The sequence below is a fragment of the Haladaptatus sp. AB643 genome, assembly GCF_024136975.1.
In the GTDB taxonomy this organism is placed as follows: Archaea; Halobacteriota; Halobacteria; order Halobacteriales; family Haladaptataceae; genus Haladaptatus.
Map to the genome: position 1 here is coordinate 1 of NZ_JAMYJW010000017.1, position 57,671 is coordinate 57,671.

54 protein-coding genes and 2 tRNA genes (1 of these 56 running past the window's edge) are annotated in these 57,671 nt (G+C 62.2%); 29 read left to right on the forward strand and 27 right to left on the reverse strand.

Annotated elements, in window-relative coordinates; all coding sequences use genetic code 11:
* Positions 1-144 precede the first annotated feature (144 nt).
* From NKF25_RS22760 to NKF25_RS22775, 4 genes are all read right to left on the reverse strand, one after another.
* Positions 145-1,242 carry an aminopeptidase gene (locus NKF25_RS22760; RefSeq protein WP_253228917.1) on the reverse strand — a complete coding sequence of 366 codons (1,098 nt, stop codon included), beginning with the start codon at positions 1,240-1,242 and terminating at the stop codon, positions 145-147.
* 39 nt (positions 1,243-1,281) lie between these two features.
* Positions 1,282-1,698 (reverse strand): CBS domain-containing protein, encoded by a 417-nt coding sequence (locus NKF25_RS22765; protein WP_253228918.1) that lies wholly within the window; start codon positions 1,696-1,698, stop codon positions 1,282-1,284.
* Between the two features lie 67 nt (positions 1,699-1,765).
* The gene (locus NKF25_RS22770) at positions 1,766-4,384 is read right to left on the reverse strand and encodes a valine--tRNA ligase (protein WP_253228919.1); all 2,619 of its coding nucleotides are present in this window, start codon (positions 4,382-4,384) and stop codon (positions 1,766-1,768) included.
* Between the two features lie 153 nt (positions 4,385-4,537).
* Positions 4,538-4,732: a hypothetical protein gene (locus NKF25_RS22775; protein WP_253228920.1), complete on the reverse strand. Its 195-nt coding sequence runs from the start codon at positions 4,730-4,732 to the stop codon at positions 4,538-4,540.
* 299 nt (positions 4,733-5,031) lie between these two features.
* Between NKF25_RS22775 and NKF25_RS22780 the strand changes: the two genes are divergently transcribed.
* The gene (locus NKF25_RS22780) at positions 5,032-5,292 is read left to right on the forward strand and encodes a hypothetical protein (protein WP_253228921.1); all 261 of its coding nucleotides are present in this window, start codon (positions 5,032-5,034) and stop codon (positions 5,290-5,292) included.
* A complete protein-coding gene (gene gnd / locus NKF25_RS22785) occupies positions 5,247-6,149 on the forward strand; it encodes a phosphogluconate dehydrogenase (NAD(+)-dependent, decarboxylating) (protein ID WP_253228922.1) in 903 nt (300 codons plus the stop codon). Before NKF25_RS22780 ends, gnd begins: the two co-directional genes overlap by 46 nt.
* A gap of 58 nt (positions 6,150-6,207) precedes the next feature.
* Here the strand turns inward: gnd and NKF25_RS22790 are convergent, their stop codons facing one another.
* Positions 6,208-6,726: a CcdC protein domain-containing protein gene (locus tag NKF25_RS22790; protein ID WP_253228923.1), complete on the reverse strand. Its 519-nt coding sequence runs from the start codon at positions 6,724-6,726 to the stop codon at positions 6,208-6,210.
* A 150-nt stretch (positions 6,727-6,876) separates the two neighbouring features.
* On the opposite strand from NKF25_RS22790, the gene NKF25_RS22795 reads away from it, so the two are divergent.
* A tRNA-Arg gene (locus tag NKF25_RS22795) sits at positions 6,877-6,949 on the forward strand.
* 108 nt (positions 6,950-7,057) lie between these two features.
* Here NKF25_RS22795 and melA read toward each other — a convergent pair.
* Entirely contained in the window at positions 7,058-8,365 is a 1,308-nt protein-coding gene (gene melA / locus NKF25_RS22800; RefSeq protein WP_253228924.1) for an alpha-galactosidase, read from the reverse strand.
* 404 nt (positions 8,366-8,769) lie between these two features.
* Between melA and NKF25_RS22805 the strand changes: the two genes are divergently transcribed.
* The 4 genes from NKF25_RS22805 (at position 8,770) to trpB (ending at position 13,909) form a co-directional block, all read left to right on the forward strand.
* Positions 8,770-8,931, forward strand: a complete 162-nt coding sequence (locus tag NKF25_RS22805; RefSeq protein ID WP_190303762.1) for a hypothetical protein — start codon at positions 8,770-8,772, stop codon at positions 8,929-8,931.
* Positions 8,932-9,423: 492 nt separating this feature from the next.
* Entirely contained in the window at positions 9,424-10,848 is a 1,425-nt protein-coding gene (locus tag NKF25_RS22810) for an MATE family efflux transporter (RefSeq protein WP_303647120.1), read from the forward strand.
* Positions 10,849-11,004: 156 nt separating this feature from the next.
* A complete protein-coding gene (locus NKF25_RS22815; RefSeq protein ID WP_253228925.1) occupies positions 11,005-12,633 on the forward strand; it encodes an alkaline phosphatase family protein in 1,629 nt (542 codons plus the stop codon).
* Between the two features lie 106 nt (positions 12,634-12,739).
* On the forward strand, positions 12,740-13,909 hold the full coding sequence (gene trpB, locus NKF25_RS22820) for a tryptophan synthase subunit beta (RefSeq protein ID WP_253228926.1): 1,170 nt from the start codon (positions 12,740-12,742) through the stop codon (positions 13,907-13,909).
* A 33-nt stretch (positions 13,910-13,942) separates the two neighbouring features.
* Here trpB and NKF25_RS22825 read toward each other — a convergent pair whose 3' ends face one another.
* The 5 genes from NKF25_RS22825 to NKF25_RS22845 form a co-directional block, all read right to left on the reverse strand.
* Positions 13,943-15,922, reverse strand: coding sequence for a 5'-nucleotidase C-terminal domain-containing protein (locus NKF25_RS22825; RefSeq protein WP_253228927.1), 1,980 nt, complete (start codon positions 15,920-15,922; stop codon positions 13,943-13,945).
* A gap of 132 nt (positions 15,923-16,054) precedes the next feature.
* Positions 16,055-17,302 carry an MFS transporter gene (locus tag NKF25_RS22830; protein ID WP_253228928.1) on the reverse strand — a complete coding sequence of 416 codons (1,248 nt, stop codon included), beginning with the start codon at positions 17,300-17,302 and terminating at the stop codon, positions 16,055-16,057.
* Between the two features lie 258 nt (positions 17,303-17,560).
* Positions 17,561-18,898 carry a S8 family serine peptidase gene (locus NKF25_RS22835; RefSeq protein ID WP_253228929.1) on the reverse strand — a complete coding sequence of 446 codons (1,338 nt, stop codon included), beginning with the start codon at positions 18,896-18,898 and terminating at the stop codon, positions 17,561-17,563.
* 214 nt (positions 18,899-19,112) lie between these two features.
* Positions 19,113-19,673, reverse strand: a complete 561-nt coding sequence (locus tag NKF25_RS22840) for a deoxyuridine 5'-triphosphate nucleotidohydrolase (RefSeq protein ID WP_342766356.1) — start codon at positions 19,671-19,673, stop codon at positions 19,113-19,115.
* 57 nt (positions 19,674-19,730) lie between these two features.
* A complete protein-coding gene (locus NKF25_RS22845) occupies positions 19,731-20,408 on the reverse strand; it encodes a hypothetical protein (RefSeq protein WP_253228931.1) in 678 nt (225 codons plus the stop codon).
* Positions 20,409-20,533: 125 nt separating this feature from the next.
* Between NKF25_RS22845 and NKF25_RS22850 the strand changes: the two genes are divergently transcribed.
* The 6 genes from NKF25_RS22850 to NKF25_RS22875 all read left to right on the forward strand — a co-directional run bounded on the left by NKF25_RS22850 (position 20,534) and on the right by NKF25_RS22875 (position 27,082).
* A complete protein-coding gene (locus tag NKF25_RS22850) occupies positions 20,534-21,250 on the forward strand; it encodes a hypothetical protein (protein WP_253228932.1) in 717 nt (238 codons plus the stop codon).
* 131 nt (positions 21,251-21,381) lie between these two features.
* Positions 21,382-23,361, forward strand: a complete 1,980-nt coding sequence (locus NKF25_RS22855; protein WP_253228933.1) for an aconitate hydratase — start codon at positions 21,382-21,384, stop codon at positions 23,359-23,361.
* Positions 23,362-23,890: 529 nt separating this feature from the next.
* Complete coding sequence (gene rimI / locus NKF25_RS22860) at positions 23,891-24,376, forward strand: ribosomal protein S18-alanine N-acetyltransferase (RefSeq protein ID WP_253228934.1); 486 nt, start codon at positions 23,891-23,893, stop codon at positions 24,374-24,376.
* A 33-nt stretch (positions 24,377-24,409) separates the two neighbouring features.
* Positions 24,410-24,859, forward strand: a complete 450-nt coding sequence (locus tag NKF25_RS22865; RefSeq protein ID WP_253228935.1) for a DUF5810 domain-containing protein — start codon at positions 24,410-24,412, stop codon at positions 24,857-24,859.
* Positions 24,860-24,884: 25 nt separating this feature from the next.
* Positions 24,885-25,295: a DUF5809 family protein gene (locus NKF25_RS22870; RefSeq protein WP_253228936.1), complete on the forward strand. Its 411-nt coding sequence runs from the start codon at positions 24,885-24,887 to the stop codon at positions 25,293-25,295.
* Between the two features lie 53 nt (positions 25,296-25,348).
* Positions 25,349-27,082 (forward strand): acyl-CoA dehydrogenase family protein, encoded by a 1,734-nt coding sequence (locus NKF25_RS22875; protein WP_253228937.1) that lies wholly within the window; start codon positions 25,349-25,351, stop codon positions 27,080-27,082.
* A 9-nt stretch (positions 27,083-27,091) separates the two neighbouring features.
* Here the strand turns inward: NKF25_RS22875 and NKF25_RS22880 are convergent, their stop codons facing one another.
* Both NKF25_RS22880 and NKF25_RS22885 read right to left on the reverse strand, forming a co-directional pair.
* Positions 27,092-27,541: a metal-dependent transcriptional regulator gene (locus tag NKF25_RS22880; protein WP_253228938.1), complete on the reverse strand. Its 450-nt coding sequence runs from the start codon at positions 27,539-27,541 to the stop codon at positions 27,092-27,094.
* Positions 27,542-27,619: 78 nt separating this feature from the next.
* Entirely contained in the window at positions 27,620-28,237 is a 618-nt protein-coding gene (locus NKF25_RS22885) for a DUF309 domain-containing protein (protein ID WP_253228939.1), read from the reverse strand.
* A gap of 361 nt (positions 28,238-28,598) precedes the next feature.
* Between NKF25_RS22885 and NKF25_RS22890 the strand changes: the two genes are divergently transcribed.
* Positions 28,599-29,351 carry a class I SAM-dependent methyltransferase gene (locus NKF25_RS22890; protein WP_253228940.1) on the forward strand — a complete coding sequence of 251 codons (753 nt, stop codon included), beginning with the start codon at positions 28,599-28,601 and terminating at the stop codon, positions 29,349-29,351.
* Positions 29,352-29,645: 294 nt separating this feature from the next.
* On the opposite strand, the gene NKF25_RS22895 is transcribed toward NKF25_RS22890, so the two are convergent.
* Positions 29,646-29,718: transfer RNA gene (locus tag NKF25_RS22895), tRNA-Arg, on the reverse strand.
* A gap of 164 nt (positions 29,719-29,882) precedes the next feature.
* Here NKF25_RS22895 and NKF25_RS22900 point away from each other — a divergent pair.
* On the forward strand, positions 29,883-30,476 hold the full coding sequence (locus tag NKF25_RS22900; RefSeq protein WP_253228941.1) for a hypothetical protein: 594 nt from the start codon (positions 29,883-29,885) through the stop codon (positions 30,474-30,476).
* A gap of 160 nt (positions 30,477-30,636) precedes the next feature.
* On the forward strand, positions 30,637-32,076 hold the full coding sequence (locus tag NKF25_RS22905; protein WP_253228942.1) for a single-stranded DNA binding protein: 1,440 nt from the start codon (positions 30,637-30,639) through the stop codon (positions 32,074-32,076).
* Positions 32,077-32,096: 20 nt separating this feature from the next.
* On the opposite strand, the gene NKF25_RS22910 is transcribed toward NKF25_RS22905, so the two are convergent.
* Positions 32,097-32,303, reverse strand: coding sequence for a hypothetical protein (locus NKF25_RS22910; protein ID WP_253228943.1), 207 nt, complete (start codon positions 32,301-32,303; stop codon positions 32,097-32,099).
* 145 nt (positions 32,304-32,448) lie between these two features.
* Here NKF25_RS22910 and NKF25_RS24395 point away from each other — a divergent pair, with 145 nt between their 5' ends.
* The 9 genes from NKF25_RS24395 to NKF25_RS22960 all read left to right on the forward strand — a co-directional run bounded on the left by NKF25_RS24395 (position 32,449) and on the right by NKF25_RS22960 (position 40,635).
* Positions 32,449-32,880, forward strand: coding sequence for a histone (locus tag NKF25_RS24395; protein WP_066144987.1), 432 nt, complete (start codon positions 32,449-32,451; stop codon positions 32,878-32,880).
* Positions 32,877-33,887, forward strand: a complete 1,011-nt coding sequence (locus NKF25_RS22925) for a histone deacetylase (protein ID WP_253228944.1) — start codon at positions 32,877-32,879, stop codon at positions 33,885-33,887. The genes NKF25_RS24395 and NKF25_RS22925 overlap by 4 nt, the downstream gene beginning before the upstream one ends.
* Before the next feature lie 108 nt (positions 33,888-33,995).
* A complete protein-coding gene (locus NKF25_RS22930) occupies positions 33,996-35,171 on the forward strand; it encodes a glycosyltransferase (protein ID WP_253228945.1) in 1,176 nt (391 codons plus the stop codon).
* A complete protein-coding gene (locus NKF25_RS22935) occupies positions 35,143-35,814 on the forward strand; it encodes a glycosyltransferase (RefSeq protein WP_253228946.1) in 672 nt (223 codons plus the stop codon). The genes NKF25_RS22930 and NKF25_RS22935 overlap by 29 nt, the downstream gene beginning before the upstream one ends.
* Complete coding sequence (locus tag NKF25_RS22940) at positions 35,811-36,776, forward strand: hypothetical protein (RefSeq protein ID WP_253228947.1); 966 nt, start codon at positions 35,811-35,813, stop codon at positions 36,774-36,776. Before NKF25_RS22935 ends, NKF25_RS22940 begins: the two co-directional genes overlap by 4 nt.
* Entirely contained in the window at positions 36,773-38,110 is a 1,338-nt protein-coding gene (locus NKF25_RS22945) for a sulfatase-like hydrolase/transferase (protein ID WP_253228948.1), read from the forward strand. Before NKF25_RS22940 ends, NKF25_RS22945 begins: the two co-directional genes overlap by 4 nt.
* A complete protein-coding gene (locus tag NKF25_RS22950) occupies positions 38,107-39,570 on the forward strand; it encodes a lipopolysaccharide biosynthesis protein (protein ID WP_253228949.1) in 1,464 nt (487 codons plus the stop codon). The genes NKF25_RS22945 and NKF25_RS22950 overlap by 4 nt, the downstream gene beginning before the upstream one ends.
* Positions 39,571-39,711: 141 nt before the next feature.
* Positions 39,712-40,077, forward strand: a complete 366-nt coding sequence (locus NKF25_RS22955; protein ID WP_253228950.1) for a hypothetical protein — start codon at positions 39,712-39,714, stop codon at positions 40,075-40,077.
* 90 nt (positions 40,078-40,167) lie between these two features.
* Positions 40,168-40,635, forward strand: a complete 468-nt coding sequence (locus NKF25_RS22960; RefSeq protein ID WP_253228951.1) for a FlaD/FlaE family flagellar protein — start codon at positions 40,168-40,170, stop codon at positions 40,633-40,635.
* An 18-nt stretch (positions 40,636-40,653) separates the two neighbouring features.
* Here the strand turns inward: NKF25_RS22960 and NKF25_RS22965 are convergent, their stop codons facing one another.
* The 8 genes from NKF25_RS22965 to NKF25_RS23000 form a co-directional block, all read right to left on the reverse strand.
* A complete protein-coding gene (locus NKF25_RS22965) occupies positions 40,654-41,613 on the reverse strand; it encodes a hypothetical protein (protein WP_253228952.1) in 960 nt (319 codons plus the stop codon).
* A 265-nt stretch (positions 41,614-41,878) separates the two neighbouring features.
* Positions 41,879-43,000: an XdhC/CoxI family protein gene (locus NKF25_RS22970; RefSeq protein ID WP_253228953.1), complete on the reverse strand. Its 1,122-nt coding sequence runs from the start codon at positions 42,998-43,000 to the stop codon at positions 41,879-41,881.
* Positions 42,997-44,274, reverse strand: coding sequence for a VWA domain-containing protein (locus NKF25_RS22975; protein ID WP_253228954.1), 1,278 nt, complete (start codon positions 44,272-44,274; stop codon positions 42,997-42,999). The genes NKF25_RS22970 and NKF25_RS22975 overlap by 4 nt, the downstream gene beginning before the upstream one ends.
* Complete coding sequence (locus NKF25_RS22980; RefSeq protein WP_253228955.1) at positions 44,271-45,191, reverse strand: MoxR family ATPase; 921 nt, start codon at positions 45,189-45,191, stop codon at positions 44,271-44,273. Before NKF25_RS22980 ends, NKF25_RS22975 begins: the two co-directional genes overlap by 4 nt.
* Before the next feature lie 83 nt (positions 45,192-45,274).
* Positions 45,275-46,168 carry a xanthine dehydrogenase family protein subunit M gene (locus tag NKF25_RS22985; RefSeq protein WP_253228956.1) on the reverse strand — a complete coding sequence of 298 codons (894 nt, stop codon included), beginning with the start codon at positions 46,166-46,168 and terminating at the stop codon, positions 45,275-45,277.
* Entirely contained in the window at positions 46,168-48,549 is a 2,382-nt protein-coding gene (locus NKF25_RS22990; RefSeq protein ID WP_253228957.1) for a molybdopterin cofactor-binding domain-containing protein, read from the reverse strand. Before NKF25_RS22990 ends, NKF25_RS22985 begins: the two co-directional genes overlap by 1 nt.
* A gap of 1 nt (position 48,550) precedes the next feature.
* Positions 48,551-49,054 carry a (2Fe-2S)-binding protein gene (locus tag NKF25_RS22995; protein ID WP_253228958.1) on the reverse strand — a complete coding sequence of 168 codons (504 nt, stop codon included), beginning with the start codon at positions 49,052-49,054 and terminating at the stop codon, positions 48,551-48,553.
* Positions 49,051-49,647 (reverse strand): SRPBCC domain-containing protein, encoded by a 597-nt coding sequence (locus NKF25_RS23000; protein ID WP_253228959.1) that lies wholly within the window; start codon positions 49,645-49,647, stop codon positions 49,051-49,053. Before NKF25_RS23000 ends, NKF25_RS22995 begins: the two co-directional genes overlap by 4 nt.
* A 153-nt stretch (positions 49,648-49,800) precedes the next feature.
* Here NKF25_RS23000 and NKF25_RS24525 point away from each other — a divergent pair, with 153 nt between their 5' ends.
* Entirely contained in the window at positions 49,801-51,012 is a 1,212-nt protein-coding gene (locus NKF25_RS24525; RefSeq protein WP_253228960.1) for a molybdopterin-binding protein, read from the forward strand.
* Positions 51,009-51,668 (forward strand): NTP transferase domain-containing protein, encoded by a 660-nt coding sequence (locus tag NKF25_RS23010; protein ID WP_253228961.1) that lies wholly within the window; start codon positions 51,009-51,011, stop codon positions 51,666-51,668. Before NKF25_RS24525 ends, NKF25_RS23010 begins: the two co-directional genes overlap by 4 nt.
* 25 nt (positions 51,669-51,693) lie before the next feature.
* Here NKF25_RS23010 and NKF25_RS23015 read toward each other — a convergent pair whose 3' ends face one another.
* The gene (locus NKF25_RS23015) at positions 51,694-54,048 is read right to left on the reverse strand and encodes a xanthine dehydrogenase family protein molybdopterin-binding subunit (protein ID WP_253228962.1); all 2,355 of its coding nucleotides are present in this window, start codon (positions 54,046-54,048) and stop codon (positions 51,694-51,696) included.
* A gap of 191 nt (positions 54,049-54,239) precedes the next feature.
* Here NKF25_RS23015 and NKF25_RS23020 point away from each other — a divergent pair, with 191 nt between their 5' ends.
* Positions 54,240-55,385: an acyl-CoA dehydrogenase family protein gene (locus NKF25_RS23020; RefSeq protein WP_253228963.1), complete on the forward strand. Its 1,146-nt coding sequence runs from the start codon at positions 54,240-54,242 to the stop codon at positions 55,383-55,385.
* A 392-nt stretch (positions 55,386-55,777) separates the two neighbouring features.
* Here the strand turns inward: NKF25_RS23020 and NKF25_RS23025 are convergent, their stop codons facing one another.
* A complete protein-coding gene (locus tag NKF25_RS23025) occupies positions 55,778-56,008 on the reverse strand; it encodes a hypothetical protein (RefSeq protein WP_253228964.1) in 231 nt (76 codons plus the stop codon).
* Positions 56,009-56,073: 65 nt separating this feature from the next.
* Here NKF25_RS23025 and NKF25_RS23030 point away from each other — a divergent pair, with 65 nt between their 5' ends.
* Entirely contained in the window at positions 56,074-56,601 is a 528-nt protein-coding gene (locus NKF25_RS23030; RefSeq protein WP_253228965.1) for a winged helix-turn-helix domain-containing protein, read from the forward strand.
* 12 nt (positions 56,602-56,613) lie between these two features.
* On the opposite strand, the gene NKF25_RS23035 is transcribed toward NKF25_RS23030, so the two are convergent.
* Both NKF25_RS23035 and NKF25_RS23040 read right to left on the reverse strand, forming a co-directional pair.
* The gene (locus tag NKF25_RS23035; RefSeq protein ID WP_253228966.1) at positions 56,614-57,051 is read right to left on the reverse strand and encodes a MaoC/PaaZ C-terminal domain-containing protein; all 438 of its coding nucleotides are present in this window, start codon (positions 57,049-57,051) and stop codon (positions 56,614-56,616) included.
* A gap of 2 nt (positions 57,052-57,053) precedes the next feature.
* Positions 57,054-57,671: the final stretch of a 3-hydroxyacyl-CoA dehydrogenase NAD-binding domain-containing protein gene (locus NKF25_RS23040; RefSeq protein ID WP_253228967.1), read on the reverse strand. The gene runs 1,344 nt beyond the window's last position; 618 of the gene's 1,962 nt are visible here — the last part of the coding sequence; its start codon lies beyond the right edge, outside the window; its stop codon occupies positions 57,054-57,056.

Sequence of the window (57,671 nt, forward strand, 5' to 3'; positions counted from 1 at the left end):
GCGCCTCGTCTCCCTCGCGGTTATTCCTCGAACCCGTCTTCCCATCGGAACGTGCACGTACCACCTTTTTACGTCGTCGGGTCAGCAAGCTGACCCCTCCTCGCAAAAATCTGGACCAAAAACGCCCGCTCGTCTCCCTCGCGGTTATTCCTCGAACCCGTCTTCCCATCGGAACGTGCCGTTTCGTTGGACGACCTCACCGTCGATTTCCATGCGCGAGTCCTCGCTCATATCGGTGATCATATCGACGTGGACGGCGCTGTCGTTGCCCGTTTCGCCGTCTGGAAGGCACGAGTCATAGGCCCGTCCGACCGCCAAGTGGATCGTATCGCCCATCTTCTCGTCGAAGAGGATGCTGTCGGTGAAGCGGTCGATACCGCGGTTCATCCCGATGCCGAGTTCGCCGAGTTTGCGTGCACCCTCGTCGGTGTCGAGGATGTCCGCCAGCACGTCCTCGCCGGTATCGGCGCTGAACGCCACGACCTCGCCGTCCTCGAACGTGAGCTGAACGTCCCGGATGTGTTGCCCTTGATGGGTCATCGGCACGTCGAAGAACACCTCGCCTTCGGTCGCGTGCGGTGCCGTGAACACCTCGCCGCTGGGGAGATTGTGTGAGTCGTACGCCACCGACGCGGAGCTATTGACCGCCGTTCTCCCCTCGATGGACATCGTGACGTCGGTGTTCTCCTTGATGATCCGAACCTCGCTTCCCTCGTCGATGAGCGTCTTCATCTTCTCCATCTCATCGGCCAGCGCCTCCCAGTCGCGGAGTACGGCGCTGTACACGAAGTCCCGATACTCCTCGTAAGCCATCCCCGCCTGCTGTGCGTATGCACGCGTGGGATGCTGTGTCGAAACCCAGTCCGTTCCGAGGCGCGTCTCGCGGATGAGCATCCGGGATTTGTCGTATGCCTGCTTCCTCTCCCCCGGAACGTCGGCCTTCCCCATCGTGTTGCGCGTTCCGGAGAGGACGAGAACGACGTCCGCGTTCTCGTACATCGCCAGTTCGGGTGCAGGGTTCTCGTCGAAGTCGCCGTCGTGTGCCCGAAGGAACGCCCGTTCGATCTCATCGGATCGGTACACGGTCAACATGTTCGCGTTTCGCTCGCCCAACGTCTCGCCGACAGCGACGGCGAGGTCGTGTGCACCCTCATCGACCACGACGACGACGTCATCGCCTTCTTCGACCCGCGCACTCCAATCGACCAAAATCTCCGCGTGTTCGTGAACTCGGTCGTCCATACCACGACAGTCGCGGGGCAAAAGAAAAGTCTCGGTGATTCAAAAGCGCGGTGTTTGCTCTTCGATGACCTCGGCGGCGTCGTCCATCTCGTCGGCGAGCGTGACGAGCACGTCATCAAGCGTAACGATGCCCGTCAAGTTTCCGTTTTCGACGACAGGTATTCGACGGATATTCGCATCGTCCATTCGTTCGATAGCGTCGTGAACGCTGGCGTCGGCGTCTATCGTGATCGGGTCCCTCGTCATTACGTCGCCGACCGTTCGGCCCGATGCGTCGGCCTCATCGGCGAGTGAGAGCGCGATTTTGCGGTCCGTTACGATACCGACCGGACGTTCCCCGTCGACGATAGGAACACACCCGACGTTCTCCTCGCTCATCATCGAAGCGATGTCCACGAGTTCGGTTTCGTCGTTGGCGGTGATGACCTCCATCGAAGCGATGTCTTTGACTGGCATTGGTTCCCCCCAAATCGGAGGTACTACCGATCGGTACGTAAAAACGACGGCCTGTCGGATGGTCCGTCTACGGGAAGACGAGAACCGTCGCGTGCTCCGTCTCCAGCACTTCGACTTCCTCGCCGCTTTCGGCGCGGTACTCCTCCTCGATTTCGACCCAATCACCGTCGAGCGTGACCTCCTCGCCTGCCGCGTCGAGCGTGATTTCTCCGTGGGTATCCAATTGGGCCTTGAGTTCTGCGGGGTCGGCGGATTCGAGTGCACCGACGACGGCACCCGCCTTGTCGCGGAACTTCGGACCGATGGACGAATGGTCGGGATCGACGCCGACCGGTGCGAGTTCGACGTTCGGTCGTCCCTCTTCGAGGTAGACGGGGCCGTTCACGGCTTCGCTCAGGTCGTAGGTGTCGGGGTGGCGCTCCGAGTCGTCGTACAGCTCGATACGGTTGATTTCACCGTTGAGAGCCAATCCTTCCTCGGATTTCCATGCTCGAACCTCGCTCGCGACTTCGGCGATGATGTCGCCCGCGAGTTCGGCCTCCTCGTCGTGCATCTCGACGTCGGGCCACGAGGCCTGATTGATGCTCGCTTCCGTGCCGGGAAGGTGGCTGTACACTTCCTCGGCGAAGAACGGCGAGAACGGCGCGAGCATGCGGACGACGGCCGAAACGCACGTGTAGAGGGCGTGACGGGCCGCGTTCCGCTCGCCGGGACGTCCTTCGTAGAGGCGACCTTTCACGAGTTCGAGGTAGTCGTCAGCGAGGTCGTCCCAAACGAACTCGCGGAGCGTTCTGAGCGCCCGGTCGTAGCGGTAGGCTTCCATGTCCTCGGCGATGCTGTCGGCCGCGTTCGAGAGTCGGGAGAGGATCCACCGATCCGCGTCGCGGTAGGCCGGGTCCGCGATTTCCGGCGTGTTCTCGTCGAAGTGGTTCCGGGAGAACTGGAAGATGTTCCAGACCTTCGTGAGGAATCGGGAGGCCGAGGTGGCTTCCTTCGGCTGGAACTGCACGTCGCTTCCGGGTTGTCCGCCGAGCACCAACGCCTGCCGAACCGAGTCGGCACCGTACTCCGCGACGGCGTCCTTCGGCGTCACGACGTTGCCGCGCGACTTGCTCATCTTGTTGCCGTCCGGGCCGAACACCATGCCGTTGATGAGGATTTCGTCCCACGGCCGTTTGTCGGTGAGTTCGCCGACGCGGAGGAGCGTGTAGAACGCCCACGTCCGGATGATGTCGTGACCCTGGGGGCGCAGCGAAACGGGTTCGAACTCGTCCAAGTCGAGGTCCTCGGGCCATCCCGTGATGTGTAGCGGTGTGATGGACGAATCCATCCACGTGTCCATCACGTCGGTTTCGCCCGTCCACGCGTCCGCGCCACAGTCGGGACAATCGCCGATGGCGGGACCGGTTTCGGTCGGGTCGACCGGCAGTTCGTCGATGTCCGCGATATGCCAGTGGCCACACTCCTCGCACTCCCACGCCGGAATCGGCGTGGCGAAGACGCGCTGGCGGGAGATAACCCAGTCCCAACTCATCCCGTCCGCCCACTCTTCGAGACGGGCGTACATGTGCTCGGGAATCCACTCGACTTCCTGGGCTTTCTCGACGATTTTGTCCGGTTCGACTTCGACGAACCACTGTTCTTTCGAGAGGATTTCGATGGGTGTATCACACCGCCAGCAGGTTCCGATGGACTGCTCGGTCGGTTCCGAATCGTTCAGGTAGCCCTCCTCGGCCAACGCGTCGGCGATTTCCGTTTTCGCCTCGTCGATGGCCAATCCCTCGAACTCACCCGCGAGTTCGTTCAGGTGGCCGTCCTCGGTGAACACTGGACGGAGGTCGAGGTCGTGTCTCGCCCACCAGTCCACGTCCTGTTTGTCCCCGAAGGTACAGATCATGACCGCGCCGGTCCCGAACTCGCCGTCCACGTCGTCGTCGCCGACGAGTTCGACTTCCTGCCCGAACAGCGGCACTTCGAACGTCTCGCCGATTCGGTCGGCGTAGCGTTCGTCTTCGGGATCGACAGCCATGCCGACACACGCCGCGAGCAGTTCGGGGCGCGTGGTTGCGATCTCTATATCATCGTTGTCCACGCCGTCGAACGTGACGTAGTAGAGCGTCCCCGTTCGGTCCTCGTTCTCGACTTCCGCGTCCGCGATGGCGGTTTCACAGCGCGGACACCAGTTGACGGGGTGTTCGTCGCGGTAGACGTGGTCTTCCATCTCGACGAACGAGCGCTGGGTTTTCCCCCAGTATTCGGGGTCCATCGTGCGGAACTCCGCGTTCCAGTCGATGGAGAACCCGAGTTCGTTCATCGTCTCCTTCATCGAGTCGATCTGCTCCTCGGTGTGCTCGATGCAGAGCTGACGGAACTTCTCGCGGGAGACTTCGGTGCGGTGAATGTCGTGGTTCTCCTCGACCTTCACCTCGGTCGGCAGACCGTGACAGTCCCATCCCTGTGGGAAGAGGACTTGTTCTCCTTTGAGTCGGTGGTAGCGCGCCGCGAAGTCGATGTAACTCCACTGGAGTCCGTGGCCGATGTGAAGGTTACCCGTCGGATACGGTGGCGGCGTGTCGATGACATACTCCAGATCGCCGTCCGGCGTGTACACGTCGGAGTCTTGCCATTCGTCCTTCCACTTTCGCTCGATACGCTCTGGTTCGTAGTCGTTTGGAACGTCAGTCATGGCTGCAAATCCCTGTCGCTAAATGGTGAATCGGCGAGAAACACTATCGGCTCGTCGTCTACGCTACAGACGTACTACCGACACCATCGCGCTCATACCTGTGACTCTGCGCGGCGTCGCTGATAAAGGTTCCCGTCCATTGATCCCGTGAAATCAACTCCGAACCGTCCGATACGTCCTGACGAGGAGGAATCCGCCCATCGTTCCGAGAGCCGTGACGACGGCGAAGAGGAAATTCGGGAAGTTCCGGACCAGGAACATGAGATACGGTATCGTAACGAAAAAGGCGATGAGACAGAGGAGAACGATAACGAGATTCAATCGCCAAACGATTCTATCCTCATTCATACCCTCAACACACCCCCTGTATTGTTATTTGTTTGGACCGGGTGAAAGATACAAACGATTCTCGTCGTTCGAGTCCATGGCACGTGACTCGACCGAACGACGTAGGATTCAGGTGTGCAATCCCCCTAAAATCCTGAAAGACTGGAAAGAAAAGTGGTTTTGCCGAAGAAGTTCCGATGGCTGCCATCCAGTTTTGCACCGATTGCTATCGATGTGTCTCTTCACACGCAAAATACTCATAGTACAATATATTGATTTTAATTGCATAAATGAATGCAACAACCCGGAAGCGAGTTCTCATGATTGCTCTCGTTCTCCTGATCCTCGGTATCATCGGCGGGTTAGCCAGCAGGCCGACCGCGGCGTCGGTAACTGACAGCGAACAGGTAACGGTCACGGACGTCGTGGACGGCGACACGCTGGATATCCAGTATTCGAACGGTTCGACCGATACGGTTCGTACTGACTCCGCGAAATCGCAACCCCTACCACCCCCGCCACGCAGGGTTCACCCATGCAACTGGGCGTCATCGGACTCGGACGGATGGGTCGCATCGTAGTGGACAGAACCCTCGACGCTGGACACGATATCGTGGCGTACGACGTCGCGGAGGAGGCCGTCGAATCCGCCGCGGAAGCGGGCGCGGAACCGGCCGAATCGGTCGCGGACCTCGCGGAGAAACTCGGCGACGAGAAACGGATCTGGTTGATGGTTCCCGCCGGTGACCCCGTGGACGCCGCCCTCGAAGATTTGGAACCGTACCTCGACGCGGACGACGTCGTCGTCGACGGTGGAAACTCCTACTTCGAGGACTCCGTGCGCCGAAGCGAAACGACTTCCGCGACCTATCTCGACTGTGGGACGAGCGGCGGTCCGGCAGGGGCCGAACTCGGTTTCTCGCTGATGATCGGTGGGGAGCAGTGGGCCTACGACGAACTGACGCCCGTCTTCGACGCCGTTGCGACCGGCCCGGCGGGACACGACCGGATGGGCGAGTCGGGATCCGGCCACTACGTCAAGATGGTCCACAACGGCGTCGAATACGCACTGATGCAGACCTACGGCGAAGGGTTCGAACTGCTCCACGAGGGGCGCTACGACCTCGATTTGGAAGCCGTCGCGCGGACGTGGAACAACGGCGCTGTCATCCGCTCGTGGCTCCTCGAACTCTGCGAGGAGGCGTTCCGCGAGGAGGGCACCGACCTGGGCGACGTCGCCGACCACATCGCGGGCGGTTCGACCGGAACGTGGACGGTTCAAGAGGCACTCGAACAGGAAGTTCCCGTCCCGCTCATCTACGAGGCGCTCTCCGAGCGGTTCGGCAGTCGTTCCGGGGACGACGGCCGCTTCTCGCGCCGGTTGGCGAACCGACTCCGATACGGGTTCGGGCGGCACGAAGTCGCACGACAGGAGTAAGGCGTCGATTGGTGGGGGAGAAGACGGACAGAAGGAGACGAACGAAGGGAGACGGAACTCACTCCGACGCCGTCGAGGTGGTTCGTCGAGAGACGACGAGAACGCCGGTCGAATAACAGGCGTAGTAGCCGAGGAACACGAGGAGGACTACGACCGTCAGCGGATCGGTCGGCATTCCGGATGCGGAAGTACTGGTCGTCGTGGAGTTCGCCGCGTTACCCATCACCAGCGGATACAGGTGGCTCGCCAACCGGAGGAGAAACAGCGCGAAGACGGCGACCCCGACGTACGGGTGCGGTTCGTAAAACGCACCGTCGTCCGTGTGTTCGAACTCCGTGAAGGTGAGACCAATGGCGGCAGTGACGCCGCCGATACCCACGCCGACCAGGTCTTCGAGGAGGTTCACCGGACTCGTCACCGACGACGCCACGATAAACGCGACGACGACCATGATGAGGACCGCTCGGAGTCCGAGACGTTTCTTCGACACCGGTTGTCGCCCGAACGACCGCTTGAATCGACGGTAGACGACCAAGCCGAAGATTCCGACGGTGAGGAGGACCGGGAGGACGTTCATAGTCGGAATACCGGATCGTTTTCTATCAACCTGCCGTTCGATTCGTCCCGCTCGGTTTCACGAACGACTGATCGACGGAGAGTCACAACAAAGGGAGACGCGCCCGATTTTCACAATGGTTAAACGGACACCGCATGTACGGCGTGGTGAGGGCGCGTAGCTCAGTGGACAGAGTCCTTGGTTCCGGACCAAGATGTCGCGGGTTCAAATCCCGTCGCGCCCGCTCCTTTCGTGACGAACGGACCTGAGGAACGAATGAGCGAAAGCGACGGGATTTTGAATCCGACCGGTCGCATGCCCGCAGATTCTCCGACGAAATCCCGTTTCCGAACTATTCGAGCCTTGGAATGTATTCCGTGTTGGCTTCGATGAGTTCCTCGGTCATTTCGTGGAGTTCGTCCAGCGAACAGGCCGCGGCGGAAAGCGGGTCGAGTTTGACCGCCTGGTGGATTTTCTCCCGGTTTCCTTCGAGCGCACCTTCGACGGTGAGTTCGTACACGGCCGAATGCTGGCGGTCGAGCGCGGCGAGTTGGGTCGGGAGTTCGCCGACTGACGCGGGGTGAAGACCGGTTCCGTCGACGAAAACGGGGACTTCGACGCAGGCGTCGTTCGGGAGGTTTTCGATGGCGTTCGTCGCGTTCGGGACGTTCAGATTGAACCGCCGCTGGGTACCGGTTTCGAGCGAGTGGATGATTCTGGACGCGTACTCCTCCGAGCGTTCGACGCCGACCGAGTCGAGGTCAACGTCGAGTTCGGGGTCGTCCCGTTCCGCCGAGCGCTCCTTCCAGCCTTCCAGATACGTCGCGGTAGGCATCCGTTCCGCGAAGTTCGTCCCGCCCATCTCCTCGATGGCCGCGTCGTCGGTGCGGACGTACGGGACGTACTCGCTCATGTGATGGCTCGATTCGGTGGGAAACGCGCCGAAGTGTTTCAGCATCTCGAACCGGACGGTGTCCTTTCGATAGGTTTCGTCGTTCTCGGCGGCGTCACGGAGCGCCGGGTAGACGGAATGGCCGTCGTGTTCACACTCCAGGAACCACGCCATATGGTTGATACCTGCGACCCAGTACTCCAGTTCCGACGCTGGGACGCCGACGTACTCCGCGATGGCCTCGGCCGTGTGCGGAACGGAGTGACAGAGACCGACGACGTCGATGTCAGTCGCGTCGGATAGAGCCTTACAGAGGATCGCCATCGGGTTCGTGTAGTTGAGAAGGAGGGCATCGGGGCACAATTCTTCCATGTCGGCGGCGAGGTCGAGTATCGTCGGAATCGTACGGAGTCCGCGGAAAATCCCGCCCGGACCGGTCGTGTCGCCGATGGATTGTTTCACGCCGTACTTCTCGGGGATTCGAATCTCGTTTTCGAACGGTTCGGTTCCGCCGACGTTGATCATGTTCAGGACGTAGTCCGCGTCCGCGACCGCTTCTCGGCGGTCGAGTGTCGCTTGGACATTCGCATCGAGCCCTTCGTTCGCGATCATCGCCTCGGCGATTCGATGGGTTTGGGCGAGGCGGTGCTCGTCGATGTCCATCAACGAGAGTTCGCTGCTCGAAAGCTCCTCGAACGAGAGTATGTCCCCGATCAATTTCCTCGCAAAGACCATACTCCCCGCACCGATCAGGGCAATTTTCGGCATGGTAGGGATATCTCCTTGGCGAGGTCATTACCATTTCGCCGGATAGTATCAGAATTTTCTCGAGCGTGCGGCGTGAAGAACCAGATCTCGTTCTGCTGGCGCGTCACCCCGTAGACGCTCTCTCGAGAGCAACGGGCTTTTTCCGACGCACTCTCAGAGCATGAAATCATCCCACTCCGTTTTCGGTATGAACTGTTTAAACCACTGTTCGCAAACATCACGAACAGTGGGCGGCAAACACATTCATAAACAGACATTATTGAGCGTATAGAACCGTGAAAAACGCGTGACGTAGCCGCACGAGCCATTTTGGAGCACTGAGCCGAGGGCGTTATTTCGTTTCCATTCCGAACTATTCAATTATATATTACATAATAAAGATAGATGCATGCCAACATACTACCATGGCGATCAGCCTGAATGACCCGGAATACACGGTTGAGAGTCCCGCCGACCGACCCTCCCTTCGAGAGACGGACGACGGCGAATGGATCGCATCCGACACGAGCGGACGTTCGTGTCGTGGGGCGACGCCAGCCAGTGCCATCGCGTCGCTCCGGCAGTAATTATCCGCACAAGTATTTTCACCCAAACTTCGATTCAGGTTAGTGCTACGCTGTTGTAGCTGGTAATTACTTAATCTAACAGTCGTCCAAGCCGAAGTATGCCCATTGGTTTGCCCGAATACGCAGTTCGAAATCCCGCACAGTGTCCCCAGGTCCGTCAAATTTCCAACAACAAATGGAGAGCCAAGGACGAGCACGGTCGATGTGCTTCAGGGTCGACGCCCGCCCAAGCGATAGCGAGACTGAAGCCATAACCGTGAATTCCCTCGAATAACGCCGATTTAGGGGGTGTTTAATCGATGACCGCTTGAGCGACGGGTCAGTCCGAACTCGAAAGTCGTAGGACCGGACGACTGATTTGGAAACCGTCTGACCGGAGCGGGGTAGAGCTGTGGGTCTTAAAGCGACGATTCGGAAGGAGTTACGGCATAGTTCGTCGATCCGAGTACGATTCGGAATCTTGATGTCAAGGTGTTTCGTTTCGAAGGTACGATGACCAGCACACAGTCCAGCAGTTCGATCACTGACGGTGGACTGGTGCGACCGATGTTCGAACTCGCGTGGCCGATCGTCGTCATTCAGCTTCTACAGGTGATGTACAACGTTGCGGACACCTTTTGGCTGGGACGGTTGTCGTCCGCCGCGGTCGGCGCGATGAGTATCGCATTTCCGCTCATCTTCTTCCTCATCTCCGTCGCGGGCGGGTTTACGACGGCCGGGAGCATCTTGGTCGCCCAGTTCACCGGGGCGGACAGCGAAGGGTCCGCGGGGAAAGTCGCGGGCCAGATTCTCTCGTTCGTCCTGTTACTCTCCGTCCTCCTCGCTATCGCCGGATACTTCCTCACCGAACCGATGCTCTCGGTGATGCCGTCACAGGGCGCGACGGCCACTCAGGTCGTTCCGCTCGCTCGGGAATACATGGAGACGTACTTCCTCGGATTGCCCTTCCTGTTCGGGTTCTTCGTCTTCACGTCGTTGATGCGCGGGTACGGCAACACCCGTACCCCGATGCGTATCATGCTAGTGAGCGTCGCCGTCAACGTCGTTCTCGACCCGGTTCTCATCTTCGGGGCGGGACCGATTCACGGGATGGACGTTCAGGGCGCGGCGCTCGCGACCATCTCCGCACGGGCCGTTGCGAGCGTTCTCGGACTGTACGTCCTCTTCTACACCGACGCAGGACCGAACGTCAGCGTCGATGATCTCATCCCGGACCTCGGTCTTATCTGGAAGATAATCCGAATCGGCACGCCGAGCGCCCTCGAACAGTCCACGAGTTCGCTCGCGATGATTTCTCTGACCGCGATGATCGTCCAGTTCCAACCGGCGGTGGTCAGCGCCTACGGACTCGGAAACCGCCTCGTGTCGCTCGTGTTCCTCCCGGCGATGGGGCTGGGACGAGCGACGAACACGATGGTCGGTCAGAACCTCGGCGCGAAGAAACCCGACCGAGCGGAGCGGGCGGTGTGGCTCGCGGCGAAGGTCGGTGCGGGTGTGATGTTCATCGTTGCAATCGTTGCAGCGTTGTTTCCCCACCCTATCGTCGGCGTCTTCATGGCGACTGGAACCGACCAAGCCCACGAAACGGTCAAGTTCGGGAGTCAGTACCTCCGGATACGATCGGTCGAGTTCGCGTTTATGGCCGTCCTACAGGTGCTCCTCGGCGCGTATCGCGGTGCAGGCAACACGAAATTGGCGATGGCGTTCTCGATGATCACGCTGTGGCTCGGACGCGTTCCGACGGTGTACTTCCTCGCGTTCGTCCAGCATATGGGGCCGACTGGTATCTGGGTAGGAATGGCCTTCGGGAATATAATCGGAGCCATCGTAGCGGCTCTGTGGTTCACACGCGGGACGTGGAAACGGACGGTCATCGACGAGCCGAGTGTAACCCTCACTGACGGTGAAGGGGAATGACTATTCGGTTCCAGAATTAAGAGTAGCATAATAAAATGACTAGGGAGTGTAGGAGGTTCCAATGAGTCCGACGAGCGTCGTAATGCAAGGAGACACCTCTTGCTCGACGAACGGAACGACACGCGCTGGTCGCAGGTACGATCTAGGTGATGGTAAATGAGTAACGTAGATGTTCTTCTTATCGGTATCGACGCCGGATGTCTGCCCGTCTTCGAGCGGTTGTATGAGGACGACGTCATTCCCAACATCCGCTCCATCTGTGACGGTGGCGCATCCGCACCGCTGGAATCACAGATGCCGCCGTGGACCCCGAGTGCGTGGCCGTCGATGTACACCGGCGTCAACCCCGGGAAACACGGCGTCTGCGGATTCGTCGCCTACGACGGATACGATTTCCACGTCGTGAGCGGGCAGGACGTCGAGGAACACTCGATCTGGTCGCTGCTCGACCAACACGACCTCACGAGCGTCGTCGTCAACGTCCCGGTGACACACCCGCCGGACGACATCAACGGCGCGCTCATTCCGGGGTTCATCGGTCCCGAAAACCCACGTTGTTCCCCCGATGGACTACTGGACGACATCCGCGAAGAGATCGGCGAATACCGCGTGTATCCGACCTACTCCCGCGAGGAGTCGGATTACACCGACGCACAGAAGATGGACGAATATACGAGCCTCGTCCGCATGCGCGGGGAAGCGTTCCGCTACCTCGCGGACGAGTACGAACCCGACTTCGGGTTCGTCCAGTTCCAGAAACCCGACACCGTCTTCCACGAGTTCGACGGCGACTGGGACAAAGTGAAGACCGTCTACGAGGAGACCGACAGGCAGGTCGGGAAACTGCTTGAGGAATGTGACCCGAACACCGTCTTCATCGCGAGCGACCACGGGATGGGACCGTACGAGAAGTACGAGTTCCGCGTCAACGAGTTCCTTCGCGACGAAGGCTACGTGAAGGCCCGAAACGGCGGTCGCGGAATGCCGTCGTGGAACCCGATTCAGGACGAACTCCGGGAAGGGAAGGACACGAAGACGTGGGAGCCGAACACGTTCGAACGGCTGGCCGCGAAAGTGGCCCAGTTCGGCTTCACCGCGCATCGAATCCGAACCGGATTGGAGAAGGTCGGTCTCGCCGAGATCGCAAAACAGTACGCGCCGAAGAACGTGGCTCGGATGGCAAACGAACAGGTTGACTTCGCCAAATCGACCGCCTACGTCCGTGCACGAACCGAACTCGGCGTACGTATCAACTTGCAGGGCCGCGAACCGAACGGCATCGTCCCGCCGGAGAAGTACGACGAGGTGCGTGACGAACTCATCGAGAAACTCAGCGGCGTCGAAACGCCGGACGGCGAACTCGTCTTCGGCGAGGTCGTGCCCCGCGAGAACTACTTCCACGGGAAGAACGCGGACAACGCGCCGGACATCGTGACGATTCCGAACCAGATGGGCCAGTTCATCTCTGCACAGTTGCTCGGCGATTACTTCGCGCCGCCGACAGAGCCGTGGAACCACAAACTCGAAGGCATCGTCGCCGCGAAAGGGGAGGGCATCGACGTGGACGCGATGCCGACCAAAGCACACCTCTTCGACATCGCGCCGACGGTCATGTCCGCGCTCGGCGTGCCCTACAGCGACCGCATGGACGGGACGGTGATTCCGGTCGTCGAGGACGCCGGTTCACAGTCCTACCCCGAATACGACGAGGAGAACGACGGTACGATGGGCGACGACGAGGCCAACGTGGAAGAGCGACTGGCCGACCTCGGGTATATGCAGTAACACTTCTGCCGACTCGTTTCCACTTCCTTCCCGACGAAATTGTACACCGACGGACGGAGTAGTACCGTGGAGTAGATTTATGATCTTTACTAACCATTCGGGATTTATGTCACGAGAGCAATCCATCGAGTTCGGGACGTTCGGGGGCCGACACGTTCCCGAACCGCTGGAGGAACCGCTCGAACAGTTAGCAGGAGCGTACGACGAGATTTCGGAGACCGAGGAGTTCCAGTCGGAGTTCCGGTCCCTGCTCGAATCGTTCGCCGGTCGGCCGACACCGATCTATCACGCGAAACGGCTTTCCGAGGAGTACGGTGCACGGATCTACCTGAAGCGGGAGGACCTGCTCCACGGCGGGGCACACAAGATCAACAACTGTCTCGGGCAAGCCCTGCTGGCGAAACAGGCGGGCAAGGAACGACTCATCGCGGAAACCGGCGCGGGGCAACACGGCACCGCGACGGCGATGGTCGGCGCGCTGTTCGACATTCCCACCGAGATTTACATGGGCAAAAAGGACGTCGAGCGCCAGAAGATGAACGTCTTCCGCATGCGCCTGATGGGTGCCGAGGTGAACGAGGTCACGCGCGGCGATTCGGGACTCGCGGACGCGGTCGATGCCGCATTGGAGGACTTCGCCCACAACGTGGACGACACGCACTATCTCGTCGGAAGCGTCGTCGGCCCGGACCCGTTCCCCCGCATGGTTCGGGACTTCCAGTCAGTCATCGGCGAGGAGGCACGGGAGCAGATTCGGGAGCAGGCCGGAAAACTCCCCGACGCCGCCGTCGCATGCGTCGGCGGGGGATCGAACGCCATCGGGTTGTTCCACGCGTTTCGCGACGACCCCGTCGAACTGTACGGTGCGGAAGGCGGCGGCGAAGGCACCGACTCGAAGCGCCACGCCGCACCGCTGGCGAACGGCACGACCGACATCCTGCACGGAATGAGAACGCGAATTCTGAACGACGACGTGGAAGTCCACTCGGTTTCCGCGGGACTCGACTACCCCGGCGTCGGTCCGGAACACGCCCAGTTCCGCGAGACGGGACGATGTGAGTACACCGGCGTCACCGACGAGGAGGCGCTCGCCGCGTTCCGCGAACTCAGCGAACTGGAGGGCATCATCCCCGCGCTCGAATCGAGTCACGCCGTCGCACTGGCGAAACAGCTAGCCGCCGAAAAGGACGAGGACGACGTCATTCTCGTGAATTTGAGCGGCCGCGGCGACAAGGACATGGAACAGGCCGCCGAGTTGTTCGACCTCGGAAAATAGGGAAACGTTCGACCGGCAGACGAATTCGACCGATCAGGCGGCCGCCACCGGCGGCACCGTCGCTCGGTTGGCGTCCTCGTTTTCGTTCGTCTCGTTCGTTGCGTCGCGCTCGCTCGCGCCGTGTCCGTTCCGGTCCGCGAGCGTCGCAGTCACGTCCGCGTTCAGCCGGGAGTAGTTGAAGTAGACGCGGTCGTACTGCGAGGACTGATACCCGCCGTAGAGTTCGAGTTGTGCCGTTTCATCACAGCCGACGAGCGACGTGAGTTCGCCGTCGTCGAAGCGAACCGTGAGCGTGTCCTCGTCGGCGTCGTAGGTGACTTTCTCCGCGGCAACGGTGCGGTTGTCCGGGGTCGAAACGACGAACGTGTTCGGGACGGTTGCGTCGTAGTCGTCCGGTGCGTCGAACTGCATGACGGCGTTTCCGTGTCCGTCGAGGGTGACGGATTTATCGGCGAGTGACGTATCGACGCGCTGAATTCGGCCGTCCGTCGTCGGCGCGATTTTCCCGTTCGATTTCAGATAATCCACGACGGTGGTCGAGAGCAGTTCGTCCGTGCGCTGAACGACCGGCTTGTCGGCGAGCGGATAGCCGCTTCCGCCGCCAGCCATGAAGTCGTTGACGGCGACTTCGTACGTAGCGTTCGGATCCAGCGGTTTTCCATCGACCCGGACGTCGCGTATTTTTTGTTTTCCGTCGTGGCCGACCCACTCGAAGCGGACGCCGCTGACCTGCATCGACATCTCCGCGCCGTATTGCTGTCCGGCGTCGCTTTCCATCGTCGTGATTTGGCTCGCGAGCGTCTCCTTGAGTTGCGCGCCCGTCAGTCGAACGGTCACCACCTTGTTTCCGAACGGAAGCGTGTTGAACACGTCCCCGCCCGTGATGTTGCCGGGGCCGTAGACCCCGTTCGAACGGATTCCACCGGCGTTGGTGATGGCGACGTCGGCACCCGTTTGTGATCGCATCGCGTCGGTCACGAGGTCACCGTAGTTGCTCTCGCGGTGGTAGTTCGTGGAGAATCGCGCGTCGAGCGGTGTCTCGGTGTACGCGATGGTCGAATCGAGGTCAACTTCCGAACGGTAGTCGTTGATGATCCGCGAGGCGGTTTCGTTCTTCGGCGTCGACTCCGTGATGTTGATGAGTCGGCCGTTCGCGCCGACGACGTCGCCGTCCTCGACCGTGAGGTTGATTTCACTCAGGTACTCGGCGCGGGCTTCCGTCTCGCTGATGATGGTCCCGTCCACGACGCGCGGTCGGTAGACGACTTCGTCGTGACCGGTCAGAACCACGTCGGCGTCGGTCTGCTTTGCGACCGTTTCGGCTTCCTTGGTGCCTTCGTGGAGCAGGACGACGACCACGTCGACGTTCTTCTGTTGCCGAAGTAGCTTCTCGTACTTCTGCAGCGTCGGGACGACGGGTTTCGCGGTAATGTTGTGCGCCGAGAGGTTCTCCGAAACGGAGCCATCGACGCCGGGATAGATGGCACCGACGACGCCGACTTTGACGCCACCACGGTGGACTACCTCGTAGGGCTGTGTTCCCTCGATGGTGTTACCGGTCGTCTCGTTCACGAGGTTCGCCGCAAGCCACGGGAAGTTCGAGGCGCGGGACGCGTTCGCGAACGCGTCAGTTCCGTAGTCGAGGTCGTGATTTCCGACCGCTTCCGCGTCAGGGTGGATGAGATCATATACGTCCACGGGTGCGTGCCACCCCGAGACGGGCGAGAGCGCGTTCGGTGACAGTTCGTCACCGCCGCCCATGACGAACGTCGGGTTGTCGTGGGCCTGCCGACGCTCGTCGATTCGGTGAACGAGCCGCGGCACGTTGCCGTCCTTCGCCGCGGCGGTCTGAATGTCGTTGTAAGAGAGGATGGTCACGTTCGTCGAACTGTTCGTGGTTGCCGTGGTCGATCCGGTGTCGGAGTGTCGCCCGCCGACGTTCACACCGAGTGCGGGAATCGCTCCCGCGCTCACGATGCAAACGAGCAGAACGACTGCAGTAGCACGTCGCATTCATCGTAGTAAAACTACCGTTCGACGTTAATTGTATCTATGAGATGTTGATAGTATAATGTATTCTATGGATGAGAAATATTCGACTGGAACACATGTCATAAAAGATGTAGTTGAGAGTCCTTCTGATCGCTACCACTGTGTCAGCGCCTTCGTCCCGTGGGAGTACGACAGTACGCCGAGGAACGTCAGGACGCCGGAGATAGCGGCAGCGCCGCCGAAATAGAACACCCACTGGATACCCGGTCCGGTCGTCAGTATTCCGGCGAGAATCGGCGCGAGGATACTCCCCGGCCGCCACACCAAATCCCGAACGCCGAAACTGCTCGCCACGCCGCCGCCCTCGACCCCTTCGTCGGCGAACAGCGCCATGCTGGCCGGTTCGCGGAAGCTATCGGCGATGCCGAGAAGCGCGTTCAACCCCACCAGGGGGAGGAACGCGGGCGAGAGTTGCCCGAGGATCGGAAACATCGACGGAAGTCCGAGCGTCCGACCGATGGTCGGTGAGAACGGAATACAGAGCGCGACGAGCCCGTACAGGCCGCCGCCGCAGAAGACGAACAGAGCGCGGCCATATCGGTCTGAAAGGCGTCCCGTGTGGGGTTGAAACAGCATGTTCGTGAACTTCTCCGAGATGAGCACGGCGCTGACGGCGAGCGCCGCGTAGGCCAACCCACCCTGAGACGCCTTCAGTCCCGCGTATACGACGACCCAGTTTCGAACCATCGTTACCGCGACGGCGTACTGGGAGCGGAAACTCGTCAGCGTCAGGAGTTTGCGATTGAGCGCCAGATCCGAGAACGGAAAGCCTTCGATTCGCGTGTCGTCGGGTTCCACGAACAACAACACGCCGAACAGCGCCGGAACCAACAGGGCGACGATGACCCCGAACACCACGTCGAACCCGTACTGTTGATACAACGTCGCGGCCGAAATCGACCCGAGGATGGACGCCGCGAACCGCGCCGAATTGGCTTTCCCGATATGGTTCGCGCGTGTGTCGGCCGTCGAGAGTTCACCGACGAGCGCGAGCGTGATGAGGCCAGTTCCGGTCAGGGCAACCCCTTGGAGCGCACGTGCGGCGATGAAACCCCAACTGCTCTCCACGAACGGAAACGCGACGTAGGCCGCGATGGAAACTACGATGCTGCCGAGCAACACGGTTCGTTTGTCGTATCGATCGCCACCCCACGCGAGCGGGACGACGGCGATCGACTGTGCGGCGGTCAGTCCGGAGACGAACAGTCCGACGACGACGCCCGACTGGGGATTTAGAACGTTGAGATACGTCGGGAGAAGCGTCGCCAGCGTGATGAATCCGAACCCGGCGGCGAATCGGGTGAGATAGAGTGCGTAGAACTGAACGCGGTTTTCATTCACGGTTCTAACTGTGAACAACCCCGCAAAACACCTTTCGTTTCGAAACCCATCCGTCGCTGCCGTCGACGCGAATGCTCGCTATCGGAACTCGACACTGATGAGTTACGATTCACGACAGTCCGGGCAGAGACCGCCTTCGAGATAGATTTCGAGCAACTTTTCGCCGCATTCGGAACATCGTTTCAGTACGTCTTTCTCCGCCACGTTCGGGAGGAACTCGAAACCCGATAAAAATAGACGTATCGATTTCTCCCACCCTCAGTTACTCACGAGACTCACGTCGCCGTACGTACCGAGGGAACCGTTCTCGGCACGGGTTACCGAATCGACGGCGTCCACGAACCCGGTTCCGATGTTCCACGGGGTGTAGTTGCCGTGTGTGTCCTCCGCCTCGGCCGTGAGGGTATTGAGTAGTTCCAGCGGGCTGATGTCGCCGTTGTTGTTCTGCCGATAGGCGTCGACGACGAGCGTGGCGATTCCCGCGACCATCGGCGTCGCCATGCTCGTCCCGCTGATGGTTGCATACCAGAGCCGACCGTCCTCCGGGCTTTCCGCCTGTAGCGCGTCATCGGGCGACATCGTACTGACGATCTCGTTGCCCGGTGCACCGATGCCGGGACGGTAGATTCCGTACGGTCCGGAACTCCCACCGCCGTCGTGATACGCCGTGAGATTGTCGAGTGCGGTTTTCCGGTCCCAGTTGTCCGGGGTGTTGGTGCTATCCTGTTTCCGACCACGGGACGAAAAGTCGGTCACGGTCTTGTCGTCCTTCGTCGCCGCGACGCCGAGGACGTGCGGCGCTTTCGCGTACTGATTGAGCGTGTTCGTGTCCGGTCCGCTGTTGCCCGCCGCGAACACCGGCAGTAGCCCCGCTTGGTAGGCGTGCCACGTCGCAACGTTGAGCGCTTGGTCCGGATGGAACTTCTCGCCGTTCGAGGAACCGTAGGAGTTCGAGACGATTTTCACGTCCGTCGCGCCGCTCTGGACGCGCGACAGCAGGTGGTCGTACGCCGCGGCCGCCTTCACGACTAACAGACTCACACCCGCGGCGTACACCGTCAGGTTCGCATCCGGAGCCATCCCTCGCTGTTTCCCGTCGCTCTTCGTCCCGTCGCCCGCAATGGACCCCGAACAGTGGGTTCCGTGCCCGATCGTGTCGGTATCGAGAACGCTCGCGCGGGTCCACAACGTCGGTGAGTCGAGCGGGTTACCGACCCACTGCCAGTTGGCGACGAGACTGGATTCGAGGTCCGGATGGTCGCCGTCCACACCCGAGTCGATGACTGCGGTGTGCACGTCGGTCCCGGTATATCCGAGGTCCGACTGCACGTCGTTGGCACCCGTAACTCGCCGACTGTCGTCGTTGTAGTAGTCCAACTCGACGTTCTTTCGGACGTATCGAACCGACTCCCAGTCAGCTATCGTCTCCAACTGGCTCACCGAAAGTTCGGTATAACCGATGGGAAGTACGTCGAACTTGTGATAGCCATTGGCAAGGTTCAACGTACCGAGTTGATCCACGTCGTCGTTGCTCTCGAAGACGACGAGGGATTCCTGGAGGAGATCCGTCGAATCGTCGAACGCACTGTCCAGCACACCACCGTCCGCCGCCGCTGCCCCACTGAAGGGGATCGTGGACGCAACCGCTGCTACCCCAGTTCTTTTGAGGAACCGTCGCCGACCTTGTGATTTGATATCAACCATCCCATTTTTTGGTTGCAATTAAATAAACTAAAGGATTGTTGCCGATAGTTGAGAGTTGAATTCAGATGAGATATTTCGTGGGATGAAACGACGTTCCCGCTGTCGCTTAGTCCAAATTCTCGCGCTGATAGTCGCCGTCGTAGGTTTCGTCGTGGTCCGCCTCGGCGAGAACGAGTTGTGCGATACGTGCACCGCGTTCGAGTTCGATGTCGTGGTGGACCTGCAGCAACCCTTCTCCCTTCCCCTTGTAGCCCGCGTCCCACACCGCCGTGTTGAGCATGCACGAGTTACGCATGAGCGACGACCGTGGGTAGATGAAGCCGACGTGCCCCTCCGGGATTTCGACCGTTTCGGCGTACTGGACGATGTAGCCACCTTCCGGGAGGTAGTAGTTCTCCGGAGACTTTTCCGTCATCTGTTCGGATTCGATCCGGTGACGGTCGCCGATTTCCTTGTTGTTTCGCCCGATACGCCCGGAATCCCGCTGTTCGTACACCTTTTCCAGCGTCAGATCGACGCCGTTCGGTTGTATCTGCTGTCTCCGAATCTCCTCGATGTGTTCTGCGACGAACGTTCCGCTCTGGAACATAGGCGGACGGCGTGTCCGAGAAAGTAAAGCCGTTACCGTTCTCGCGTAGTGTGCGTGTCTCACACACGCACCATTCACGCATCATTCACACGTCGCTCAGTGGTGGTCCCGTGTCGTTCGGGAGCGGTACCCGTATCATTCGGCCGAGTCGACGACCGCCCCGTCCGCCATATCGAGTTCCTCCGCCTCCACGACGCCGACGCGGGCGTTCGCTCCGAGTTTGACGTGATCGCCGACGACTCGTTCCACGTCCACGTAGTCAAGCGCGATATCGCTTCCCTCGATGGACTTCGCTCGAAGGAAACCGTCGGGCCGACGCCGACCGACGACGATGGAATCCCCGACGAGGGACGAAACGACCGACTCGCCGACGAGGTTGAACCGGACGTCGTCCGCTTCGACATGGCCCGCCTGGATCGCACCGTGGACCCGAACCGATTCGGCGTCCAACGTCGCCACTTTGGCCATACCCGAGGTTTCGAACTGATCAGCCGTGACCGTCTCCAGTTTCACCGACCCCGAACAATCGAGCGTGTCCGCCTGCGTGGTTCCCCGTACCGATAGCGACCCGGACACGGAGACGCTGTCCGCTGTCACGTCTTCAGCGACTTTTGTCGATCCGGAGACCGTGATGGAATCCACGTCGAGATTACCCCGTATCGTCGCCGCACCCGCGACCTTCGCCCGTTCCGCGTGCGTATCGCCCTTTACCGTAAGGGAGCCCAGAACGCGAACGTGTTCGGCGTCGATGTCGTCGTAGGTGGCGGAACCGAGTACTTTGACCCGGTCGTCCTTCGTGATGGATGGGTTCATCACCGGGGGTTTGTCGACGGGAGTCATAAATCTATGCACTGGTTGTGCGTCGAATGTGTGTTCAATGTGATTTCGATGTGCGTTTCGAGGAAACAATTATGATGCCGGGGACGGTAGCGACTGGTATGAGTCGGAACATCCGGATCACCATCGACGACGACGAAGTGTTCGAACGGCTGAAACACCGAAAGCGCGAGTTGGACCTGTCGTGGGAGGAGGCGCTCCGACGAGGGTTGGAACGGGGACCCCACGACGACGAGAGGCGAGGGGCCGGTCGGGGAGGAGGGCATGAAAGAGGACGAACGCATGCACGGCAGATGCACGACCAGCGGCATCACCGGCATCGCGGGCGCGAACGACACGGGAGGGGTCATCCCAGCCCGTTCGACCCCGACTTCGGCGAACAGCTTCGCCGCGGCATCGAGGAATCGGTACAGGAATCCATGCATTCCGTCGAGGAATCGGTGAACGCCGTCCGTGAAGGGTTGGGAACCGAGATCGACCGGTTGGAGGACGCGGAAGACGCCGTCCTCGCGTTTCCGTTCCTCTCCGACGAGCGTGCACAGGTCCCCCTCCGTGTAAACCTCCGGACGAGCGCCGACGGGCTTTCCGTCGAGGTCGTCGCGGTTCGCCGCGGGAAGAATACGGCGGAGACGAACCGGTTCGCCGACGACCATCGAGCGGAGATAAATCGGTGGCTCGCCGACGGACGGACGGTTCGACTCGAACTACAGAACGGAACCGAAGCCTACGACGTCGTTCCGTCTCTCTCGTGGGGACGGGCCGACGACGATACGCCGATCGTTACCGAAGTCGAAATCGTGGAGGTTCGTTTCGACTAATTTTCGTCGTCTCACCCTTTTGACCGCCCTCATTTTCGCAATGATTGCCTGACGAGAGCCTGATTTACCACGAACGATGAAAACGTAAACACGCGGGATTTATACCTTCGGAGGGTCGATATTCGTCTGATATGGGACAAACACTGACGGAAAAGATTCTCGGCGAGCACCTCGTCGAGGGCGAACTCGAAACCGGTGAGGAAATCGGGATCGAGATTGACCAGGTTCTCACACAGGACACCACGGGGACGCTCGTCTGGCTCCAGTTCGAGGCTCTCGACATGGACGAGGTCCAGACCGAGATCGCGGCCCAGTACTGTGACCACCAGACCTACCAGTTCGACTTCAAGAACACGGACGACCACCGATTCCTCCGCTCCGCGGCAGGCACGTTCGGTGCACACTACTCCCGTCCGGGTAACGGTATCTGTCACAACGTCCACAAGGAGAACTTCGCCGCACCCGGCAAGACGATGCTCGGGTCGGACTCCCACACCCCGACACCCGGCGGACTGGGTGAACTCGCGATCGGTTCGGGCGGTCTCGACGTCGCAGTCGCCATGGGTGGCGGCCCGTACTACATCGAGATGCCGGAGATCGTCAGCGTTCGCCTCGAAGGCGAACTCCCCGAATGGTCCACCGCGAAGGACGTCATCCTCGAGATGCTCCGTCGCCTCTCCGTGAAAGGTGGCGTCGGCAAAATCTTCGAGTACACCGGCCCCGGTGTCGAGACGCTTTCCGTTCCGGAACGGACGACCATCACCAACATGGGCACGGAACTCGGCGCGACGACCTCCATCTTCCCGACGGACGAGAAGACCGAGGAATGGCTCAGCGCCCTCGGCCGCGAGGACGAGCACGTCGAACTCCAGGCCGACGACGACGCGGAGTACGACGACGAGATCGTCATCGACCTCTCCGAGATCGAACCGCTCATCGCACAGCCGTCGATGCCCGACAACGTCGTCCCTGTCCGCGAAGTCGCCGGACAGTCGGTCGACCAGGTCATGATCGGCTCCTGTACGAACGGTGGCTACGAGGACATCCTCCCCGCCGCGAAGATGGTCGAAGGCCGCACGGTCAACCGGAAGACGGACCTCATCGTCGCTCCGGCGTCCAAACAGGCCTCCGAGATGCTGGCCCGCGAAGGCTGGGTTGCCGAACTGATGGCGGCAGGCGTCAACTTCTCCGAGGCGACCTGTGGTGCGTGTATCGGTATCGGTCACGTTCCGGCCTCGGACTCCGTTTCCCTGCGTACGTTCAACCGCAACTTCGAGGGTCGCTCCGGTATCGAGGACGACTCCGTCTACCTCTGTTCGCCCGAAGTCGCCACGGCGGCGGCCATCAAAGGCGAAATTGTCGACCCGCGCGACCTCGCCGACGAACTCGGCGACCTCGACGCGCCCGGATTCGAGATGGGTGACGACTACGGCACCACCGCCGACGACCCCGACCTCATCGCCCCCGACCAGGCCGTCGACGACGAACTCATCAAAGGCCCGAACATCGGCGACGTCCCGCTGAAGGACGAACTCGAATCCACGCTCGAAGGCCCGGCCCTGCTCAAGATGCAGGACAACATCACGACCGACCACATCATCCCTGCGACGCAGGACATCCTGATGTACCGGTCGAACATCCCGAAACTCTCCGAGTTCACGCTCTCGCGTGTTGACGACGACTTCGCACAGCGCGCACTCGACTCCGACGGTGGTTTCCTCGTCGCTGGCGAGAACTACGGACAGGGTAGCTCGCGCGAACACGCGGCACTGTGCCCGATGTACCTCGGCGTGGACGGCGTCCTCGCACAGAGCTTCGCCCGCATCCACAAGGCGAACCTGTTCAACTTCGGTCTCATCCCGCTCGAAATCAACGATGACGACTACCAGAAGATCGAACAGGGCGACGACATCGAAATCGTCGATGACGTTTCGGAAGCGGTCCGCTCCGGCCAGGAAGAGTTCACGGTTCGCGTGAACGACGACTGGGAACTCACCGCGACGCTCGACGCGTCCGAACGTGAGCGCCAGATCCTCGCCGACGGTGGTAAACTGCCGCACACGAAGAAGCAAGTCGAAGGCGGCGACGCAGCGGCCTCCGCGGACGACTAAGTAACCAGCATTCTCCCATTTTTCGGCCGATTACGTGAGTAGCGAGAGCTCTGTTTTGGAAGCAAGAAGTAACTAGCAGAGCCGGTCTTTCGCGAACGATAGGAATCTACACAACCGCTAGTCACTAGCAACCTCACCGAAAGACCTGCGGTCTTTCGAGCATCAAAATCGCGCCGCGATTTTGAGACGCCGGAAAATCTCCGATTTTCCGGGCCGAGGAACCTCCGACGGAGCGATGAAGACGAGCGAATGCGAGTCTTCGGACGCGACGGAAGTGAGGTGACGCGGGCTTTTGATCGACCTTTTCCCAGGGAGACAGGCAGAGACCAGCGCCGTTTGGCGCTGGTCTCTGCTCCCGACCGTGGTTCGAGAGAGCGTCGCTCTCTCGTCATCACCAGAAGCCTTCGGCTTCTGGTTAGCAGTCAGATTCCGTCGGAATCTGACGACATCACGAAAGAACTCCGTTCTTTCGAACGACAGGAAAAGGTCGGGCACGAACGCTTTAGTTCTCCGCGTCGAATACGCAGTTGTGACAGCCACTGCGAGCGAGACGGGGTCACTCTCCATTCGCCCCGCCGAAGACGCGGACTTGCTCGCCATCTTCCGCATCGAGAAGGCGTCGTTCGAACAGCCGTGGCCGTTTGCCGCGTTCGAACGGTACGTCGGCGAGCCGACGTTTCTCGTCGCCACGGACGGGGTGAAGATCATCGGCTACGTCGTCGCCGACGTGATCCCGAACCACGGGCGTCCACTCGGGCACATCAAGGACCTCGCGGTGCATCCGTCCCGCCGTGGCGAAGGAATCGGGCGGGAATTGCTCAAGCGAGCGCTGTCCGGGTTGCAGTTCCAGTCCGCACGCAGCGTCAAGTTGGAGGTCCGAGCGAGCAACGAACCGGCGATTTCGCTGTATCAGGAGTTCGGTTTCCGGTATCTCCGGACGATACCGCAATACTACGGCGACGGTGAGGACGCGCTCGTGATGTTAGTCGAACTCGACCCGGTCGGCACCGAGTGAATCGTTTTTCAATGCGGAAACCGTATCGCACGTATGGGATATGCGTGTCCAGTGTGTGAAACGCCACAGTCTGACGGGGAACATCTCGCCAATCATCTCGCGTTTGCGGCCATTCTCGGGGACGACGAACACGAATCGTGGCTCGACGAGTACGCGCCGGGGTGGAACGAGGACGGTCCCGACGAACTCGCGCCGCGAATCACGGAGTACGCGGACGAAGAGGAGTATCCGCAGGTGTTCGAGGATACGGTCCACGACCACGGTCACGGGCACGACCACGGCCATGGACACGGTGGACACGGACTCGAAGACGAACTCCAGCAAGCCGGTGGTTACGGTCGGGATGCGGCGATGGGTGCCGACGCACAGCGAATCATGGCGGAAGCACGGCAGATGACCGAGCAGATGATGAACGACGAAAGTGAGGGTGGGGAGGACGACGACGCCGACGGAACGGACACGGCACAGGACGAAAACGAATAGTTCCTCGCCCCAAAACGTATCGGACATGGAGACGCACGGCGTTTTTTCCCCGGCAACGGAAGCGGCCGCCCGCGAACAGTACGAGGACATCGGTCCGGCAGCACAGACCGTCGTCAAGGAAACGGCGAAAGCGATGCGCTTCGACAGCGAAGAGTACGGCGAGCGGGTGACGAGCGACGTCGTTTCCACCGCGCGGGACGCGCTTTTCGCCACCCTCCTCGAAACGCACACCGGAACCACGGAGGAGTTCGACGCCGACGTTCCGGACGATTTCGAGAGACACGTGGAGGGCAGTGAAAACGTGGACAACGTCGCGTGGCACGTCGCACCCGCAGCAGAAACGGTCGTCGCGGTGACGTACCACGAAAAGGAGGAAGCCGCGATCGGAACCCTTCAGCGAATCGCCTTCGGTCGCGTGTACCGGGACATCGTGTAATCGTTCCTCTCGGGACATCGTTTAATTAGCTCGCGCGCGATTCCTTCGTCAGCATGACTGTCGACTACGGGCAGTTCGACCGCGGGCGAGGGCTGAACTACTGGCAGTACGACCCGGTACTACAGCACGAAGTCGAACGCACTTACGGCGGTGACCGAGGATGGGCCGAGGAGCGATTCGACGAGTTCGGCGACATCGTCGGAAGTATCGTCGCGGAGCACTCGGACAGCATCGACGAGCACGGCCCGGAACTCCGGCGCTACGACCGGTTCGGCGATGCCGTGAACGAGGTCGAATATCATCCTCATCAACTCGAAAGCGAGCGACTGGTGTACGGTTCGGGTGCTGTCGCCGACTCGTTTCGGGCACCTCCCGAGCAGGACGCCCCGGCGCCCATGCTCCATCACTTGACGATGGATTACCTGCTCGCCTACGCCGACGTGGGGTTGACCTGCCCGGTTGCGATGACGGCCGGTGTCGCGCTCGTGTTGGAACGGTTCGCTGACGGTTCCGATGCCGACAGTTCCGGTGCCGACGGTCCGCTCTCGGAAACCTTCGATCGACTCACGACCCGCGAGTACGACGACCTGCTCCAAGGCGCGATGTTCCTCACGGAGCGGCAGGGCGGAAGCGACGTCGGCGCGACCGAGACCATCGCGGAGCGCGTCGAGGACGGAAGCGGGTGGGAACTCTCCGGCGAGAAGTGGTTCTGCTCGAACGTCGATTCCGGAGCGATTCTCACGCTCGCCCGGCGACCCGACGCACCCGCCGGGACCGATGGACTGTCCTTGTTCTTGGTACCGGAGACGACCCACGATAATGAGGAAAACGAATACACGATTCGCCGCCTGAAGGACAAACTCGGGACGGTCAGCGTTCCGACCGGGGAGGTCGAATTCGGCGGCACCGAGGCGAACCTCGTGGGGGAAATCGACTCGGGGTTCCGCTACATGTCCGAGATGCTCAACCTCGAACGGATCGCGAACGCGTTCGCGTCGTGCGGTCTCATGGGACGGGCGCTGTTGGAGAGCAAGGTTCGGGCGGCCAACCGCGAAGCGTTCGGGAAATCCATCGACCAGTATCCGCTGATGCGCCGCGACTTGGTCGAGATGGCAGTGGCACACGAAGCGGCGACCGCCTTCACGTTCGACGCCGGGAGGGCGTTCGACAGATATCAGCAAGGTGACGAGGACGCGTTCGGATTGATGCGACTGCTCGTCCCCATCGCAAAGTCTCGAACGGGACGGATGGCCGTCGATGTCGCCTCGTACGCGATGGAAATTCACGGCGGCAACGGCTACGTGAACGATTTCGTCACCCATCGTCTTCTGCGCGATGCACAGGTACTCCCCATCTGGGAGGGAACGTCGAACATCCTCTCGAACGACGTGCTTCGTTCGATGGCTCGCGAAAACGCACACGAACCGGCACTGGCCCTGATCCGTGATCGACTCGATGGCGTGGAACACGACGAACTGACCGACCTCGTGGTGACGACGCGCGATGAACTCGGGGGGCTACAGGAGGCACTCGGGGCGGTAGCGACGGAAGGAGACGACTACGCACAGCATCATGCGAAGGAACTGGCCGAGTACGTCTTCGACGTGTACACCGCCGCGTTGTTGCTGTCGGAAGCGGACGGAGAACTCGCGGCAGGGAACGACCGGAAGGCACTCGTCGCCCGTCAGTTCGTCACCGATTCGCTGGGAGAAACCTCCGCACGGGGAATCACGTCGGGCGAAACGCTTCCGTCCGATGCCTTCGAGAAGATCGTCCGATTCGCCTGAATTCGCCAGTCACTCGTGATCCGTCGGTTCCGTGTCGCGCACGTCGTCACAGCACTCGTTGTACTCGGTATGTGGTGCGCTACACTCTCCAGTACACGGATGGTTGATACGCTCGCGGATACGCGCGGCCACCTCGTCCGAGAGGGCGTTCCCCATCTCGCGTGCTTCCTCCGGGCTATCGATTTCGAGGTCTGACAGTAGGAAGTTCTCCGCGAGACAGTGTTTCCACATCACTTCGCGTGCGGTTTCCTCGCCTTCGTCGGTGAGCCTCGCCCCCTTGTACTTCTCGTACGTTGCGAGGTCGCGCGCTTCGAGCGTGGTGAGCATTTCGGTGACGCTGGCGGAGCTCACGTCCAACGCCGTCGCCAGTTCGCCGGTTTTGGCCGGACGGCCGGTACTCTCGCTCACGAGGTGAATCGTGCTGAGATAACGCCCGACGCTCGCGGAAACCTCGCTCATTGTCTGTGCCTAGCGGGTGTCACGACCATAAATCATTCCCAATATCCTGATCGTGTCTCAGTTTCTGAGTGACATCACCTACTCGAACAGGCCGTCAACGTCCGTCTCCCGGAACTCCCGTCGTTCGACGTGTTGGGACAGACGCTGGAAGATCAACGCCCTGTTCTCAGGTTGGCGAACGAAATCCATGACGAACGTGATGAACCGACTTCCTTCGTCGCCCGCCTCCAAATCCATCCGCGCGAACTCGATAGCCCGTTCGAGCACCGACTCCTCGTAGCCGAACTCCTCGGCGAGGACGAGTGCGGCGACGGCCGATTCCTCGAAATCGAGGTCGTCGGGACGGAGGACGGCCCCGTCGTCGGTCAAGCGCGGCGGTGCTACCCGCTCGACGTACTCGGGGTCGTCACGAACGGCACGGAGGTAGCTCCGAACCGTCTCGACGTCGACGCCTCGATACTCCCCGGGAAGGTCGCCCAGGTAAGCGGCCGCGCTCTCGGCGAGGCCACGAATTCCGGTCCAGTTCGAATCCGTCGTGTGGTGAACCACGGCGGTGAACTGGATGAGTCCGTGGAGAAAGCGTTCGTCCGTCGTACCGCTGTCGAGGCCCAACCAATAATCCTCCCACGCGTCGTGGGCGGCGTGAAACTCACCCGCGTTGTAGATGGCGAGTCCGGCCCGAAGGTAGGTATCCATACGACTACTCGTTTGTCGAGACGAAAATTCCTTTCCGACGATGAACAGTCACACACCGAACCGAGGAAAACGAACCCCCATGGGACCTGACTGGGTTATCGTCGGGGGTTCGAACCGAGAATGGTTATTTAGCGGCTTTCTTCGCGGCCCATTTCTTCAGATCACGAACGAACAAACGGTAGGTTTCAGCTTTACTCATACACGAGTAAATATTCAGCCGAGATTCAAAAGTGTCCCGGTTCATACCAGATTTGGCCAGAGACAACATAGCACGGTCTCCGACCCATACATCCATCCACATCTATCCGCGAATATTGGTCAAACGGCAACGGTATTCGCACCGCTCGACGTACCGTCTCGCATGGACGAACTCGAACGGAAGCGGGCGACGACGGATTCGTTCGGCGCGGTGGCCACTTCTTATCTCGACAGCGACGTTCACCGGGAAGGTGCTGACCTCGAACTCCTCGCGTCGTGGTGCGACGGCGCATCGACCGCCCTCGACGTGGCCTGCGGTGCCGGACACACCGCTGGCGCGCTCGGGGAAGTCGCCGACGCCGACATCGTCGTCGCCGCCGACGCAACCCCTGAGATGGTCGAAACGGCGACGGACGCGTTTCCGGTGGTCGGCACCGTCGCCGACGCGGAGCGGCTACCGTTCTCGGACGGGACGTTCGACGCCGTCACCTGCCGCATCGCGGCCCACCACTTCCCGAACCCGGACGCCTTCGTGTCGGAAGTCGCGCGCGTGCTCGCTCCCGGCGGCGTGGTCGCATTCGAGGACAACATCGTTCCCGACGACGACGAACTGGCGGCGTTCTACAACCGGTTCGAACGCCTCCGTGATTCGACTCACGGCGAGGCCTACTCCGCCGCGCAGTGGCGCGACCGGTTCGACGAGGTCGGATTGTCGGTCGACGAACTCACGACCATGCGAAAATCCCTCGATTACGAGTCGTGGGCCGAACGAACCAATCCCGGAGAGGACGCGCGCGAGAAACTGGACGAACTCGTCCGCGGGCCGGAAGCCGAGGAGGTGTACGACGTGACGGTTGAAGATGGGAAAGTAACCGAGTTCAGCAACGAGAAGGTTCTACTGCGCGCGACGAAGTGAGTCGGATTCGACAAACGTCCTGACGGAGGTTTACGTGAGTGAAACGAGCGTAAACCACGTCAGAGCGTGAACGAAGTGAGCGGTCTAACGGAGATTTGAAATCGTGAAATCGTTCCTGCTCAGTCGCATACGCTCCTTCACGGGCGTGCGATTTCCCTGCTCAAATCTCCGCAGTCATCATCTTCCTCCACGACTCACGAGAGCCTCGGCTCTCGTGAGTTGGTTCCGTAAGAATGACGTCCTGACGTGAGCCTCACGCGAGCGTGAGGCAAGTCAGGTCGTGAATGAAATGAACGTCCTGACGGAGATTTGAACTCCGGTCCCTGGCTCCGCAAGCCAAGAGGATAGTCCACTACCCTACCAGGACTCATTCATTCATTTCGCGCTCGGCTTAATAGCGCTTGCGATGTGGTGGCGGTGTGTGGATGCGAGGCAACCACACGATTCGCACCCGGCGGCAGTATGAGAATAACTCAAATCGCTATTTTCGTCTACGGGACAGTTTTTAGAATGGGTATAGTATCCGATAGTATGCAACGACGAGACATCCTGAAACGAGCGGGTGCGGCGACGACGGTCGGCATACTGGCCGGTTGTCTCAGTCGAGACGGCGGCAGTCCTGGCGGTTCGGGGTCCGAGAGTACGAATACGACTACGACGACGACCACGACGACCACGGCGGACGGGACGACGACCGAAGAGATGACGACGAAGACCGGAACGGAGACCACGACCTCGGCGGACGGCGGCGAGTCGAATCTCAAGGACGGTACGGTGAAGGTCCTCAGTTCGAACTGCGGAACCCCGAAAAACGAGGCGTCCGTCGAGGTCACGGACTCGCGGATGGTCATCACCGGCACGATCGGAGGAAGCGACTCCTGTGCGATACCCTACCTCAAGAGTACGAAAACCGACCCGAAAACGGGGACGTACATGGTGACGGTCGGAACGAAGAAGAAGAGCGGGACCGTCGGCTGTTCGGAGTGTCTCACCAAAATCGAGTACCGTGCAACGCTCACGTTCGCCGGTTCGGTACCGAAGTCGGTGAAAGTCACCCACGAGAGCATGGGGAAATCGAAAGTGGTCGCGAGCACCGACGGCAGTTCGTCCACCACCGAGAACTGACGATCCACGAAAGCGTCATCGAGGCACGGGGCGTAACTTTATCAACGAAAATGCGGCCACTGATAGCTATGATTCGAACCGGATCGGGATCGGCGGACTTCCGTTCCCCGACACAAAGACAACGCTTAAGCGACGGCCAACCCTGCAACCGAGTACGATTATGGGCGTTATAGACGAGGTACATGGGGACCTCGACGCCGACATCTCTCTGGACGAGTTCCGGGACGCCGTCGAGGAAAAAGTCGAACAGATGGGTGGGCTTGCGGACGAGGAAACCGCCGCAATGCTCATCGCGCACGAACTGGACGAAAGCGAGGTGAACGGCGTCGCCGACATCGAACCCGGCATCGAGGAAGTGAAATTCGTTGCCAAGGTGACGAGCGTCGGCGATATCCGAACGTTCGAACGCGACGGCGACGACGCGGAGGACGGTCACGTCCTGAACGTCGACGTCGCGGACGAAACCGGGTCGATTCGAATCTCGCTCTGGGACGAACAGGCACGGGGTGCCGAGGAAGAACTCGAACCCGGCCAAGTCCTGCGAATCAAGGGCCGCCCGACGGACGGCTACAGCGGGACCGAGGTCAACGTGGACCAAGCCGAACCGGACGACGACACGGAAATCGACGTGCAGGTTCAGGACTCCTACTCCGTCTCCGACCTCTCGCTCGGCCTCTCGGACGTGAACCTTCCGGGTAAACTACTCGACACCGGAACCGTCCGTACGTTCGACCGTGACGACGGCTCCGAGGGCAAAGTCGCCAACCTCACCGTCGGCGACGAAACCGGTCGAATCCGAATCACGCTCTGGGACGAGCGTGCGGACATCGTCGAGGAACTGGAACCCGGCATCACCGTCGAAATCGTGGACGGGTACGTCCGCGAGCGCGATGGGAACCTCGAACTCCACGTCGGCAACCGTGGCGCAGTCGAGGAAATCGACGCCGACATCGAATACGTCCCCGAGAGCACGCCGATCGCGAACCTCGAAATCGGCGACACGGCGGACATCACCGGTGTGATTCGCTCATCGGACCCGAAACGCACGTTCGACCGCGACGACGGGTCGGAAGGTCAAGTGAAGAACGTCCGCGTGCAGGACGAAACCGGCGACATCCGCGTCGCGCTCTGGGGTGAAAAGGCCGACCGCGAACTCGCGCCGGGCGACAAAGTCGCGTTCGCGGACGTCGCCATCAAAGACGGCTGGGCGGACGACATCGAAGCCTCCGCCGGATGGCAGTCGACCATCTCCGTCCTCGACAACAGCTCCCCGACGGACGCGGCGAACGGAGAAAGCGACACGAACGAGGCGGAAACCGGACTCGACGCGTTCGGAAGCGACGTCGAAGGCGACGTCGAAGAAACGACGACGACCGAGACGGAATCCGACTCGACGGCGGACGCGAATACGACATCGACCGACGACGGCGAGCAAGTCGAGTTCACGGGAACGGTCGTTCAAGCGGGCAACCCTGTCGTGTTGGACGACGGTGAAGAAACGATAAGCGTCGAGACCGATGCCGACGTTCACCTCGGGCAGGAAGTGACCGTTCGCGGCGAACGTCGTGGTGGCAAGCTCGACGCAGAGGACGTGTTCTAACGCTTTTTGGACGTTCCGAGTTAGCTCTGGAACGGCTCTTCGTCGCGGTGATTGTCCTTGTTCTGTTCGTCGGTCGCGGCGTCTTCGCGGGCCTGCTTTTGCTCGACTTCCGTCTCGTCTTCGAGTTCCTCCTCACGGGCCTGTTCGGCCTCGGTTTCCCCTTCCTGTTCCGCTTCGTCTTCCTTTTCCTTCGCCATCGTTCGGTCGCGTTCGTGTGGGTCGCTCATCGTGTTCGAGGGTTTGGCGTCGTCGTTTTAATTCGTGATGGCTGCACTGTCGTCCTTTTTATTGTGATAGCAGTTTCCGCGTGTCCGATTTGCCGCGAACGACGGTAGGGAAAGATTAAGGGCGACAGACTTCTGCTGTTGGATCATGAGCGTTGAGCTTCCGTTCGCGCCGGTCGATACGATAATCCGACGGAACGCGGGTACCCTTCGTGTCAGTGCGGATGCCGCCGAGGAACTCGCCCGCCGGATCCAGAGTCACGGCGCGGAGCTGGCCGTAGATGCTGCAAAACAGGCGACGAAAGATAGACGGAAGACACTGATGGCGGCTGATTTCGGCGTCCAGCAGGTCATCGACAAGGACGAACTCACCCTTCCGGTCGCTCCCGTCGATCGAATTGCCCGCCTCGATATCGGTGACGATTATCGGGTCTCGATGGACGCGCGGGTAGCGCTTGCGGACATCCTCGAAGATTACGCCGACAACGTCGCATCGGCGGCAACGATCCTCGCCCATCACGCGGACCGGCGAACCGTTAAGGCAGAGGACATCGAGACTTACTTCAGGCTGTTCGAATGAACTTCGGCTACAGCGAGGTCTGTTTAGCTCACGATACCGGAAAACGGCATCCGGAAAACCCCGACCGACTACGTGCGATTCGGCAGGCCCTCACGCGCAAACACGGCGTCGAATACGTAGAGTCACCACCCGCCACGGAAGCGGAAGTCACGGCGGTTCACGACGAGGGGTACGTCGAGGAGTTACGCGAGTTCTGTGAGAGCGGTGGCGGTAACTGGGACCCGGACACCGTCGCCGTCGAAGCGACGTGGGATGCCGCACTCGAAAGCGCGGGGCTCGCAAAATGGGCCGCGAACGCCGCACTGGACGGCGAAGACGGACGTGCAACGCCGTTCGCATTGGGTCGTCCACCGGGACACCACGCGGTAGAGGACGATGCGATGGGGTTCTGTTTTTTCAACAACGCCGCCGTCGCAGCCCAAGCGGTCATCGACGACGGCCGGGCCGAACGCGTCGCGATCATCGACTGGGACGTCCATCACGGAAACGGCACGCAGGACATCTTCTACAACGACGGAAACGTGTTCTACATCTCGATTCACGAGGATGGGCTGTATCCCGGCACGGGCGAAATCGAGGAAGCGGGCGAGGGGGACGGAAACGGAACGACGCTCAACGCACCGCTCCCGGCGGGAGCGGGCGACCCCGAATATCGCTCGGTCTTCGACGAACTCATCGCGCCCGCAATGCTCGAATTCGATCCCGACCTCGTGTTGGTGAGCGCAGGGTTCGACGCTCATCGGCACGACCCGATTTCCCGGATGCGTGTCTCGACGGAGGGATACGGCGTGCTCACCGCCCAAGTTCGTGAACTGGCGGACGAGTCGAACGCGGCACTCGGGTTCGTTCTCGAAGGCGGCTACGGGTTGGACACGCTTTCGGACGGCGTTGCGATGGTCCACGAAGTGTTCGACGGGATGGACCCGGTCGTTCCCGAAGAGGAGGCGAACGAGGAGGTCCGCGAGGTCATCACGGAACTACTCGATACCCATCCGATGTTCGAGTAGGTCTGAAACGTCCCTTGCTCGACGGATCGAACGCTGCTATTTTTCAAAACACCCACCACAATTTATACTATAGCGTGCTGTACCATCGTCACGCTCAGGGGTGGGCCAATGAGACAGGATTCATACGACGTAGCGGTGTTGCACGACAGATTCCCGGGTATGGGCGGTGGTGAGCGATTCGCCATCGAAGCGGCGCGCGTGCTCGATGCGCCGATTTACACGATGTACGTGGCGAACGACGTTCGAATTCCGGACGACGTGACCGTCGTTCCGATACGGCAGGGAAAGTACACACGGGGTCTCTCGGGTCGACTACTCGAATGGAAAAACGAGGGGATGAACCCGCTGGAAACCCTCTCGGTATCGTTCGATATGACCGACGCGGCCGACGAACTGACCGAGTACGACGTACTCATCGAGAGCGCGCCGCTTTCGAAATCCTACGTTCCGCCGGTCGAGCAGACGGTGATTCACTACCCGCACAGTCCGCCGAGATGGCTGTACGACCTCTATCGTGACCGACTCGGGGAGTTCGACTATCCGGGCATCAAGTTCGCGCTGAAAGGCTATGCGAAGTGCTGGCGGGCACTCGACAAGGAGAGCAACGACTACGTCGACCGGTTCGTCGCCAACAGCGAACTCGTCCGCGACCGAATTCAGCGATACTACGACCGGGATGCGGCGGTCATCTACCCGCCGGTAACCGGCGATTGGCGGAACGACGGCGACGACGGGTACTTCGTGACGTGGTCCCGGCTTGCACCGGAGAAACGCATCGGTCTCGTGATCGATGCGTTCGCGGAACTGGACGAACGCCTCCTCGTCGTCGGTGACGGCGAAGAACGCGAAACGCTCGAACGGAGCGCACGCGGACACGACAACATCGAACTCCTGGGCTACGTCGAAGACGTCGCGGATATCGTTTCCCGTGCCACCGCCGTCGTCTACGCACCCAAGGACGAGGATTTCGGTCTGGTCGGTGCGGAGGCGTTGACGGCCGGGAAACCGCTCATTGGCGTGAACGAGGGGTACACCCGTCATCAAATCGTGGAGGGAACGACCGGATTGGGGTTCGAACCGACCGTCGAATCGCTCCGCGAAACCGTCGAACGATTCGACCCCTCGGATTTCGACGCCGACGAGATTCAACGGTTCGCCCGTCGCTACGACAGGACGACGTTCGCCGAATCGCTCCTCGAACTGGTCAACCGAACGCACGCGGAGGCGGCGAAAAAGCGCGCCGCGGTGGATACCGATGATTCGAAACCCATACGAATCCAGTGAGCCGCGGGTTTCGGTCGTGATTCCGACGGTCCCGGAAAACGACCACGAGGCCGTGGTCGCCGCCCTGCGAAATCAGACCGTCACCGAATTCGAAGTGCTGGTCGTCGACGACGCGACGCTCGACATCTGTGAAGCACGAAACGCTGGCATCGAGGCGGCGAACGCGGATATCGTGGCGCTCACCGACGACGACTGCCGACCGCCACCCGACTGGGTTGCGAGCGTGGAGAGCGCCGTCTCCGATGGCGCGGTGTGCGTCGAGGGAAGCGTGTCGGGTGGACGAACGTACCGTGGAACGGGGCTGTACGTCGGTTGTAATCTGGCGTTCGACCGCGAAACCGCGCTCGACGCGGGTGGGTTCAGAAGCGAGTACGCCGGGTGGCGCGACGACACGGAATTCGGCTGGCGAATGGAATCCTATGGTCCCTGTCGGTACGACCCGACGCTGACGATGGAACACCCCGACCGAACGCGGGCAAGCATCGATGCCGAAAACGAGGCCCGGTTGCAGCGCGAGTATCCGACCCGATATGAGGAACGGATCGTTCCGAAGACGGCGCTCGACAGGGTCAACGACTGGCTTTGGCGACAAGGGTTCTGGGACGCGGTCGATAGGGTTCGGTACGCAGGAGGGAGTCGATGACGCTGAAGGAGTGGCTAGGCGAAAGCAGTGACCGCGTCCACGAGGATGGGTGGATCGGCATGGACACGTCCGCCTACGAGCTATACAAAGGCTTTCTCCGGCGACTGGCCGGACGGGGGTCGTTCGGCGAGTCGATATACGACCACTCGTGGGACGCCCTCGTCGTCCTCGACGGCTGTCGGTTCGACTGTATGTGTGAGGTCGCACCCGAGATACCCTTCGTGAAGCGCGTCTGGCGCTTCGCGTCTGCTGGGACTCGCTCGGACGAGTGGATGCACGCGAACTTCGACCCCCGAGATTGCTCCGATACGGTCCACGTCACCGCGAACCCGAACTCCGCGGCGCATCTCGATTCGCGGAACTTCGCCGAGTTGGACGAAGTGTGGCGTGACGGGTGGGACGACGAGTTGGGGACGGTTCCCGCCCGCGCCGTCACCGACCGGGCTATCGTCGCCGGACGGTCTATCGGGGACGGCGAAATAGACGCGGACAAACTGGTCGTCCACTACATGCAACCACACTTCCCGTCGATTCCCGACCCGCTTCCGGGCGACGAGATGAGTCGCGGCGAGTTCGGCGAGCGCGTGGGCGTCTGGGAACGCTTGCGACGGGGAGACCTCACCCGCGAGCAAGTGTGGAGCTCCTACCGTGACAACCTCCGCTACGCCCTCTCCGAGGTGGCGGTGTTGCTCGACAATCTGGACGCCGACCGGGTGGTCATCACGGCGGACCACGGCAACGGTTTCGGCGAGTGGTACATCTACGGCCACCCCGACAACACACCGATTCGCGCCCTCCGCGACGTGCCGTGGGTGGTCACGAGCGGAACCGATTCGGGAACGTACGATCCGAAAAGCTGGATGGTAGGGTCGGACGAGACGGAAGGAGCGGACGGGACGAAAGGAGCGGACGAACAAACGACATCGACCGCCGACCGCCTCTCGGCGTTGGGGTACCGATGAACGTCGCGCTCGTCGTCCTCGACACCCTTCGCAAGGACGCCTTCGACGAGCATTTCGACTGGCTGCCGGGAACTCGATTCGAGAACGCCTACTCGACTTCACACTGGACGGTTCCGGCGCACGCCTCGCTGTTCGCGGGCAAGTACGCGAGCGAACTGGGCATCTACGCCGGTGCACAGCGCCTCGACTGTCCGGAAGCCGTGCTTCCGGAGTCCTTCCACGAAGGCGGGTACACCACCCGTGCATTCAGCGCGAACGTCAACATCTCCCGCCCGTTCGATTTCCATCGCGGGTTCGACCAGTTCGAGGGCAGTTGGCGACTCGATGCCCTCTCGTCGAACGTCTTCGATTGGGACGGCTTCATCACCGAGACGCGCGACATGGGACCGGAACGCTACGCCTTCGCCCTGCGCGATATCCTACTGGGCGACTGCGATACCGTTCCGTCGCTCAAACGCGGCGCGTTCCTCAAGCTTCGTGATTTGGGGATGGGTCGGGCGACCCGCGACGACGGCGCGACTGAGGCGCTCGAATTCGTCCGCGACACCGAGTTCGGCGACGACGAATTCCTCTTCGTCAACCTGATGGAAGCCCACACCCCGTATTCCCCGCCCGAGGAGTTCCGGACGGTCGAACCGCCGGAACTCGACGGCCTTCGTGCCACGCTCGGTTCGCCGGATGCGGACCCCGAGCGAATCCGACAAGCGTACGACGACGGCGTTCGCTACCTCGCGGACCGCTATCGTGCCATCTTCACGGAACTCCGCAAGTCGTTCGACTGTGTCATCACGCTCGGCGACCACGGCGAAGCCCTCGGCGAATACGGCGCGTGGGAACACCTCTGCGGGCTGTATCCGGATGTAACGCGGATTCCGTTGTGTCTCTGGCTGGCCGATGCGACCGATGGAGACGACGCGGATCAAACCGCCGAAGTTCGAGACGATCCGGTCTCCCTGCTCGACGTCCATCGGACGGTTCTCGACATCGCGAACCTCGATGGCGATTCGAGGGGGAGAAACCTGCTTGCGGGGTCGGAGACGGAGGAAGAACCCGAACGGCTGGTCGAGTATCACGGCCTGACCGACCGCCACCGGACCGCGCTCGCCCGTGACGGCTTCGATATCGAGCCGCTGGACACGGAGCTGTACGGCATGGCCGCTGCCGACTACTACGGGTGGGAGACGCCGGACGGCCTCCACGAGGTGGGCGAAATAGCAAAGCCACGGGAGCGAATGGATACGCTCGTGAACGAGCTGAACCGACGGGTCGTAACGGACGATGTGGCCCTATCGCCAGCCATCGAGGCGCAACTCCGTGACCTCGGTTACGTATGAGCGAGGCTGCGAAAACAAGCCTCAGCCGGGAAACCCTCGGTGGAACCATCGCGCAGTTCGTGATGGCCGGAATCGGGTTTGCCGGGACCATCGTCTTCGCGCGATGGCTCGGTCCGAGCGCGTTCGGCGGCGTCTATCTCCTCTTCGCGCTGGTGAAGTTCGCCGACCGGCCGATGAACGGCTGGTCGCAGGCGGCCAAAAAGCGCCTCTCGGAATCCGACGCGCTTCGCCCGCCCGCGTTCGGCGCACAGTTGTTATTCGACGCCGGGTGGGTCGTTCTCGCCGCCGTGGTCGCCCTCCTCGCCGGTGACTTCCTTCGGAACTACACCGGACTCGCGCTCGCGCCGTTCCTGATTATCTGCTTGCTCGCCACCGAATCGGTGTACGAATCCCTCGAAAACCTCGTTCAAGGGCGGGGAAAGATCAGCGCCGCGACGTGGGTGGATACCCTTCGCTCAACGCTCACCCTTCCACTGCAGATCGGCTTCGTCGCGCTCCTCAGCACCGCCACCGTGGTCGGGTCCGCGGGAATGGTGTACGGTCTCGCGCTCGCTTCCGCGCTGACCGTTCCCCCCATCGTCGCGTACGTCGCGGCGCGCCCGACCATCCCGTCCCGCTCGTTCGTCCGGAGTCTCGCCGACTACGCCCGGTACAGCATCCCTGGGTCCCTGTTGAGCACGACGTACGACCGCCTCGACGTGTTGTTGCTCGGCTTTCTACTGGTGAACGGAACGTCGGCGGTCGGGCTGTACGAAGTCGCGTGGAAACTCACATTCCCCGCCGTCTTCGTCGCCGACATGGCGGGTCGGGGACTCATGGCGACGGTGAGCGCCAGACGCGGCCGAACGGACGGCGCGGCGCGTGACATCTCGAACACGCTCGCCTACGCCGGAATCCTCGCGTTTCCCGTCCTCTTCGGATCGCTTGCGCTCTCCGAACCGCTGGTCGTGACGGTGTACGGACCGGAGTACCGTGATGCCGCCCTCCTGTTGATCGGGCTTGCGCTCTACCGCGTCGTTCGGACGCAGAGCGGACCGCTCCTCCAAGCGACCAACGGTCTCGACCGGCCGGACGTGGCGATGCGACTGTCGGCGGTTGCCGTCACCGTCAACCTCGCTCTCGGCGTCCTGTTGACGCTCAGGTTCGGCGTGATCGGTGTCGTCCTCGCGACGGTCGTCGCGGAGTCGATCGTGTATCTCGGCGCGCTCCGTTTCCTCCGGGGTGAACTGGTCGGTATCCAGCCGGTTTCATGGCCGATGGTCGCACAAGTAGGTGCGAGTCTTTTCATGTTCGCCGTCGTCTCGATCGTCCACCGGTCGCTCCCCGTCGGGTCCTGGAGCGACCTTCTGACGCTCGTTTCGCTCGGTGGCATCGTCTACGTCGGCGTTCTCCTGGTCGTCAGTCCCGGCGTGCGACGGACGCTGGGTGAAGCCGTTCGGGGGTCGCTCTCTTCACCCTAGCCTTCCAGACGGATGATCGCACCGGGAACGGTTTCTCCCCCTACGGTCTCTCCGAAATCCGTTCCAGTGCGCTGTCGCTTGTCGATGACGACACCGAAGAGGCAGAAGCTATAACGTTCTTCCGCGACGAATGAACTCGTGATGTCACTCCTCAAAATCAACATCGAAAAACCGGCACTCGTCGAGGAACGAGTGTACCCGGACGAGGATTCCGCACCCGCGACTGCCAGCACGAAACCGAAATCGTCCGATTCGCCGTCGTTGGGACTGTTGAAGCCGCTTCTCGGTCTGCTCTTCGTCGTCGGTGCCGCCCTGTTCGCCTACAAACGCCGCTCCGGTTCGAGCGAGGACGAAGCGTCCGAGTTCGAACCCGATGACGTCGAAACCGACGACTTCGAGGCCGAATCCGGCGGAAGCGGAAAGGGCCGTGTGTTCGGCCTTCTGGCGGGCGTCCTCTGCCTCGCACTCGTCGCACGAAAGCGGCGAAGCGGCGCGTCTGACAAGTAATCAAACAGATAAGATTTCTGAGTAGCGATTTTCTAATCCGCCCGTACCAAGAGTTAAATAGGTTGAAATGCTTGTCTTCTAAATATCAGAATGAGCATCAGACCTGCCAATTACGACCTGCGCGAACTTCGTAGGATGGCTGCCGAGGACGAACCACCCCTGGAACTGGCCGCGGGCGAGGACGAACAGTCGGCGGAGGACTTGCTCCGACTCGGACAGCGCGAGGAACTGATGAAATTACAGACGAAGCTGTTGGCGTCCGGTGGGCTTCCGGAGAAGCCCTATCTGACCGGCCTTCCGACGAGATACGGCGCGGAAGTCATCGTCTTCGAATGGCTCGACTTCCTCATCGAAAAATCCGGGTTCGAACACACCGGAAAGGCGCTCTCGCACTACGCCGACATCGACTGGATGAGCGACGGCGCCTACGAGTCGCTCAAGTCGTACATGTACGGGTTCTCGGAAACCGACCGCTTTGGCTCCGAAGGGCCGGAGCCGCTCGACACGAGCGATCACGTCTTGAGTCTCATCTACATCGCCCGTCTGGCGTCGCTGTAACTATCTCCGTAAGCCGCGCTATTCCGCGTAGCCCAGATGTCGCAACCGATCCTCGATGACGTCGTCGGCCATCTCGTCTCCTTCCTCCGGCGACTCCGCTTTTACATCCCGGCGTTCGTCCGAGTCGATCTCTACCCACGGCACTTCGAGTAGTTCGCGTTTGTGCAATCCGCGGGGATGACCGTACGTTCGAATCGGTATCGGATAGGTTCGCTCGCCGATGAGGTTGCCGTGGTCAGACGTGATGGTGGTTTTGCCCGGCAGTTCGTTCACCAGTCGCTCCACGTGCGGCAGCACGATATCGAGGTTCTCCGCGTACGCGTCGACGATACCGGACACGTTCGTCGTTTCGCGGTACTGAAGCGCGTTCCACGGATGGGGATCTTTCTTGATTTCGTCCTCGTCGAGTTGCATCTCGATTCCGGCGTAGTCGAGTTCTTTCCCCTTCTCACCCAAGAACGGATAGTGTGGTTGCATGAAGTGGGTGATGATTCGCTTGTCCGGATATCGCTCGTAGGCTTCGAGCGTTCGCTCGACGATCGTTTCGGGCAGGACGGTTCGGGTCTCCTCGTCCCAATCGTCGTCCAAGAGGTTGACGACGGCGTGGAACGTCCCGTCCGGAATCTTGTAGGCGTGCGGGTTCGAGGTGACGTACACCGTATCGTGGAGTTCGCGCCCGACGTAACTGGCCTGCATGAATTCCCAACTCTCGCTTCCGGGCGACAGTTTGCTCGTCGTCCGTCCGCCGAAGTCGGCCCGTGCGGTGAACAGGTCGTAGCGACAGGCATCCAGGATGACGAGGTTGTCCCAGTCCTCCGCCATCACGTCCATGCGCGTGTCGTCGTTCACGAGTCGGGACACGTACGCGTTCGTGTTCACCGCGTCCTTTCGAAGGCGTCGCGTTTCCCCGCGAATGAGTTCCGGATTCCGTAGGAGACGAATCAGATTTTGGGGAGTATATCGCTGCCAGATAGCCATGTGCGAAACACAGTTCCGTTCCACCTTATTTATGCACAGTTTAAGAATCGACACGGGAGATGATCGGGCCGATTTTCGCGCTTACAAATCCATTTTCGCGGTCCGTTCGGATCGTTCACTCGGGTCAAATCGTTCAATAGGGAAGTTACACGGGGATCACTGCTGAAACGATGCGTGGCGATAGTCGTCGGATGGGAAACGACTGCTCTCCAAGATTTCGAGCGGTCGAGCGAGAACAAGGACTGACGTCGGGAGACCCCCCGAATCAGTGAGTTTCGGACGGCGTCTCCGCTCGATCGTGAACGGTGCCATCGACCGCCCTGAGGTGTGATCCTTCGCGACCGTTTTTGACGGCCAACGCCTCGGCCACGATGCTGTGGGCGACCTGATACGGCGCGCCGCCGCCGAGGTCGAGGCCGACCGGCGTGTAGACGGGATCGAGGTCGCCCAACTCCTCTCCCTCCTCCTCGAACTCGTCGAGCATCTGCTCGAATCGCTCCTGCGGACCCATCAAACCGACGTACGGCACGTCGGTCGCGAGCAAATCGGCGAGCGCGAGGCGGTCGTCGATGAAGTTGTGCGACATCACGACGACGTAGGTGTCCCCGTCGAACGCCACGTCGTCGGTCAACGACCGCGGCGAGGTCGAGAGCACCCGGTCGGCGTCCGGGAATCGTTCCCTCGCCCGGTCGGCACCGCGGAAGGTGGCGACCGTCACGCGGAAATCCACGTTCAGCGCCAGATCCACGACGGGCGCGACGTCGTGACCGCCGCCGAGGATCACCAACTCCGTCGGTGGAACGATACGGTCAACGAACACGGTTGTCACGGTCCCTTCGTCCGTTTCCACGTCGATGGTCCGCGAGCGCTCGATGTCGGCGGCCCGAATCGCGTCGCCGACTTCCTCGGGGAGACCGTCGAAATCGTCCGAGTAGTCCCGTTCGCCCACGTCGACGGCCTCGTCGTCGCTCGCCACGACGGTCGCGACAGTGATCGCATCTCCCGCCTCGTAGGCTTCGACGGCGGGCCGCATCCCCTCGTCGAGCGGTTCGAGGAACAGATCGATGATGCCGTTGCAACCGACGCCGAGGCCCCATTCGTCGTCGTCGCCGGTCAGGTCGAACGTCTCCAGCGTCGGCTTCCCGTCGGCGATCACCCGGTCGGCCAGATTTCGAACTTCGTCTTCGAGACATCCGGCGGTAATCGCGCCGACGCCGCCCTCGGTCGGCGAGACGACCATCTTCGCGCCGGGTCGGCGGTACGCGCTCCCGCGAACGTCGACGACCGTCGCCAACATGGCCGGTCCATCGGCGTCCAGTCGCTCGCGGATGCTCGCCATCAGTTCCCGTTCCGGTACACTCCACTCGCTCCGTTCGGTTTCGCTCATTGTACTTCCTCCATCTGATCCGCACGCGGTCTCGTGAGCGTTCGCTCCGGACCGTGACGGGAGAGTTCGGTTGCGATTCGATACAAGTCACCAGAGTCAGCAAAGCCGTACAGGCCATCGAGATACGGCAACGCCGCCTGCATCCCACGGCAGGCGGGTTCGTAGGCCGGCGACACGGCCAACGGATTCAGCCAGATGACCCGTCCGGCACGCCGCGACAGCCACGCCATCCCCGTCGAGAGGTCGTCGACGTCGCCGCGTTCCAACCCGTCGCTGAGGATAACGACGGTACTCCGCCAGTCGATGGTTTCGGCGTGTTCGTCCCGAAGCGTGCCGAGTGCGCCGCCGATTCGCGTCCCGCCGCCCCACTCGGCTTGGGCGGCCTCCAACGCAACCAGCGCGTCGTGTAGCGTCGATTCGTCGAACGCCGGGGTCACCTCGCGGAGTTCCGTGTCGAAGAAGAATATCGGCGTCCGTCGCCACGCCGTCCGCACTTCGCGCAGGAACTGAAGGAGGAACCCGCGGTCCACGGTATCGAGGACGGACTGGCTCACGTCCACCAGCACCGCACCGCGGGTCTCGGTTCGCTTTCGAACGCGACCGGGGATGGGAAGCGGCGTGCCGCCGCTCTCGACGCTCCGTCGGAGCGCCCGGCGGGCGTCGACGCCGCGGGGGACGGAAGCGGGGTCCCACCGTCGTCCGGGGAGCGACGACACCGCCCGCGTGAATTCCGCCGTCGCGTCCGCGACTCGTTCCTCGTCCCGGACGGCGACGGTCGCCGTCGAAAACCGGTCCGAATCGCCGCTGGGACTGTATTTCGCGGCGGTCTTCGTTTCCGCATCTCCGAGCGGGGAACGCTCCGGCGAGACGGTCGCTCCTGCTCCCGTCTCCGAACCGTTCTCTTCGTCCTCGCCCCGCTCGGACTCGGCGTCCTCCTCGGCGGTCGCGCCGTCGTTCCCGACGTTCGGCCTGCCGGGTGAGGGCGCATCCGCTGGGTCCGCCGGATACGGACGGTCCTCGCCACGAAGGCGCGCCCAGAAGACGGGAAACAGTCGGTCGAACGATTCTCGGGCGCTCACGTCGGAGAGCAGCGTCGCGCGAAGTGCGGTCCGTACGCTACCGCGATCACGGCGTTCGACGGCGGTGAGCGCCCGTGCGGCCGAGAGCGCGCCATCCCCGGGGATGTTCGCGCCCGTTCGATCGAGTTGTACCGTGAACTCCACGAGTTCGGCCCGGAGCCTGTCGGCGGGACGGTCGGACGGCGGAGAGTTCACGGCTCGGCGTGCACCTCCGCGAGCAGGGATTCGAGCACCTCGTCGTCGATTCGTTCGACGTCCTCGGCATCCTTCAGTAGACAACCGAGGGTCTGTCGAGCCGTTTCGACCGAGAGGTGTTCATCCTCGGCGTCTTCGCCACCGTCGCCGAGGACGGTCAGGGCTTCCGCCCAATCGAGCGTTTCGGCGAGACCGGGCCGCTTTCTGAGCGGGCGGTCCCGGAGTTGCTGGGCAACGCCACAGACGTCCGCCGCGAGTCCGTCGGCGAGTTCCGGCACCTTCCGCTCGATGATAGCCCGCTCCTTCTCGACGGACGGCGGGTTCACGTACAGGTACAGACAGCGCCGTTTCAGCGCGTCGCTCAGTCCTCGCGTTCGGTTCGAGGTGAGTATCACGACCGGCGGCGTCGCGGCTTCGACGGTGCCGAGTTCGGGGATGGACACCTGAAAGTCCGAGAGAATTTCGAGCAACAGCGCTTCGAACTCCTCGTCCGCGCGGTCGACCTCGTCAACGAGGAGCACCGGCGGTCGGTCACCGTCGCCCGAGAGCGCTTCGAGAAGCGGCCGGGAGAGCAGGTACTCCTCGTCGAAGACGGAGTCGTCGTCCGCGACGCCGCCCTCGCCGGACTGAATCGCGAGCAGTTGCTTCGTGTAGTTCCACTCGTACAGCGCGTTCTCGGCGGCCAGCCCCTCGTAGCACTGGAGACGGACGAGATCGGTGTCGAACCCCTCGGCGAGCACTTTGGCGAGTTCGGTCTTCCCGGCACCTGGCTCACCCTCCACGAGAAGGGGTTTGCCCATCCGCAGCGCCAGCAGGACCGTCGTCACTATCTCGTCCTCGGCGACGTACTCCTCGTCGTCGAAGACCGCCCGAAGCTCCGCTTCCGTCACGGAGTCGAACCCGTCAGGACCCGTCATCGATACCCTCCGGTCGCGCCGCGCGGACTCGTCGGTTCCGTCGTGTCAATCACAGTCACCCATTGGGTGCGGTCGTTCAAGACTTAGTCGGCGGCGGCACCCCCGCCGTTGGCTCGTTCGACCGCGGCTCCGAGCGCACGCTTCGTATACACAGTCAGGAGGTGGGCGCGGAACTCCGCGGACGCCTGTACGTCGTCCATCATCAGCATCTCGTCCAGGTCGTCGCCCGCGTGGTCGGCGGCGTCGGCGAGGGAATCCTCGTCCGTCGATCCGCCGACGAGCGCGTCCTCGACGGGTTCGAGGCGGATACCGTGGTCCATCACGCCGTTCGCGGCGACACGGGCCGAGGTCACCTCGTCCCCGTCGACTTCGAGTGCGGCGGCGACGCCGACCATGGCGTAACCCGAGGACGGACTCGGTTTCTTCGCGTATGCACCGCCGATTTCGGGCGCGTTCGGGAGCCGGATTCCCGTGAGCAGTTCGTCCTCCCCGACGTCCGTCGCGTACATGCCGAGGAAGAAGTCGTCAACCGGAACCTCGCGTTCGCCGTCACGACCTTCCACGACTATCGTCGCGTCCGCCGCGAGGGCCGCCGCCGGGAGGTCGGAGGCAGGGTCGGCGTGCGCGAGGTTGCCGCCGATGGTGCCGCGGTTCCGTACCTGTACGTCGCCGACCTGTTCGACCGTTGCCGGGAAGACGGCCACGTTCTCCGCGAGGTCCGAGGAGTTCACGACGTCGACGTAGTTCGTCATCGCGCCGATCGTCGTTTCGTCGCCGTCCGCCTCGATACCCGAAATGGAGTCGATACCGCTGACGTCGACGAGTGCACCGGGGCTGGCGAGACCGGACTTCATCGTCGGGAGCAGGCTGTGACCGCCCGCGATTATTTCGGGGTCCTCGTCCGCGTGTTCCTCCATCAGATCGAGCGCCTCGGAGACGCTCGACGCTTTGTAGTAGTCGAATTCTGCCGGGAACATCAGTTCTCACCTCCGCTTTCCTCGACCGCACGCCACACGCGTTCGGGCGTCAGCGGCATGTCGATGTCGTCGACGTCGAACGGTTCCAACGCGTCCGTGACGGCGTTGACCAGTGCCTGTGGCGCGGCGATGGTGCCCGCCTCGCCGACGCCCTTCACGCCGAGCGGGTTGTGCGGGCACGGCGTCACCGTGCTTCGCGTCTCGATTTCCGGGATGTGTTCGGCCTTCGGAACCGCGTAGTCCTGCATCGATCCCGTGAGGAGCGTGCCGTTGTCGTCGTACACCGCGCCCTCGTACAGCGCCTGTCCGAGGCCCTGTGCGACGCCGCCGTGGACCTGCCCTTCCACGATTTTCGGGTTGATCTGATTGCCGACGTCGTCCACCGCGACGTAGCGTTCGATGTCGATTTCACCCGATTCGGGGTCGACTTCCACGACGCAGGCGTGGAGTCCGAACGGGAACGTGAAGTTCTCCGGGTCGTAGAACGAGGTGGCTTCCAAACCGGGTTCCATGTCGTCCGGGATGTCGTGAGCGAGGTACGCCTGCCCGGCGATTTCCTGAATGCTGACGCTCTTGTCCGGTGCGCCGACGAGTTGGAATTCTCCATTTTCGAACTCCACGTCGTCCACGTCGGCCTCGAACTGGTGGGCCGCGATCTTCCGCGCCTTCTCCACGATCTTTCCGGCGCTCGTCGCCAGCGAACTGCCGCCGACCGCCGCGCTTCGGCTTCCGTAGGTACCCATTCCCTGCGGTACCTCGTCGGTGTCACCCTCGACGATTTCCACGTCGTCGTAAGGGACGCCGAGTTCGTCCGCGATGATCTGGGCGTAGGTCGTCCCGTGGCCCTGTCCGTGGCCCGACGTCCCGCAGTAGGCGGTGACGGTTCCGGACGACTGCATGCGGACGAGCGAACTCTCCCAAAGCCCGGCCTGTGCGCCGAGTTGTCCGGCGAGTTCGGAGGGTGCGAGCCCGCAGGCTTCGATGTACGCCGAGAGGCCGACGCCGATGTAGCGACCCTCGTCGCGCAGTTTCTCCTGTCGCTCGCGGAGTTCGTCGTAGTCGAGCGCGTCCAGCGCCTCGTCCAGCGTCTTCTCGTAGTCGCCGCTGTCGTACTCGACGGCGACTTGCGTCTGATACGGGAAGTCGTCCGAGTCGACGAAGTTCTTCCTCCTGAATTCGGCCGGGTCCTCGCCGATTTCGCGGGCCGCGAGCGTCATCATGCGCTCCACGACGTAGGACGCCTCCGGGCGGCCAGCGCCACGATAGGCGTCCACGGGTGGAACGTTGGTGAACGCGCCGTCCACGGAGACGTGAATGGCCGGAATGTCGTACTGTCCGGAGAGGAGCGTTCCGTACAGATAGGTCGGCACGGCCGGTGCGAACGTCGAGAGGTAGGCACCCAGAGCGGCCTTCGTATCCACGTCGAAGCCGGTGATGTGGCCGTCCTCGTCCAGCGCCATCTTGGCGTGGGTGACGTGGCCACGCCCGAGCGCGTCCGTCTCGTAGGTCTCGGTACGGGTGGCGACCCACTTCACGGGTCGTTCGAGTTCGCGGGCACAGAGCGCCGTCAGCGCCTCGTCCGCGTAGTGGTGAATCTTCGACCCGAAGCCGCCGCCCACGTCCGGCGCGCGGATGTGGAGTTTGTGCTCGGGGTGGTCGATGACCCCGGACATCAGCAGGCGGTGAAGGTGTGGGTTCTGTGAGGTCATGGCGACCGTCAGGTCGCCCGACCCGGCGTTGTACTCGGCCACCGTCGCCCGCGGTTCCATCGCGTTCGGGATGAGATACTGGTTGTGCAGGTCGGCTTCCACGACCGTCGCGGCGTCCTCGAACGCCGCGTCGGTCGTCTCGGCGTCGCCGAGTTCCCAGTCGAGGGCGACGTTGTCGCCTTGGTCCTCGTGGAGGACCGGCGCGTCCTCTTCGAGCGCCTCCGCGGGGTCCGTCACCGCGTCGAGACGGTCGTAGTCCACGTCCACCGCGTCGGCCGCTTCCCCTGCGATGTAGCGGTCGTCGGCCACGACGACCGCTACCGCGTCACCCTGATAGCGTACCCGGTCGCTCGCCAGAATCGGGTGGGCCGGGGTTCGGAGACTGTCGAGCAGCCATCCGACCGGCAGTTCGCCGGGTACGTCGAAGTCCTCGGCCGTATAGACCGCGACGACGCCGTCCATCGCCTCGGCGTCGCTGGTGTCGATGGAGTTTATTTTCGCGTGGCCGTACTGGCTCCGCGTGACGGCCATGTGCAGCATGTCCGGGCGCTGGATGTCGTCCGTGTACTCCGCGCGACCGGTGATGAGCGACGGGTCCTCGCGGCGCTTGATGGCCGAACCGAGGACTTCCTCGATATCAACGTCGTCCGCGTCCACGGTTTCGATGGACATCTCAGTCCCCCTCCGCAGCGGTGGTGGCACCCTCGGCCCGCATCTTCTCGGCGGCGGATTCGACGGCGTTGACGATGTTCTGATAACCGGTACACCGACAGAGGTTACCTTCCAGCGCCTCACGGATTTCCTCCCGCGAGGGGTCGGGGTTCTCTTCGAGGAACTGCTGGGCCGTCATTATCATGCCCGGCGTACAGTAGCCACACTGCAGGCCGTGTTCCTCCTGAAAACTCTCCTGAACGGGGTTGAGTGCCGGACCGTCGGCCAACCCCTCGACCGTCGTTACGTCGCATCCGTCGGCCTGCACCGCGAGGACGGTACAGGATTTGACGGCGTCGCCGTCGAGGTGCACCGTACACGCCCCGCAGGTGCTGCTCTCACACCCGACGTTCGGTCCCGTGTATCCCAACTCGTCCCGGAGTGCGTGGACGAGCAATGTTCGTGATTCGACCGTGAGGTCCTTTTCCTCGCCGTTTACCGTGATTGTGATGTCGTGTTCCGTCATAGCAGATCCCTGATTTTGTCCGTGATTCCGCCGCTGTCGTCGGTTTCGACGTCCCGTAGCTGGTCCTCGATGTTGCCGAAGAACCGGTTGACGACGCGGTTCGCCACCGGATTGATGACGCGCTGGCCCATCTGCGCGACACGCCCGAACACGTCGGTTTGGGCCTGCCAATCGACGGCGACGCCGTTCTCGGTTTCCTCCAACTGCATCCCCGCTTCGAGTTCGAACGAGGAGTTACTGGCCTCACCCTCACCCTCGGCCGACATGTGGCCGAACTCCCGATCGGTGATGGTGACGACCGTCTCGAAGGAGGGTTTGACGCTGCCGACGCCAATCTCCATCAGCGCCGCGTAGTGTGCTCCCTCCTCGAACGCCCGTTCGGCGATTTCCTCGGTGTCCGCCTCGGGGAGTGTCGGTGGGTCGTCGTCCGACACCTGCTCGCGGAGCTCGTCGAAGTCAACGTCCTCGTCATCGACGCGCACGAGGAATTGACAGCCCGGCAGTGCCTCTTTTATCATTACCGGGTCGGAGAGCGCCAGCCACGCCTCCTCGCGGGTGGTGTCCGCGATCTCGAACGTGTCACTGAACTCCACGCGAACTCACCGTCCTCCCGCCGTCGTGATTCTTGGAATCATCTATCACATGTAATCATTATGGAATAGACAATAAGGCTTTTCCCGAATTCGGCGACCAATCCCGGTTACGGATGGGGAATAACTTTCATTTCTCCGCCCGTACAGTTCTCCGTGACGAACCGGGTTTCACGACGAACAGCGCTCGACCGGACGATAGGGACGCGTGCAACGCTTCTCGAAGAGGGGGTGACGAATCAGGTCCCCCCGGCAGAAGTTACCGACCGTGTCCTCACGGAAGCCATCGTCGCGTCCGCCGACGTTCCACCACACGACCGGGCGACGATGGACGGGTACGCGTTCGCCGCCGCTGATGGCTATCCCCTCCGCGTCGTCGGCGACATCGGTGCGGAGGGCGAACCACCAAAAATCGAGACGGGCGAAGCGATCCGAATCGCCACCGGCGCGTCGCTTCCCGACCGTGCCGATGCGGTTCTGGAACGCGAACGAGCCGAACTGGAAGAGGAGAACGGCGAGACCACACTCTCCGGTCCATCCGTCGAACCCGGACGGAACGTCTTCCGCCGCGGGACGACCGCGAAGAGAGACGAGACCCTGTTCTCCGCTGGCGATCGACTGACCCCGCCCGACTCCGGTCTACTCGCGGACATCGGCGTCGCGGACGTTCCCGTCCGCGAACCGTTCTCCGTCCGCATCCTGGGCACCGGCACCGAACTTGTGGAGGGTCGCCAACCCGACCGAGATTCGCCGATGCTCGCCAACCTCGTGGCGTCGTGGGGCCACGAACGTCAGGTCGTCGCTCCAGTACCCGACGAACCGGACGCGGTTCGGGACACCATCGCGGAACACGCCGCCGCGTCCGACGTGCTTCTGACGAGCGGCGGCACCGGCGGCGGCGCACGGGACCACGTTCGCAGTGCGCTCGCCGACCTCGGGGAAATCGTCGTAGACGGCATCGACGCTCGCCCCGGGAGCCACGTCCGCGTGGCCACCCTTCCCGACCACGACGCCGTCGCGGTGGCTCTCCCCGGCAAACCGGTCGCCGCGTTCCTCAGCGCGATTTCCGTCTGCCGAGCGCTTCTCACCGCGGAAACCGCCGAACCGACCGAACGCGCACGACTCGGGTGTGACCTCGCGGTTCCGGACCGTGAAGCCGAGTTCGTCGTACCCGTCGAACACCGAGGCGACGAACTCGTCCCGCTCGGGCACGCCGACTCGTCGGTTCCGATCTACGGCGAGCGATTCTCGCCGCGCATTCTCGCCGACTGTGCCCGTGTGCTGGAAATGGACGGCTACCTCCGGGTGCGAGAGTCGCTCGACGTCGGGGAGACGGTTCGATTCGTCCCGATGGAGGTCGTGACGTGACGCTCCCGGTAATTCGGCCGCCGTTCAACGGGCCGGACGAGGACGAGGATTCGGGATCCAGCCGTCCGGACGCGTCCGTCGCGGGCGTCTTGCTGGCCGCCGGTAGCAGTTCGCGCTTCGGCGAGTCGGACAAACTCCTGGCCTCGCTCGACGACGACCCGCTGGTTCGACACGCCGCGCGAAGCCTCCGCTACGCGAGCGAACTCGACGCCGTCGCCGCCGTCATCGGCGGAAACGCCGACGGGGTTCGGGACGCGCTCGACGGGTTCGACCTTCCGATCATCGAAAATCCCGACGCGGAACGCGGCCAGGCCACGTCCGTCCGGGCGGGCGTCGAATGGGGGCGAGAGTACGACGCCATCGTCTTCGCGCTCGGCGACATGCCACACGTCCAATCCCGGAGCATCAACCGCCTCGTTTCAGCGTATCGTGCAGGTTCCGGGGACGCCCTCGCCGCCGCCTTCGACGGCCGACGCGGCAACCCCGTCCTCTTCGATTCCATCCACTTCGACGCCCTCGCGGACGTTTCAGGGGATATCGGCGGGCGTGAAATCCTGCTCGACGGCGAGCACTCCGCACTGATCGAAACCGGCGATCCGGGGGTTCTGCTGGACGTAGATACGAAGGGCGACCTGCGAAACGTTCGCTACGAATAGACCGACGGAGCAACGAGCGACTCGCTTACGATCCTTCTCGAATCGCGCGCCAGACGGTTTCCTCGGTCAGCGGCATGTCGATGCTCTCCACGCCGAACGGCGCAAGTGCATCCAGAACCGCGTTGACGAGCGCCGGGGGTGCGGCGATGGTTCCGGCCTCGCCGATCCCCTTCACGCCGAGGGGGTTGGTCGGACTCGGCGTGACGGTGCTCCGGGTCTCCATCATCGGAATCTGCTGGATTTTCGGAATCGCGTAATCCTGCATCGACCCGGTGACGAGGGTTCCCGCGTCGTCGTACACGGCTTGCTCGTAGAGGGCTTGCCCGATGCCCTGCGCGACCCCGCCGTGAACCTGCCCCTCCACGATTCGGGGGTTGACCTGCTCGCCGCAGTCGTCCACGGCGACGTAGCGTTCGACCTCGATTTCACCCGACTCGGGGTCCACCGCGACCACGGCGGCGTGACAGCCGAAAGCGTAGGCCGTCCCGTCCTGGTCGTAGAACGTCGTGGACTCCAACCCGGCCGATTCGTTCGATGGAAGCTGACGGCTGTAGGCCGCGCTCGCGACCTGTTCGAACGCGACGGCGCGGTCGGGCGCACCGACGACGCGGAACTCGCCGTCCTCCTGTGCGATATCCTCGGGAGCCGCCTCCAACCGGTCGGCGGCGATGCGTCGGGCCTTGTCGGCGACTTCACCCGCGCTCTCGGCGACGGCGTTCCCACCGGCAATCGTGCTCCGACTGCCGAAAGTTCCCGTTCCGGTCGGGATGCGGTCCGTGTCGCCCTCCACCACGTCGATATCGTCGTAGGGAACGCCGAGTTCGTCGGCGACTATCTGGGCGTAGGTCGTCCCGTGGCCCTGGCCGTGGGAATGCGTTCCCGCGTAGACCGTCACGCCGCCGTCGGGGTGGACGCGGACGACACCGCTCTCGAACCCGCCGCCGGTCGATTCGACGAAGCAGGCGAGGCCGATACCGCGATAGCGGCCGTCGTCTCGCTTCCTCCCGTCCACCCGTCCGTTTCCGTCCACCCGTCCGTTTCCGTCCTCCTGCCGTGTGCGGAGTTCGTCGTACCCCACGGCGTCGAGCGCTTCGTTTAGTGCGGTTGCGTAGTCGCCGCTGTCGTAGTTCGCGCCGACGGCGGTTTCGTGGGGGAACGCGTCGGGCGGAATCTGGTTGTGACGTCTGAACTCGGCGGGGTCGATGTCGAGTTCCCGCGCGGCGCGGTCCACGAGTCGCTCGGTGACGTAGATGGCTTCCGGACGGCCAGCGCCGCGGTAGGAGTGGACGGGAGCCGTGTTCGTCAGGACGCTGTGAGTCCGGCAGTGGATGGCGGGGATGTCGTACTGGCTGGCCAGCAGGCGGCCGTACCAGCCCGGAAGCGCGGGGCTGACGCCGAGTCCGTAGCCTCCGAGTCCGGCGTGGGTTTCGGCCTTGAGACCCCGAATCGTGCCGTCGTCGTCGAACGCCAGTTCGGCCGTCGTTCGGTGGTCTCGGCCGTGGGCACCGGCGAGATAGTTCTCAGAGCGCGTGGCGGTCCACTTCACCGGAATTTCGAGTTCGCGGGAACACCACGCCGCGACGGCTTCGCCGGGATGGTGGTGTCCCTTGTGTCCGAAGCCGCCGCCGACGCTCGGTGCGACGACGCGGATTCGATTCTCGGGGATGCCGAGCGTGTCCGAGAGCTTGCCTCGATGGCCGTGCGGTGACTGACTCGTCATCGTCACGGTCAGCGACTCCTCGACGTCGTCGTACTCCGCGAGCGCCGCTCGCGGCTCCATCGCGTTGGCGATGAGGCGGTTGTTCTCCAGTTCGATTTCGACGGTGTGGTCGGCGTCCTCGAACGCTCCCGCGGTGGCGTCCGCATCGCCCATGTCCGTGACGGTCACGACGTTGTTCGGGACGCCCTCGAAAATCTCGGGCGCACCCTCCGCAGTCGCCTCGATCGGATCCGTCACGGCGTCGAGACGGTCGTAATCAACATTCACGGCGTCCGCGGCGTCCGTGGCGACGTAGCGGTCCTCGGCGACCACGGCGGCGACCGGCTGGCCGTGATACCGCACTCTCCCGTCGGCGAGTATCGGGTGACCCGGAATCTCGTTGTCGAGAAACCCGGTCTCGACGGGAATGGTTCCCGGGGTGTCCGAGTGTTCGATGTCCTCCCACGTGTAGACCCCCAGAACGCCATCCGTGGCCTCGGCATCACTGGTGTCGATGTCCTCGACGGTCGCGTGGCCGTAGCGACTCCGCACGAAGGCGAGATACGCCATTCCGGGTGCGTGCAGGTCGTCGGTGTACGTCGCTCGCCCGGTCACGAGCGCCGGATCTTCCCGCCGTTCGAGTTCCCGCCCGACCATCGCCCCCTCGGGATTCTCACTCATTTCCCCCCATACTACCGTTTCGCACGGAATCAAACTGTCGAGTCCAGAAAAACGGCCGGGGTAGGAGCAGTCGGTAACGGAATGGAGGGTATGGACGGAGTTGGAGATGACTGTACGCGAATTTCGACCAGTTGTTACCAACGGTTGGTTAGATGCCGAAGATTCTTTTCATTGGAATCCTAAATCCGGGTATGTCATTTCGACTGTCAGACGAGCAGCGTGCGATACGCGAGGCGGTGCGCGAGTTCGGCGAGGAGGAGATAGCGCCCGTCGCGCGGGAGCACGACGAGGAGAAGAAGTATCCCGAGGAGCTCATCGAGAAGGCGGCGGAGCTCGACTTGCTCGCCCCGGGTATTCCCGTGGAGTACGGCGGCGCGGGGATGGACACCCTCTCGTCAATCATCGTCACCGAGGAACTGTGGCGGGCCGACGCGGGTATCGGGAGCGCCATCGGCAGTCGCGGATTCGGGTCCAACATGATCCGGAAGTTCGGCGACGAGTGGATGAAAGAGGAGTGGCTCCCCCGAATCGCCAACGGCCAATCGGCGTGCTGTAGCTGCATCTCGGAGCCGGGCCACGGGTCGAACGTCGCCGGGATCGAGACGGTCGCGGAGACGGACGGCGACGAGTACGTCATCAACGGCAACAAGATGTGGATCACGAACGGCACCGTCGCGGACGTGGCCGTCGTCATGGCCAAGACGGACCCCGACGCCGAACCGCCGCACCGCGGCATCAGCGCCATCCTCGTCCCGACGGATACAGACGGGTTCAAGCCGACGAAAATCGACAACAAACTCGGCATCCGCGCCTCGGACCTCGCGGAAATCGTCCTCGACGACGTGCGCGTCCCCACCGAGAACGTCATCGGCGAGGAGGACAAGGGCTTCTACCAACTGATGAACTTCTTCGCGTCCGGTCGCGTGAGCGTCGCCTCGCAGGCCGTGGGCGTCGCGCAGGCCGCCGTGGATCAGTCCATCGACTACGCCAGCGAGCGCGAGCAGGGCGGGAACCTCATCAAGGATTATCAGGCCATCGGGCACAAGGTCGCCGACATGGCGACGGACGTGGAAGCCGCACGGTCGCTGACCTACCGCGCCGCCTCGCACGTCGAGGAGGGCGACGACCGCCGCGCAACCCGCTTTGCGAGCATGGCCAAACTGTTCGCCAGCGAGCACGCCGTCGACGTCGCCGACGACGCCATCCAGGTCCACGGCGGCGCTGGCTACGTCACCGACCATCCCGTCGAGCGCTACTACCGCGACGCCCGCATCACGAAAATCTACGAGGGCACCAGCGAAATTCAGAAGAACATCATCTCCGACGACCTGTTCTAGGACTGCGGGGCCGAGATTTTTCGAAAAGTGGGGGTTCGCGGGGAATCAACTGCCGAATTGGGCTATGTCGTTGAGCCGCCGTGGCGCGCGCTGGCACAGTTCTGCGGACACTTCGTCCGCAGGGCTGTGCTGACAGCGTGCGAGGGATGAGCGGAACGAGTGCAACGAGTGGAGGGAATCGGCTGGGGAGGTGTGTGGACGGTTGCGGTACTGTCGTTTGGGTGTCCTCGTGAACCGGGCGGGACCTCCGGTCCCGCTGGAAGCCGGCGCAAAGCGCCGGTGACGCAGTGAACGAGGGCTCGTCAGAGCTTGCTCTGACGGTGGATTGAAAGGGGCCGCCCGTTCGCGCACCGCCTGGTCGTCTCAGTGACCCCTCTCGCCGAGGCAGGCGGTTATGCCGAGGCGAGATGTCGCTGAGCGACCGCGAGCGGGCGGGGGCTTTCGAGGTCGTCACGCCAGTAGTTGCAATGATGATGCGAGCAGTTACAGACGTCAATGAGACCGCAACCGTACCCGCCTCCGCACCACACCCTCCCCAACCGACTCCTCGCGCGCCGCTCGTACCCTCGCTCCCGCGCGCCGACCGCCTCGGTCTGTGAGTATTCGAAACGAACATAACCCACGATGATTCTCGTTTTCGCGCCTCTCGAAGGAGAACCCTGATAACCCGTTCTCCGGAAGGAACAGTATGACCGACGAGACGGAATCACCGAACTGGGAGTTCAAGGAGCGGGACATCGCCATTCTGCGGGAACTGACACGCGACCCACAGCTGTCATCGCGGGAGTTGACGACCATTCTCGCGGACGAGTACGACATCGAAGTGTCACACGTCACCGTGAGCGAGTCCATCCGCGAGATGCGGAACGAGGGCGTGTTCCGGGAGGCCATCATCCCCAACGAGGAGTACTACATCTTCGGCCTGTTCGAGTTCAAGTTCAACCCGGAACACTTCGCGGATAGCTGGCGCGCCGCGATGGAGTACATCCGCGACGACCCCAACACGCTGTTTTACTTCCTCTCGGACGGCGAGTACCAGTGGAAGACGGTGATGATGTTCCCCAACCGGCAAGCGGAGTCACAGTGGATTCACGAGTTCTACAAGAAACACGGGGACGTGATCGACAACATCCGCAACTCGGTAGTGCACAACGTGCTCAAGTTCCGCACCGACCCCGAGATATTCGAGGGACTGGACGACGAGTACAAAAAATAACGGGAGAACCGGCTACCGCACCAGCGAGAGGAGTTCGCACGACAGCACGACCTCTTCGCGCTGGTTCAGCACCTCGGCCTCGTATCGGACGACGCCGTTCCCGGTCGGATGGTCGCGCGCTTCCTTCTCGATCAGTTCCAACGTGACGTGAACCGTATCGCCGAAGAAGACGGGCGCTCGAAAGCGGAGTCGGTCCACGCCGTAGAACGCCACCGTCTCCGCGCGTTCGTGGACGATGCGCCGCGTGAGGCCGGTCATGACCGAAAACACGAGCGCGCCGTGGGCGATTCGCTCCCCGAAGTCCGATTCCTCCATCTCCGTTTTGCTGGTGTGAAGCGGGTTGAAGTCGCCGCTCACGCCCGCGAAGTTGACGACGTCGGCCTCGGTGATGGTGCGCGTGGGTGTCGTCAGCCGTTTTCCGACCTCCAGTTCCTCGAACGGAATCGTCACGGCTACTCCCCCGTGAACTCGGGGTCGCGGTCCTCGCCGAACGCGGCGGTTCCCTCGCGCACGTCGTCGGTGCTCATGAGCAGGCCGAAGCCCTGACTCTCCATGGCCAGCGCGGCGTCGAGGCTCGCGTCGGCACCTTCGTTCATCACCTTCTTCGCCACCTTCAGGCCGATTGGCGGCCCTTCGAGCAGGTCGTCCACGAACTCGGCAACGACCGAATCGAACTCCCCGTCGGGCACGGAACGGTTGATGAGCCCCCAGTCCTCGGCGCGGTCGGCGTCGATGCGGTTGCCCCGGAACACGAGTTCCTTGGCACGCGTCTCGCCGAGCAGTCTGATGAGTCTCTGGGTGCCGCCGCCGCCGGGAATGAGTCCGAGACGAATCTCGGGGGAACCGAACTCCGATTTCTCCGTGGCGATCCGCATGTCGCAGGCGAGTGCGAGTTCCAACCCGGCACCGAGGCAGTAGCCGTCCACCTTCGCAATGGTGGGACGCTCGAACTCGTTGACCGTCTCGAACGTCGGCGTCACGTCCATGAAGTCCGTGGGCGTGGCGTCCGCGAACCCGCCGATGTCGGCTCCGGCGCTGAACGCTCGGTCGCCAGCGCCTTCGAACGTGAC

Bases quoted from the DNA above. Each gene is read 5' to 3' on its own strand.
- NKF25_RS22945 (WP_253228948.1), top strand. From the start codon at position 36,773: ATGAACGTCGCGCTCGTCGTCCTCGACACCCTTCGCAAGGACGCCTTC.
- NKF25_RS22890 (WP_253228940.1), top strand. From the start codon at position 28,599: ATGGACGAACTCGAACGGAAGCGGGCGACGACGGATTCGTTCGGCGCG.
- NKF25_RS22865 (WP_253228935.1), top strand. From the start codon at position 24,410: ATGGGATATGCGTGTCCAGTGTGTGAAACGCCACAGTCTGACGGGGAA.
- NKF25_RS22825 (WP_253228927.1), bottom strand. From the start codon at position 15,922: ATGCGACGTGCTACTGCAGTCGTTCTGCTCGTTTGCATCGTGAGCGCG.
- NKF25_RS22775 (WP_253228920.1), bottom strand. From the start codon at position 4,732: ATGAATGAGGATAGAATCGTTTGGCGATTGAATCTCGTTATCGTTCTC.
- NKF25_RS22925 (WP_253228944.1), top strand. From the start codon at position 32,877: ATGAACTTCGGCTACAGCGAGGTCTGTTTAGCTCACGATACCGGAAAA.
- NKF25_RS22765 (WP_253228918.1), bottom strand. From the start codon at position 1,698: ATGCCAGTCAAAGACATCGCTTCGATGGAGGTCATCACCGCCAACGAC.
- NKF25_RS22810 (WP_303647120.1), top strand. From the start codon at position 9,424: ATGACCAGCACACAGTCCAGCAGTTCGATCACTGACGGTGGACTGGTG.
- NKF25_RS24395 (WP_066144987.1), top strand. From the start codon at position 32,449: ATGAGCGTTGAGCTTCCGTTCGCGCCGGTCGATACGATAATCCGACGG.
- NKF25_RS22885 (WP_253228939.1), bottom strand. From the start codon at position 28,237: ATGGATACCTACCTTCGGGCCGGACTCGCCATCTACAACGCGGGTGAG.
- NKF25_RS23015 (WP_253228962.1), bottom strand. From the start codon at position 54,048: ATGAGTGAGAATCCCGAGGGGGCGATGGTCGGGCGGGAACTCGAACGG.
- NKF25_RS22900 (WP_253228941.1), top strand. From the start codon at position 29,883: ATGCAACGACGAGACATCCTGAAACGAGCGGGTGCGGCGACGACGGTC.
- NKF25_RS22930 (WP_253228945.1), top strand. From the start codon at position 33,996: ATGAGACAGGATTCATACGACGTAGCGGTGTTGCACGACAGATTCCCG.
- NKF25_RS22780 (WP_253228921.1), top strand. From the start codon at position 5,032: ATGATTGCTCTCGTTCTCCTGATCCTCGGTATCATCGGCGGGTTAGCC.
- NKF25_RS22850 (WP_253228932.1), top strand. From the start codon at position 20,534: ATGAGTCGGAACATCCGGATCACCATCGACGACGACGAAGTGTTCGAA.
- NKF25_RS22990 (WP_253228957.1), bottom strand. From the start codon at position 48,549: ATGTCCATCGAAACCGTGGACGCGGACGACGTTGATATCGAGGAAGTC.
- NKF25_RS23020 (WP_253228963.1), top strand. From the start codon at position 54,240: ATGTCATTTCGACTGTCAGACGAGCAGCGTGCGATACGCGAGGCGGTG.
- NKF25_RS22985 (WP_253228956.1), bottom strand. From the start codon at position 46,168: ATGTTCCCGGCAGAATTCGACTACTACAAAGCGTCGAGCGTCTCCGAG.
- NKF25_RS22950 (WP_253228949.1), top strand. From the start codon at position 38,107: ATGAGCGAGGCTGCGAAAACAAGCCTCAGCCGGGAAACCCTCGGTGGA.
- NKF25_RS22815 (WP_253228925.1), top strand. From the start codon at position 11,005: ATGAGTAACGTAGATGTTCTTCTTATCGGTATCGACGCCGGATGTCTG.
- NKF25_RS22910 (WP_253228943.1), bottom strand. From the start codon at position 32,303: ATGAGCGACCCACACGAACGCGACCGAACGATGGCGAAGGAAAAGGAA.
- NKF25_RS22880 (WP_253228938.1), bottom strand. From the start codon at position 27,541: ATGAGCGAGGTTTCCGCGAGCGTCGGGCGTTATCTCAGCACGATTCAC.
- melA (WP_253228924.1), bottom strand. From the start codon at position 8,365: ATGCCGAAAATTGCCCTGATCGGTGCGGGGAGTATGGTCTTTGCGAGG.
- NKF25_RS22970 (WP_253228953.1), bottom strand. From the start codon at position 43,000: ATGAGCGAAACCGAACGGAGCGAGTGGAGTGTACCGGAACGGGAACTG.
- NKF25_RS22940 (WP_253228947.1), top strand. From the start codon at position 35,811: ATGACGCTGAAGGAGTGGCTAGGCGAAAGCAGTGACCGCGTCCACGAG.
- NKF25_RS22760 (WP_253228917.1), bottom strand. From the start codon at position 1,242: ATGGACGACCGAGTTCACGAACACGCGGAGATTTTGGTCGATTGGAGT.
- NKF25_RS22905 (WP_253228942.1), top strand. From the start codon at position 30,637: ATGGGCGTTATAGACGAGGTACATGGGGACCTCGACGCCGACATCTCT.
- trpB (WP_253228926.1), top strand. From the start codon at position 12,740: ATGTCACGAGAGCAATCCATCGAGTTCGGGACGTTCGGGGGCCGACAC.
- gnd (WP_253228922.1), top strand. From the start codon at position 5,247: ATGCAACTGGGCGTCATCGGACTCGGACGGATGGGTCGCATCGTAGTG.
- NKF25_RS22960 (WP_253228951.1), top strand. From the start codon at position 40,168: ATGAGCATCAGACCTGCCAATTACGACCTGCGCGAACTTCGTAGGATG.
- NKF25_RS22805 (WP_190303762.1), top strand. From the start codon at position 8,770: ATGGCGATCAGCCTGAATGACCCGGAATACACGGTTGAGAGTCCCGCC.
- NKF25_RS22995 (WP_253228958.1), bottom strand. From the start codon at position 49,054: ATGACGGAACACGACATCACAATCACGGTAAACGGCGAGGAAAAGGAC.
- NKF25_RS22770 (WP_253228919.1), bottom strand. From the start codon at position 4,384: ATGACTGACGTTCCAAACGACTACGAACCAGAGCGTATCGAGCGAAAG.
- NKF25_RS22790 (WP_253228923.1), bottom strand. From the start codon at position 6,726: ATGAACGTCCTCCCGGTCCTCCTCACCGTCGGAATCTTCGGCTTGGTC.
- NKF25_RS22955 (WP_253228950.1), top strand. From the start codon at position 39,712: ATGTCACTCCTCAAAATCAACATCGAAAAACCGGCACTCGTCGAGGAA.
- NKF25_RS22845 (WP_253228931.1), bottom strand. From the start codon at position 20,408: ATGAACCCATCCATCACGAAGGACGACCGGGTCAAAGTACTCGGTTCC.
- NKF25_RS22870 (WP_253228936.1), top strand. From the start codon at position 24,885: ATGGAGACGCACGGCGTTTTTTCCCCGGCAACGGAAGCGGCCGCCCGC.
- NKF25_RS22875 (WP_253228937.1), top strand. From the start codon at position 25,349: ATGACTGTCGACTACGGGCAGTTCGACCGCGGGCGAGGGCTGAACTAC.
- NKF25_RS22980 (WP_253228955.1), bottom strand. From the start codon at position 45,191: ATGACGGGTCCTGACGGGTTCGACTCCGTGACGGAAGCGGAGCTTCGG.
- NKF25_RS22965 (WP_253228952.1), bottom strand. From the start codon at position 41,613: ATGGCTATCTGGCAGCGATATACTCCCCAAAATCTGATTCGTCTCCTA.
- NKF25_RS23030 (WP_253228965.1), top strand. From the start codon at position 56,074: ATGACCGACGAGACGGAATCACCGAACTGGGAGTTCAAGGAGCGGGAC.
- NKF25_RS22855 (WP_253228933.1), top strand. From the start codon at position 21,382: ATGGGACAAACACTGACGGAAAAGATTCTCGGCGAGCACCTCGTCGAG.
- NKF25_RS22935 (WP_253228946.1), top strand. From the start codon at position 35,143: ATGATTCGAAACCCATACGAATCCAGTGAGCCGCGGGTTTCGGTCGTG.